At 70.2% G+C, this 44,394-nt stretch carries 46 protein-coding genes and 1 other RNA gene; 24 read left to right on the top strand and 23 right to left on the bottom strand.

The features are described 5' to 3' along the window. Positions 1–203: 203 nt before the first annotated feature. Complete coding sequence (locus VNM44_RS07005; protein ID WP_325624169.1) at positions 204–590, bottom strand: hypothetical protein; 387 nt, start codon at positions 588–590, stop codon at positions 204–206. 130 nt (positions 591–720) lie between these two features. Here VNM44_RS07005 and VNM44_RS07010 point away from each other — a divergent pair, with 130 nt between their 5' ends. Then, a complete protein-coding gene (locus tag VNM44_RS07010; RefSeq protein ID WP_325624171.1) occupies positions 721–3,429 on the top strand; it encodes a BTAD domain-containing putative transcriptional regulator in 2,709 nt (902 codons plus the stop codon). Positions 3,430–3,433: 4 nt separating this feature from the next. Here the strand turns inward: VNM44_RS07010 and VNM44_RS07015 are convergent, their stop codons facing one another. The 8 genes from VNM44_RS07015 to VNM44_RS07050 are packed head-to-tail and all read right to left on the bottom strand — an operon-like array spanning position 3,434 to position 16,737. Next, on the bottom strand, positions 3,434–5,038 hold the full coding sequence (locus tag VNM44_RS07015; RefSeq protein ID WP_325624173.1) for an ABC transporter substrate-binding protein: 1,605 nt from the start codon (positions 5,036–5,038) through the stop codon (positions 3,434–3,436). A gap of 20 nt (positions 5,039–5,058) precedes the next feature. Then, positions 5,059–6,693 (bottom strand): ABC transporter substrate-binding protein, encoded by a 1,635-nt coding sequence (locus VNM44_RS07020; RefSeq protein ID WP_325624175.1) that lies wholly within the window; start codon positions 6,691–6,693, stop codon positions 5,059–5,061. Further along, positions 6,693–8,303, bottom strand: coding sequence for an ABC transporter substrate-binding protein (locus tag VNM44_RS07025; protein ID WP_325624178.1), 1,611 nt, complete (start codon positions 8,301–8,303; stop codon positions 6,693–6,695). The genes VNM44_RS07020 and VNM44_RS07025 overlap by 1 nt, the downstream gene beginning before the upstream one ends. Next, positions 8,304–9,914 carry an ABC transporter substrate-binding protein gene (locus VNM44_RS07030; protein WP_325624180.1) on the bottom strand — a complete coding sequence of 537 codons (1,611 nt, stop codon included), beginning with the start codon at positions 9,912–9,914 and terminating at the stop codon, positions 8,304–8,306. Next, positions 9,911–11,527, bottom strand: a complete 1,617-nt coding sequence (locus VNM44_RS07035; protein WP_325624182.1) for an ABC transporter substrate-binding protein — start codon at positions 11,525–11,527, stop codon at positions 9,911–9,913. The genes VNM44_RS07030 and VNM44_RS07035 overlap by 4 nt, the downstream gene beginning before the upstream one ends. Continuing rightward, positions 11,524–13,149: an ABC transporter substrate-binding protein gene (locus VNM44_RS07040; protein WP_325624185.1), complete on the bottom strand. Its 1,626-nt coding sequence runs from the start codon at positions 13,147–13,149 to the stop codon at positions 11,524–11,526. The genes VNM44_RS07035 and VNM44_RS07040 overlap by 4 nt, the downstream gene beginning before the upstream one ends. Continuing rightward, positions 13,146–14,765 (bottom strand): ABC transporter substrate-binding protein, encoded by a 1,620-nt coding sequence (locus VNM44_RS07045; RefSeq protein WP_325624187.1) that lies wholly within the window; start codon positions 14,763–14,765, stop codon positions 13,146–13,148. The genes VNM44_RS07040 and VNM44_RS07045 overlap by 4 nt, the downstream gene beginning before the upstream one ends. 58 nt (positions 14,766–14,823) lie before the next feature. Next, the gene (locus VNM44_RS07050; protein WP_325624190.1) at positions 14,824–16,737 is read right to left on the bottom strand and encodes a protein kinase domain-containing protein; all 1,914 of its coding nucleotides are present in this window, start codon (positions 16,735–16,737) and stop codon (positions 14,824–14,826) included. A 36-nt stretch (positions 16,738–16,773) separates the two neighbouring features. Between VNM44_RS07050 and VNM44_RS07055 the strand changes: the two genes are divergently transcribed. The 4 genes from VNM44_RS07055 to VNM44_RS07070 all read left to right on the top strand — a co-directional run bounded on the left by VNM44_RS07055 (position 16,774) and on the right by VNM44_RS07070 (position 21,077). Then, on the top strand, positions 16,774–17,571 hold the full coding sequence (locus VNM44_RS07055) for a serine/threonine-protein kinase (RefSeq protein ID WP_325624192.1): 798 nt from the start codon (positions 16,774–16,776) through the stop codon (positions 17,569–17,571). Positions 17,572–17,698: 127 nt separating this feature from the next. Next, positions 17,699–18,490, top strand: a complete 792-nt coding sequence (ftsE, locus tag VNM44_RS07060) for a cell division ATP-binding protein FtsE (protein ID WP_325624195.1) — start codon at positions 17,699–17,701, stop codon at positions 18,488–18,490. After that, positions 18,487–19,359, top strand: coding sequence for a permease-like cell division protein FtsX (gene ftsX / locus VNM44_RS07065; RefSeq protein ID WP_325624198.1), 873 nt, complete (start codon positions 18,487–18,489; stop codon positions 19,357–19,359). The genes ftsE and ftsX overlap by 4 nt, the downstream gene beginning before the upstream one ends. 152 nt (positions 19,360–19,511) lie before the next feature. Further along, entirely contained in the window at positions 19,512–21,077 is a 1,566-nt protein-coding gene (locus VNM44_RS07070) for a helicase-related protein (protein ID WP_325624201.1), read from the top strand. A gap of 5 nt (positions 21,078–21,082) precedes the next feature. Here VNM44_RS07070 and VNM44_RS07075 read toward each other — a convergent pair whose 3' ends face one another. Then, positions 21,083–21,346 (bottom strand): SemiSWEET family transporter, encoded by a 264-nt coding sequence (locus VNM44_RS07075; protein WP_325624204.1) that lies wholly within the window; start codon positions 21,344–21,346, stop codon positions 21,083–21,085. Positions 21,347–21,536: 190 nt separating this feature from the next. Between VNM44_RS07075 and VNM44_RS07080 the strand changes: the two genes are divergently transcribed. Together VNM44_RS07080 and smpB are read left to right on the top strand one after the other, a co-directional pair. After that, positions 21,537–21,899 (top strand): cyclic nucleotide-binding domain-containing protein, encoded by a 363-nt coding sequence (locus VNM44_RS07080; RefSeq protein WP_325624206.1) that lies wholly within the window; start codon positions 21,537–21,539, stop codon positions 21,897–21,899. 46 nt (positions 21,900–21,945) lie between these two features. Continuing rightward, on the top strand, positions 21,946–22,401 hold the full coding sequence (gene smpB, locus VNM44_RS07085) for an SsrA-binding protein SmpB (RefSeq protein WP_325624208.1): 456 nt from the start codon (positions 21,946–21,948) through the stop codon (positions 22,399–22,401). Here the strand turns inward: smpB and VNM44_RS07090 are convergent. Next, positions 22,398–23,015: a PadR family transcriptional regulator gene (locus VNM44_RS07090; protein WP_325624211.1), complete on the bottom strand. Its 618-nt coding sequence runs from the start codon at positions 23,013–23,015 to the stop codon at positions 22,398–22,400. The genes smpB and VNM44_RS07090 overlap by 4 nt on opposite strands. A gap of 67 nt (positions 23,016–23,082) precedes the next feature. Between VNM44_RS07090 and VNM44_RS07095 the strand changes: the two genes are divergently transcribed. Further along, positions 23,083–23,427, top strand: coding sequence for a hypothetical protein (locus VNM44_RS07095; RefSeq protein ID WP_325624214.1), 345 nt, complete (start codon positions 23,083–23,085; stop codon positions 23,425–23,427). Next, positions 23,420–23,995, top strand: coding sequence for a GNAT family N-acetyltransferase (locus VNM44_RS07100; protein ID WP_325624218.1), 576 nt, complete (start codon positions 23,420–23,422; stop codon positions 23,993–23,995). Before VNM44_RS07095 ends, VNM44_RS07100 begins: the two co-directional genes overlap by 8 nt. An 18-nt stretch (positions 23,996–24,013) precedes the next feature. Here the strand turns inward: VNM44_RS07100 and VNM44_RS07105 are convergent, their stop codons facing one another. Beyond that, positions 24,014–24,922: a GNAT family N-acetyltransferase gene (locus VNM44_RS07105; protein WP_325624221.1), complete on the bottom strand. Its 909-nt coding sequence runs from the start codon at positions 24,920–24,922 to the stop codon at positions 24,014–24,016. Positions 24,923–24,997: 75 nt separating this feature from the next. Between VNM44_RS07105 and VNM44_RS07110 the strand changes: the two genes are divergently transcribed. From VNM44_RS07110 to VNM44_RS07120, 3 genes are read left to right on the top strand one after another with little or no spacing between them, the layout of a single operon-like run. Further along, on the top strand, positions 24,998–25,471 hold the full coding sequence (locus tag VNM44_RS07110) for a (2Fe-2S)-binding protein (RefSeq protein ID WP_325624224.1): 474 nt from the start codon (positions 24,998–25,000) through the stop codon (positions 25,469–25,471). Further along, entirely contained in the window at positions 25,468–27,822 is a 2,355-nt protein-coding gene (locus VNM44_RS07115; protein WP_325624226.1) for a xanthine dehydrogenase family protein molybdopterin-binding subunit, read from the top strand. Before VNM44_RS07110 ends, VNM44_RS07115 begins: the two co-directional genes overlap by 4 nt. Beyond that, positions 27,819–28,664, top strand: a complete 846-nt coding sequence (locus VNM44_RS07120; protein WP_325624227.1) for a xanthine dehydrogenase family protein subunit M — start codon at positions 27,819–27,821, stop codon at positions 28,662–28,664. Before VNM44_RS07115 ends, VNM44_RS07120 begins: the two co-directional genes overlap by 4 nt. Before the next feature lie 96 nt (positions 28,665–28,760). On the opposite strand, the gene VNM44_RS07125 is transcribed toward VNM44_RS07120, so the two are convergent. After that, positions 28,761–29,708: a MoxR family ATPase gene (locus VNM44_RS07125; RefSeq protein WP_325624229.1), complete on the bottom strand. Its 948-nt coding sequence runs from the start codon at positions 29,706–29,708 to the stop codon at positions 28,761–28,763. Between the two features lie 136 nt (positions 29,709–29,844). Here VNM44_RS07125 and VNM44_RS07130 point away from each other — a divergent pair, with 136 nt between their 5' ends. Then, positions 29,845–30,330, top strand: a complete 486-nt coding sequence (locus tag VNM44_RS07130) for a hypothetical protein (RefSeq protein WP_325624232.1) — start codon at positions 29,845–29,847, stop codon at positions 30,328–30,330. 22 nt (positions 30,331–30,352) lie between these two features. Here the strand turns inward: VNM44_RS07130 and VNM44_RS07135 are convergent, their stop codons facing one another. Continuing rightward, the gene (locus VNM44_RS07135; protein WP_325624234.1) at positions 30,353–30,784 is read right to left on the bottom strand and encodes an SRPBCC domain-containing protein; all 432 of its coding nucleotides are present in this window, start codon (positions 30,782–30,784) and stop codon (positions 30,353–30,355) included. A 57-nt stretch (positions 30,785–30,841) separates the two neighbouring features. On the opposite strand from VNM44_RS07135, the gene ssrA reads away from it, so the two are divergent. Further along, positions 30,842–31,210, top strand: a transfer-messenger RNA (tmRNA) gene (ssrA, locus tag VNM44_RS07140). A 214-nt stretch (positions 31,211–31,424) separates the two neighbouring features. Here the strand turns inward: ssrA and VNM44_RS07145 are convergent. Next, positions 31,425–31,808, bottom strand: coding sequence for a nuclear transport factor 2 family protein (locus VNM44_RS07145; RefSeq protein ID WP_325624238.1), 384 nt, complete (start codon positions 31,806–31,808; stop codon positions 31,425–31,427). Positions 31,809–31,891: 83 nt separating this feature from the next. Here VNM44_RS07145 and VNM44_RS07150 point away from each other — a divergent pair, with 83 nt between their 5' ends. The 5 genes from VNM44_RS07150 (at position 31,892) to VNM44_RS07170 (ending at position 36,847) form a co-directional block, all read left to right on the top strand. Further along, entirely contained in the window at positions 31,892–32,332 is a 441-nt protein-coding gene (locus VNM44_RS07150) for a DUF3237 family protein (RefSeq protein WP_325624240.1), read from the top strand. An 82-nt stretch (positions 32,333–32,414) separates the two neighbouring features. Next, on the top strand, positions 32,415–33,080 hold the full coding sequence (locus VNM44_RS07155; protein ID WP_325624242.1) for a M15 family metallopeptidase: 666 nt from the start codon (positions 32,415–32,417) through the stop codon (positions 33,078–33,080). 263 nt (positions 33,081–33,343) lie between these two features. Continuing rightward, a complete protein-coding gene (locus tag VNM44_RS07160; RefSeq protein ID WP_325624244.1) occupies positions 33,344–33,916 on the top strand; it encodes an NADPH-dependent FMN reductase in 573 nt (190 codons plus the stop codon). Positions 33,917–34,091: 175 nt separating this feature from the next. Further along, positions 34,092–35,438 (top strand): GGDEF domain-containing protein, encoded by a 1,347-nt coding sequence (locus VNM44_RS07165; protein ID WP_325624246.1) that lies wholly within the window; start codon positions 34,092–34,094, stop codon positions 35,436–35,438. An 83-nt stretch (positions 35,439–35,521) separates the two neighbouring features. Beyond that, the gene (locus VNM44_RS07170; RefSeq protein WP_325624249.1) at positions 35,522–36,847 is read left to right on the top strand and encodes an acetamidase/formamidase family protein; all 1,326 of its coding nucleotides are present in this window, start codon (positions 35,522–35,524) and stop codon (positions 36,845–36,847) included. Between the two features lie 24 nt (positions 36,848–36,871). On the opposite strand, the gene VNM44_RS07175 is transcribed toward VNM44_RS07170, so the two are convergent. Then, complete coding sequence (locus VNM44_RS07175) at positions 36,872–37,114, bottom strand: MoaD/ThiS family protein (RefSeq protein ID WP_325624252.1); 243 nt, start codon at positions 37,112–37,114, stop codon at positions 36,872–36,874. A 188-nt stretch (positions 37,115–37,302) separates the two neighbouring features. On the opposite strand from VNM44_RS07175, the gene VNM44_RS07180 reads away from it, so the two are divergent. From VNM44_RS07180 to VNM44_RS07190, 3 genes are all read left to right on the top strand, one after another. After that, on the top strand, positions 37,303–37,623 hold the full coding sequence (locus VNM44_RS07180) for a metalloregulator ArsR/SmtB family transcription factor (RefSeq protein ID WP_325624254.1): 321 nt from the start codon (positions 37,303–37,305) through the stop codon (positions 37,621–37,623). A 64-nt stretch (positions 37,624–37,687) separates the two neighbouring features. Beyond that, on the top strand, positions 37,688–38,032 hold the full coding sequence (gene trxA, locus VNM44_RS07185) for a thioredoxin (protein ID WP_325624257.1): 345 nt from the start codon (positions 37,688–37,690) through the stop codon (positions 38,030–38,032). Positions 38,033–38,061: 29 nt separating this feature from the next. Further along, positions 38,062–38,529 (top strand): hemerythrin domain-containing protein, encoded by a 468-nt coding sequence (locus tag VNM44_RS07190; RefSeq protein ID WP_325624261.1) that lies wholly within the window; start codon positions 38,062–38,064, stop codon positions 38,527–38,529. Positions 38,530–38,587: 58 nt separating this feature from the next. Here the strand turns inward: VNM44_RS07190 and VNM44_RS07195 are convergent, their stop codons facing one another. From VNM44_RS07195 to VNM44_RS07225, 7 genes are all read right to left on the bottom strand, one after another. Further along, positions 38,588–39,109 (bottom strand): DsrE/DsrF/DrsH-like family protein, encoded by a 522-nt coding sequence (locus VNM44_RS07195; RefSeq protein WP_325624264.1) that lies wholly within the window; start codon positions 39,107–39,109, stop codon positions 38,588–38,590. 9 nt (positions 39,110–39,118) lie between these two features. Further along, positions 39,119–39,436, bottom strand: coding sequence for a TusE/DsrC/DsvC family sulfur relay protein (locus VNM44_RS07200; protein WP_325624267.1), 318 nt, complete (start codon positions 39,434–39,436; stop codon positions 39,119–39,121). A 7-nt stretch (positions 39,437–39,443) separates the two neighbouring features. Next, a complete protein-coding gene (sqr, locus tag VNM44_RS07205; RefSeq protein ID WP_325624269.1) occupies positions 39,444–40,709 on the bottom strand; it encodes a type III sulfide quinone reductase, selenoprotein subtype in 1,266 nt (421 codons plus the stop codon). A gap of 123 nt (positions 40,710–40,832) precedes the next feature. After that, complete coding sequence (locus VNM44_RS07210; RefSeq protein ID WP_325624271.1) at positions 40,833–41,042, bottom strand: hypothetical protein; 210 nt, start codon at positions 41,040–41,042, stop codon at positions 40,833–40,835. Between the two features lie 6 nt (positions 41,043–41,048). Then, complete coding sequence (gene merB, locus VNM44_RS07215) at positions 41,049–41,378, bottom strand: organomercurial lyase (protein ID WP_325624274.1); 330 nt, start codon at positions 41,376–41,378, stop codon at positions 41,049–41,051. A 139-nt stretch (positions 41,379–41,517) separates the two neighbouring features. After that, positions 41,518–41,946, bottom strand: coding sequence for a hypothetical protein (locus VNM44_RS07220; protein ID WP_325624278.1), 429 nt, complete (start codon positions 41,944–41,946; stop codon positions 41,518–41,520). A gap of 72 nt (positions 41,947–42,018) precedes the next feature. Further along, positions 42,019–42,552: a hypothetical protein gene (locus tag VNM44_RS07225; protein WP_325624280.1), complete on the bottom strand. Its 534-nt coding sequence runs from the start codon at positions 42,550–42,552 to the stop codon at positions 42,019–42,021. A 70-nt stretch (positions 42,553–42,622) separates the two neighbouring features. On the opposite strand from VNM44_RS07225, the gene VNM44_RS07230 reads away from it, so the two are divergent. Together VNM44_RS07230 and VNM44_RS07235 are read left to right on the top strand one after the other, a co-directional pair. Beyond that, the gene (locus VNM44_RS07230) at positions 42,623–44,050 is read left to right on the top strand and encodes a lactate racemase domain-containing protein (RefSeq protein WP_325624283.1); all 1,428 of its coding nucleotides are present in this window, start codon (positions 42,623–42,625) and stop codon (positions 44,048–44,050) included. A gap of 3 nt (positions 44,051–44,053) precedes the next feature. Further along, positions 44,054–44,377, top strand: a complete 324-nt coding sequence (locus VNM44_RS07235) for a hypothetical protein (protein WP_325624286.1) — start codon at positions 44,054–44,056, stop codon at positions 44,375–44,377. Positions 44,378–44,394 lie beyond the last annotated feature (17 nt).

Below are 44,394 nucleotides of genomic sequence, written 5' to 3' on the forward strand. Positions count from 1 at the left end.
CTGCGCCGGGGAGACGGGCCTGAACGCACGACCGAGGAGCGCCAGCCGGGCAAGAAGGACATCTGCGCGGCGCCTGCGGCCCCGGCCCGCGTCCCGGGCGGAGGGCACGTGAGCCGGCTCGGGCCGGAGCGCGTCGAGCGCGAGCGCGTGGTGCCTTTCCCGCACCAGCATGCGTCGAGCGTCCGTATCGGGATCGAACATGATCAGCCTCCAATTCGTCGGGCTGTAGCCGACCGTCTGTGATGGCGGTTCAGGATGTGGGTGGCCGCGAGCAAGGCCCCAGCGGCGAGGATCGAAACGGCCACGATGGGCGCCACGCCGCTCCATGCGCCGGCGCTCGACTCGGTCCCGGTCACGCGCGTCGGGTGAAATGCCATTTCCGGCTCCACGGGGATCCCGTCGATGCCCTCGGGTGGCATGGTCGAGTACGAGCGCTGGACGGTCGGCAGCCGTCCGGGCTTGCTGGCGACATGGATCGGCTCGCCGTCGGGCATCGTCGGGTACGCCTGGACGAGCCCTGGTGCCGCAAGTACGAGAGCCACGGCACCGATCGAGCCGATCAGCGAGAACGACTTCCGAGGATTGTGCACGCCTCCCTCCTTCGGTCGGTTGGTTCCCGACCACTGTCCGCGGCGCCGATTGAGCACCGGTTCAACGCGGGTGGAGCGCGATCGGCGCGCGGTGTTACGTTCGCCCGGTCGTGCTCCGAGAGACCTGCTGATGCGATTCCGGATCCTGGGCCCGCTCGAAGCTCGCGCCGGCGCGCGGCCCGTGTCGATCGGTGCGGCGAAGCCGCGCGCCCTGCTCGGGACGCTGCTGCTCCACGCCAACGAGGTGGTCTCGACCGATCGCCTCGTGGACGAGCTCTGGGGCGAACAGCCGCCGCAGACTGCGGCGAAGCTGGTTCAGGGCTATGTGCATGCCCTCCGTAGAGAGCTCGGGGCAGACACGGTCCGCACGGTCGCTCCGGGCTACCGCATCGAGGTCGACCGTGACGAGCTCGATCTTCTGCGGTTCGAGGGGCTGACCGAAGAGGCCCGTGCTGCCCCGCTCGAGCGAGCGGTCGCCCTGAGACGGGCCGCGCTCGATCTCTGGCGGGGCCCGCCGCTCGCCGACGTCGAGCTTCAAGGGGTCGCACGACACGAGGTCGGGCGGCTCTCCGAGCTCCATCTCGCGACCCAGCTCGACCTGTTCGAGACCGAGCTCGCCCTCGGGCGGCATTCCCCGCTCGTGGGCGAGCTCCAACTCCTGGTCGCGGCGCATCCGTACCAGGAGCGTTTGCGCGGCCTGCTGATCCTCGCCCTGTACCGCTCGGGGAGGCAGGCCGAGGCACTCGAGGCCTACCAGGCGGTGCGGCGAACGCTGAGCGACGAGCTCGGCCTGGAGCCGGGGCAGGCGCTACGGGACCTCGAGTCGGCGATCCTGCGCAACGACGAGCGCCTCCTCGCGGTGGGGGCCCCGGAGCCCGCTGCCGGGCCACCTGCGCCGCCTGCGCCGCCCCGGTCCCCTCAGGTCGGCGAGCTGCGCCCGCTGACGGCGCTGTTCGCCGACATCGTCGGTACCACCGCTCTCGCGGAGCGGCTGTCGCCCGACGACTTCCGCGTGCTCGTCGGCGGCTGCGTCACGCAGATGAGCCAGGCCGTCGAGGAGTACGGCGGCATGGTGCAGGCGTACACGGGCGATGGGATCTGCGCGTACTTCGGCGTCCCCGTGACCCACGAGGACGATCCGGAACGCGCCGCACGGTCGGCCTTGCGGATCCTGGAGGTGGTCGGCGACTATGCACGGGACATCGCGGCCGCGTGGTCGATTCCCGACTTCGCCGTCCGCGTGGGGGTCAACAGTGGGACGGTCAGCGTCGGCGAGGTTGGCGCCGGCAACCCGCAGGTCGCGGCGTTCGGCGACGCCGTCAACGTCGCGCACCACGTGATGCGTGCCGCTGGCCCGGGCACCGTCGCCGTCGGTGTGGAAACCGCCCGCCGGATCGGCGACCGGTTCACGCTCGAGCCGCGCAGTGTCCCGTTGGCGATGGCGGGCCGCAGCGAGCGGGTCGCCGTCTCGCGACTTCTCGGCGTGCGTGAGGCACGACCCAGGCGCCTTCGCGCGCTCGTCGGCCGGGACGCGGAGGCCGCGCGCCTGCGCACGGTGGCCGCCGAGCTCGAAGCGGGGCGCGGACAGGCGCTCCTCCTCGTCGGCGAGGCCGGAGCGGGCAAGTCCCGGATGCTCGCAGAGCTGCGGTCGACGCTCTCCGAGTCCGTCGTCTGGCTCGAGGGGAACTGCCTCTCCCACGGCGGGTTGGCATCCTGGCCGTTCGTCGAGATGCTCAGGCGCTGGCTCGACCTCGAGGCCGGAGACGCCGAGGTCGTCGTGCAGACCCGCGCCAGGGGGCGGCTGACACCGCTCCTCGGCGACGACGAGCGCGCGCTGGCGGGCCTCGCCCGGCTGCTCGGAATCGAGTCAGGAGCCGAGGACGCGGGCCGAGCGTACGTCGCGTGGATCGAGGCACTGACCGCAGAGTCGCCGGTCGTCCTGGCCATCGAGGACCTGCATTGGACGCACGCGACGACACGCCAGCTGGCCGAGGACCTACTCGCGCTCACCGACCGGGCTCCCCTCCTCCTCGTGGGCACGCTACGTGCTGACTCCGATTCCGAGGGGTGGGGATTTCGCACGCGTGTACTGGCGGACTTCTCGCACCGCGCGACGGAGCTCCGGCTCGACCCGCTCGCGCCGGGGCAGATGGACGAGATTCTCGCCAACCTGCTCCCCGGCGCTCTCGACGACGCGGCGGGCCGGGAGATCGTGGCGCGGGCGGAAGGCAATCCGCTGTACCTGGAGGAGCTCCTGCGGGCGCTGCTCGAGGGCGGCGGCCTCGATCGCCGGCACCGGACGTGGACGACGAGCCTCCAGCCCTCGGCGCTCCTACCCCCGGCGCTCGAGAACCTCCTCGTCGCCCGCATCGACCGCCTGAGCGAGTCGGCACGACACCTCGCGCAGGTCGCGGCCGTGATGGGTCGCGAGTTCCCGCTCCGCGTCCTCGAGCGGGTGGTCGGCGGCGGGACCGCCGACGAGCTCGCAGAGCTCCTCCGGGCCGAGATCGTCAGGGAGGTGCGGCGTTATCCGGAGCCCGTTTACGCGTTCAGGCACGGCCTCGTGCAGGAGGCGGCCCTCTCGTCGCTGACGCAGGAGCGACGGCGCGAGCTCTCAGGCGCTGTCGCCACGGCGCTCGAGCAGGCGGAATCCGGCTCACTGGACGACTACGTCGAGCAGCTGGCCCACTACCACGCGCAGAGCGGGAACACCCGTCAGGCGATCGCATATCTGGAGCGTGCGGCGGTCCGGGCAGACGAGCTCGGTACGGGCTTGCGCGCCGACGACCTGCGGGCGCGCGCATCGAGGCTCGCTACGGAAGCCGACCGACAGGCCTGAGACATCACTTCTTGCAGATCGCCGCGAGATCCTCGCGGTAGACGGGATGGAGGAAGAAGCAGCCCACGCTCTTCGAGACGAAGTTGCGCTGGTTCCGATGCAGGAACGGCGCCCAGGGTGGGTTGTCCCGCATCAGGTCGGCGTCCAGGTCGGCCCAGGCCCTGCGTCGCGCCGCGCCGGTGAGCCGGTTGGCCGCGTCGATGCGCGCGTCGACCGTCGGATCGTCGAGGTTCGCCCAGTTGGCGCCGCCGATGCTCTCGCTTTGGAGCAGCACGAAGAACGACGCCGGGTCCGGGTAGTCCACGGTCCACGGTTGGAATACGACGTCGTACGGCTCCCCGCGCGTGCGTGCCCTCTGCGCGAGGTTCGCCAGATCGAAGAACCTGACGGTGACGTCGATCCCGATCTGCTTCAGGTTGAACGCGAACACCTGCGCGAACCCGACGCCGAACGACGTGTTGAGGGCGTACAGGACCAGTTCCCTGGGCTCGAGTCGCGCGCGCTTCAACCACTTCCTCGCTGTCACGAGGTCCGGTCCGGCAATCGGATACACGCGTCCTGTGCCCCCGAGCGAGGGCGGCAGGATCTCGTCGGTGCGCCTGCCCGCGAGGACGCCGACGACCCGTGCGAGCTCGTGCCGGTCGATCGCGTAGTTGATCGCCTTCGCGAGCGGGATCTGCTCCCGCCCGGCGAAGGCGGGCCGGTCGTGGTTGAAGGCGAAAGCGAACACCGAGAGCACCGGCGCGACGAAGTACTGCCCTCGAGGGCGATTGACTCCGTACTTCGCGGCGAGACCACGGTGCGCGGTGTCGGGGATCGCGGCCACGCCCAGACAGAGATCGACCCGATCGTCCTGCGTCGCGGCGAGGCAGTCCTCCGCGGCGACGCCGGCCGTGTAGACGATCTGGTCGACGTGGGCGGGGCGGTCGCCGCGGTAGTAGGGATTCCGCCGCAGGACGACGCGCTGGTTGACGACTCTGTCGGCGACGTAGTACGGGCCCGAGCCGGCCGGATCGTCGATTCCGCGCGGGTCGATCGGCGTGTTCGGCAGGACGGGGCAGAAGAAGAGCATCGTCAGCCGGGCCGTCAGGTCGCCGACGGGTTTCGTCAAGCGAAGCTCGAGCCGGTAGGGGCTGAGCACGCGCACTCCTTCGATCGTCCGCGCCTTCCCCTCCCGAACGGCGTCCGCTCCCACGATCTCGTGGAGAAAACCCGCTCCAGGGGAGCGCATTCGCGGATCCGCGACGCGGTTGAACGCGTCGGCGAAGCTGCGAGCGGTCACCGGAGCGCCGGTGTGGAAGCGAAATGTCCGCCTGAGCTCGAACCTGTACGTGCGGCCTCCGTCCGTGACCGTGTGTCGGCGCACGACCTCCGGCACCACGCGTGCCCCGTCCGCGCCCGGGCGGTCAGGAAGGTTGAACAGCCTCGCGCACGTGGGATGGAGGAGCGCCGCCGACCAGGATGAGTAGGCCAGCGCGGGATCGATGTAGTCGACGTCCTCGAACCGGGCGACGCGGAGCACCCCGCCCTTCGCATCGCTCGCGCCCGGATGGGCGGTACTCCAGCCCGCGGTGACGAGCAGCAGCGTTCCGGCGATGAGTGCCGCCACCGTCGCGAGCGTCCGTGGAGTCATTTCTTGCACGCGGCGGCGATGTCGACGCCGTAGAACGGGTGCATGGAGAAGCAGCCGAAGCTCTTCGAGACGAACGCGCGGGTGTTCGAATGGAGGATCGGCGCCACGGGCGGGTTGTTCCGCATCAGGTCGACGTCGAGGTCGGCCCACGCCTCGCGCCGCGCCGCTTCGCCCGTGAGGCGCGATGCCGCCTCGATCCGCACGTTGGCCTCCGGGTCGTCGAAGTAGCTCGTGTTGATGTTGCCTGTCGAGCCCATCGGGCCGAGGTCCTTGCCGTTCAGGATCGGCTCGAGGAACCCGCCCCCGTCGGCGTAATCGGCCGCCCACCCGTTGAACGCGATGTCGAAGGGCTCGCCGCGGGTCCCGATGCGCTCGACCAGGACCCCGACGTCGAAGTACTTCACCTCGATGTCGATACCGAGCCGACCGAGGTCGAAGGCCACCGACTGCGCCCAGGCGACCTGGGTGGACGAGTTCGACGCGTAGAGCACGAGCTTCGGCGGCTGGAAGCGCGCCTGCCGGAGCAAGCGGCCGGCAGCGGCGATGTTCGACCCCCCGAGGGGGTAGATGCTCTCGGCGCGGGCGCCGAGCGCCGGCGGCAGCAGCTGGTCGGTGCGACTCCCCGCGAGGTACCCCGCCTCTCGCGTGAGGGCGGGCCGGTCGATCGCGAAGTTGATCGCCTTCTTGAGCGGGATCTGGCCGCGACCCCGGAACGCGGGCCGGTCGTGGTTGAAGACGAGGAAGAAGGTCGTGCGGCCGCGGCCGCGGAAGAGCCGCCCCTTGTTGATGCCGTACTGCTCGGCGAGGGGACGCCACGCGGCGAGCGGGGTGCTCAAGTGGACGCAGTGGTCGAGGAGGTCCTGCTGGACGGCAGCAAGGCACGCCTCGCGCGGCACGGCGGTCCGCCACACGACCTCGTCGACGTTCGCGGGGCGGTCGCCTCGGTAGTACGGGTTGCGCTTGAGGACGAACTGCCGGTTGCGGACCCGGTCGAATACGTAGTACGGCCCCGAGCCGGCCAGGTACTCGACCTCGCTCGGAGGCGTCCCCGCCGGCACCGGACAGAACAACGGCATCGTCAAGCGGGCGGTGAAATCGCCGACGGGTCGTGTGAGCCGGATCTGGAGCCGGAAGCGACCGAGGACACGGACTCCCGAGACGGAGCCGGCCGCACCCTTGCTCACCGCCTCGACACCCACGATCTCGCGCATGTAGTCCGCCGCGGGTGACTTCAGCCCGGGTCGGGCGTTCCGGTCGAACGCGTCGGCGAAGCTCCTGGCGGTGACTCGAGCGCCCGTGCTGAAGCGGAAGCTCTGCTTCAGCGCGAAGGTGTAGGTGCGCCGGTCGCGGGAGACGTCCAAGTCGTCGACGACCTCCGGCACGACCCGCAGGCCGTCGGCTCCTGCGTCGTCGAGGGTGAAGAGCTTGGCGCACGTCGCATGGATCGGGACCCATGCCCAGTTCGCGTATGCGAGGCCGGTGTCGAGGCTGACGCCGGCCTCGTCGAACGTCGCGAGGCGGAGCGTGCCGCCCTTGCGCGACTCGCCGTGCGCGTCGGCACCGACGGCCGCGACGAGCAGCCCGAGTCCGGCAACGAGCATCACCACCGCCGCTGCGAGCCTGCGTGCCATCACTTCTTGCAGACCGCGGCGAGATTGGGGCCGAAGTAGACAGGGTGGAAGACGATGCAGCCCACGCTGCGCGAGAGGAGCACGGTCTGCGTGCCGTGTCCGAAGGCCGCCACTGGAGGGGTGTCGCGCATCAGCTCGACCTCGAGTTCGCGCAGTGCCGCGAGCCGTGCGTCGCCGCGCAGGCGGTTGGCCGCGTCCAACCTCCGTGCGAGGAGCGGATCGTCGAGGTTGAGACCTGCGACGCCTTCAGGGTCGAGCATGGGGACGAGGAAGCCGGCCGGATCCGTGTAGTCGGCTCCCCAGGCGTACAGGTACAGGTCGTACGGCTCGCTGGGCGAATCGACCCTCCGGTTCAGCTCGTCCGCGTCGAAGTACTTGATCTGAAGGTCGATCCCGATCTGACGGAGGTTGAAGTCGAGCACCTGCGCCTGCGCAACCGCCTGGGGTCTGTTGGCCGCGTAGAGGACGAGCTCTTTCGGCCGGAGCTTCGCGCGTGCCAGCCATCGCCTCGCTGCGGCCACGGCGGCGTTCAGCGGATAGAGGCTCGCCGGGCGCGCGAGGGACGGCGGGAGGAGCTGGTCGGTGCGTTTGAGGGCGAGAAAGCCGCTCTTCCGTGCGAGCTCGGTCCTGTCGATCGCGTAGTTGATCGCCTTTTCGAGCGGCGTCTGGCCCGGCCCCTTGAACCACGGGCGCGCATGGTTGAACCCGACGAACGACGTCGCGAGAAACGGCTTGAAGAAGAACTGCCCGTCGGGTCGGTTGATGCCGTACTTCGCCGCGAGCGTCCGGTTGTAGGGGCCCGTCTGGACGGTGAGGAGGCAGCCGTCGACCCGGTCCTCCTCGAGTGCGGCGATGCACGGTTCGGGAGGGCCGAACGTCCACACGATCTCGTCGACGTTCGCCGGGCGATTGCCGCGGTAGTACGGGTTCCGCTTCAGGACGATCCGCTGGTTCACGACCCGCTCGGCGACGTAGTAGGGCCCCGAGCCCGCGGGGTTGTCGATCCCGCTCGGGTCGACCGGGGTGTTCGGCAGGACCGGGCAGAAGAACGGCATCGTCAGCCGGGCGGTGAAGTCGCCGACCGGCCTGGTGAGCCGGATCTGGAGCCGGTAGCGGTCGAGGACGCGGACACCGATGATCGTCTCGGCCCTGCCGTCGAGCACGGCACCGCCGCCGACGATGTCGCGTACGTATTCCCTTCCTCGGGACTGGAGCCTCGGCTGTGCGAGGCGATTGATCGCGTCCGCGAAGCTCCGGGCGATCACCGGCGCACCGGTGTGGAAGCGGAAGCTCGTCTTCAGCTCGAAGGTGTATGTGCGTCCGTCGCGCGAGAGGTTCCAGTCGTCGACGACCTCCGGCACGATCCGCGTGCTCTCCGGTCCTGCCCGGTCCGGATAGTTGAAGAGGTTCGCGCACGTCGCGAACGGGATCGCCCACGAGCGCGGGTTGTACGCGAGCGCCGGGTCGACGTAGTCGACGTCGGCGGGCAGGCTCCAGCGAAAGACGCCGCCCTTGCGCGCGTCGCCGTGGGCGCCCGCACCGAGCGCCGCGTCCAGGAGAGCCACGCCTGCGGCCAGCAACACGAGTGTGAGCAAGAGCCCGCGCTTCATCTACTTCTTGCACACCGCTGCGATGTCGAGGCCGAAGAGGAGATGGCTGAAGACGCAGCCGACGCTGCCCGAGACGAAAATGCGGTTGTTCGCGTGGATGATCGGCGCCCAGGGTGGGTTGGTGCGCATCAGGTAGACGTCGAGGTCGGCCCACGCCTTGCGTCGCGCCTCGCCGGTCAGGCGGCTCGCCGCCTCCATCCGCCGGGCGACGCGCGGGTCGTCGAGGTTGCTGCCGACTTGGCCGGCGGCGAGCAGCGGCGCGATGAACCCGCCCCCATCGGGGTAGTCGGCTGTCCAGCCGTTGATCGTGAGGTCCCAGGGCTCCCCGGGGGTCGTGGTCTTGGCACCCAGGGTGTTGATGTCGAAGTACTTCACGTGGACGTCGATCCCGATCTGCTTGAGGTTGAACACGATGGTCTGGGCCAGCAAGACGCCCTGCGTGCTGTTGTCGGCGTAGAGCACGAGCTCGGTCGGCGGCCGCGCCGCGCGGGCGAGCCACTTCCTGGCGGTGGCGGGGTCTGCTCCGCCGAGCGGGTAGATGCTCGCGCGGCGGGCAAGCGCGGGTGGGAGCATCTGGTCGGTGCGCTTGCCCGCGAGGTAGCCGAATGCGCGGGCGAGCTCCGGCCGGTCGATCGCGTAGTTGATCGCCTTCTCGAGCGGGATCTGACCCGGCCCCCGGAACGCCGGTCGGGCGTGGTTGAACGCGAGATACCAGGTTGTGAGCGCGGGGCTGACGAAGAACTGCCCGCCGGGCCGGTTGATGCCGTACTTCTCGACGAGGGCACGGGGCGTGTGATAAAGGCCGGAGTAGCAGTAGTCGATCCGGTCCTTCTCGACGGCGAGCACGCAGGCCTCGGGAGGGTTGATCGTCCAGACGACCTGGTCGACATACGCCGGGCGGTCGCCGCGGTAGTACGGGTTGCGCTCGAGCACGATCCGCTGGTTGACGATCCGCTCGGCGACGTAGTAGGGGCCCGATCCGGGCGGGTCGGTGACCATTTCCTCGTCGGTCGGCGTGGTGGGCAGGATCGGGCAGAAGAACGGCATCGTCAACCGGGTGGTGAAGTCCCCGACCGGCCTGGTGAGCCGGATCTGCAGCCGGTAGCGGCCGAGCACCCGGATCCCCGAGATCGACGTCGCCTTCCCGTCGATCGCCGCGTCGGCGCCGACGATCTCGTGCAGGTAGGCGACCGCGGGTGAGCCGAGCTTCGGGTTGGCGTCGCGGTTGAACGCGTCCGCGAAGCTCTGCGCTGTGACCGGCGCGCCGGTGTGGAAGCGGAACGTCTGCTTCAGATCGAAGGTGTACGTCCGCCTGTCCTTGGAGACCGTGGTCTGATCGGCGACCTCCTTCGCGAGTCGCGTCCCTGCCGCACCCGGCGCATCCGGGTAATGGAACAGCATCGCGCACGTCGCGAGTGCGATCGGAAACGACCGTACCGCGCCTAGGAGCGCCGGGTCGACGTGGTCGACGTCCGCGCCCGTGCTCCAACGCAGCGTGCCGCCCTTCCTGGCCTCGGTCGCACTGACGACCGGGCGCGCGGAGGCGGCCGTCACGAGCAATCCGACCCCGACGGTGAGCATCACGAGCGAAAGAGGAAGCCTGCGCGTCATCGCTTCTTGCAGACCGTCGCGAAGTCGAACCCGTACACCGGGTGGAGGACGACGCAGCCCACGCTGCGGGACACGAACGTGACACCCTGCGTGTTGGTGACCGGCGCCCAGGGCGGGTCGTCGCGCATCAGGTCGACGTCGAGGTCCGCCCAGGCAGCGCGCCGCGCCTCGCCGGTCATGCGCTCGGCCGCCTCAATCCGTGCGGCGACGCGCGGATCGGCGAAGTTCGTGCCGCTCCGGCGGCCCCGGTCGGCCAGCAGCGGCTCGAAGAACGCGGCGCCGTCGGCGTAGTCGGCGCTCCAGCCGAGGTAGACGAGGTCGTAGGGCTCGCCGGGAGTCTCCGTCTTGGCCTGCAACGCGATGGTGTCGAAGTACCTCACGTCGACGTCGATCCCCATCTGCTTGAGGTTGAAGACGAGCACCTGCGCGATGAGCGCACCGGTCGGGCCGCTGTTCGCGTAGAGGACGAGCTCGCGGGGGCGGAGGGACGCGCGCGCGAGCCATCTCCGCGCAGCGACCAGGTCTGCGCCTCGGAGCGGGTAGATGCTCGCTCGGCGCGCGAGCGCGGGCGGCAACAGCTGGTCGGTGCGCTTCCCGGTCAGATAGCCGAAGGGGCGCGTCAGGGCGGGTCGGTCGACGGCGTAGTTGATGGCCTTCTTGAGCGGGATCTGCCCCCGGCCCCGGAAGGCCGGGCGGCTGTGGTTGAAGGCCACGTACCACGTCGTCAGCCCCGGGCTGACGAGGAACTGTCCTCCAAGCCGGTTGATGCCGTACGTCTCGGCGAGGCGGCGGTGCTCTCTGGGGGGAAGGCCCATCACGCCGCAGTAGTCCATCCTGTCCTGCTCGACGGCGGCGAGGCAGTCCTCGCGGCTCATACCGATCGTCCACACGACCTGGTCGACGTTCGCCGGGCGGGCTCCACGGTAGTAGGGGTTCCTCTTCAGGACGATCCGTTGGTTGACGACGCGCTCGGCGACGTAGTAGGGGCCGGAGCCCGGGGGGTAGTCGACTCCCTTCGGGTCGACGGGCGTGCCCGGGAGGATGGGACAGAAGAACGGCATCGCCAGCCGCGCGGTGAAGTCGCCCAGCGGCTTCGTCAGCCGGATCTGGAGTCGGTGGCGGCCCAGCACGCGCACGCCGCTGACGGATGTCGCCTTGCCGTCGAGCACCGCGGCGGCGCCGACGATCTCCCGCAAGTAGGTCGCTGCCGGTGACTCGAGTCTCGGCTGCGCGAGCCTGTTGATCGCGTCCGCGAAGCTCTGCGCCGTCACGGCGGCGCCCGTGTGGAAGCGGAAAGACCGCTTCAGGTCGAACGTATACGTCCGCCCGTCCTTCGAGACCGTGTACCGGTCGACCACCTCCTGGACGACGCGCGTGCCGGCCGCTCCGGCGGCGTCCGGAAGGTTGAACAGGTTCGCGCAAGTCGCGTACCCGATCTGCCACGACCAGAGGTAGTAGGCGAGCGCGGGGTCGACGAAGTCGACGTCCGAGAAGCGACTCATCCGCAGCGTGCCTCCCCTGGGCGCATCCGTGGCGGACGCGAGCCCCGCGGCGACGAGCAGCGCCACGCCCGCTGCGAGCATGGCGAGCGACAGGGAGATCCGGCGCGTCATCGCCTTCTACAGAGGGCTGTGATGTCCATCCCGAAGACCGGGGTGGGGGTGAAGCAGCCCAGGCTCGGCGAGACGAAGAAGCGGCCGTTGTAGTGGACGAAGGGCGCCCACGGTGGGTCCTTTCGCATCAGGTCGACGTCGAGGTCGGCCCAGGCGCGAAGCCGAGCGTCGCCCGTGAGGCGGTTGACCGCTTCCATCCGCCGGCGGACGCGAGGATCGACGACGAGCGCCAGCGGGCCCGTCTCGGGGTCGAGCAGCGCGCCGAAGAACCCCCACGGGTCGGGATAGTCGGCCACCCAGCCGCCGAGGACGATGTCGAACGGCTCGCCCGGGATGCGAGCCCGCTCGGAGAGGGTGTCCACGTCGAAGTACTTCACGTCGAGGTCGATTCCCAGCTGTCGCAGCTCGAACGCGAGGATCGAGGCCTGGGCGACGGCCGGTGGGGTGTTCCACGAATAGAGCACGAGCGTGATCGGCTTGATGCGCGCCTTCGCGTACCAGCGGCGTGCCGCCGTCAGGTTCGCCCCGCCCAGCGGATAGATGCTCGCGGGCCCCCCGAGCGGAGGCGGCAGCATCTGGTCGGTGCGCTTTCCCATGAGGTAGCCGAGCGGCCGCGCGAGGGCAGGGCGGTCGATCGCGAAGTTGATCGCCTTCTTCAGAGCGATCTGTCCCGGCCCCCTGAATGCCGGTCGGCTGTAGTTGAAGGCGTAGTACCAGGTGCCGACGAGCGGGCTCACGAAGAGCTGGCCGCCGCGACGGTTGATGCCGTACTTGTCGGCGAGGCCGCGCCAGGCGTCTCGAGGAGCTCCCAGCTCACCGCACCAGTCCGCGCGGTCCTCCTCGACGGCCCGCTGACACTCCTGGAGTGTCCCGCCGATCGTCCACACGATCCGGTCGAACCTCGCCGGTCGGTCGCCACGATAGAAGGGGTTGCGCTCGAGGACGATCCGCTGGTTGACGATCCGCTCGGCGACGTGGTACGGGCCGGAGGCGGCCGGGTCGGCGATGGGCCTGTCGACGGGAGTGCTGGGCAGGACGGGGCAGAAGAACCCGAGCGTCAGCCGGGCGGTGAGATCCGCGGCGGGCGCCGTGAGCCGGATCTGCAACCGGTAGGGGGCGAGTGCGCGGACGCCCGAGATGGACGGAGCGCTGCCGCGGACCACCGCTGCCGCACCGACGATGTCCCGTACGAAGGGGGTCCCCGGGGAGCCGAGTCTCGAGTTTGCGACCCGGTCGAACGCGTCGGCGTAGCTTTGCGCCGTGACCGGTACACCCGTGTGGAAGCGCAACGTCCGCCGGAGGTCGAACCTGTAGGTTCGCCCGTCCTGCGAGACCGAGACGCGCCGCACCGCCTCGGGCACGACACGGGCGCTCGTCCCGCCCGCGGCGCTGTCGTATCGGAACAGCCGTGCGCACGTCGCTTCCGAGATAAGTCGCGAGAGCAGGTCGTCTCCCATCGCCGGGTCGACCGAAGCGACGTCCAAGATCGACGAGATGCGAAGCGTGCCCGTCGGCGTGTCGGCCGTCGTGGAAACACCCGCGGGTCGGGCGAGGCCCGCGGCGACAAGCGGGGCCACGCCGGTCACGAACATCGCGAGCGAGAGGAGAAGCCGCCGGGTCATGGCTTCTTGCAGAGCTGCGTGATCTCGACGCCGACCATCGGGTGGGGGACGAAGCAGCCGAGGCTCTTCGAGACGAAGAAGATCCGCTGGGTGTGCGCGATCGGCACCCCGGGCGGGTCGTTCCGCATCAGCTCGACGTCGAGGTCGGCCCAGGCTCGTCGGCGGGCCTCACCTGTGAGACGGTTCGCCGCCGCCACCCCTTGACGAAGCCTCGCGTCGTCGAGGACGCGCCCGTAGGGGCCGTCCGCGTCGACCAGCGGCATGAAGAACCCCGCCCCGTCCAGGTAGTCGGGCCCCCAGGGGATCATGACGAGGTCGAACGGCTCACCGGGGCGACGGCTTCGCTCGGCGACGACGTCCGGGTCGAAGTACTTCACCTCGAGGTCGATTCCCAGCTGCTCGAGGTCGAAGGCGAGGATCCCGGCCTGCTCCACCGTGTGCGGGAAGTTCCACGTGTAGAGGACGAGCCGCGTCGGCTTGAGCTGCGCCCTCCCGTACCAGCGCCGCGCCGCAGTCGGGTCGGCGCCGCCGAGGGGATAGATGCTCGCCGGGCGCGCGAGGGCGGGCGGCAGCAGCTGGTCCGTGCGCCTCGCGGAGAGCGGCGCGAACGTTCCCGCGAGCGCGTGTCGATCGACCGCGTAGTTGATCGCCTTCGCGAGCGGGATCTGGCCCGGACCCTTGAACGCCGGCCGCATGCGGTTGAAGGCGAAGAACCACGTCCCGGACTTGGGGTTCACGAAGAGCCTTCCGCCCGGTCTGTTGATCCCGTACCTCGCGGCAAGAGCGCGAGCGGCGGTACGGGGAACGCCCGGCTCGGCGCAGAAGTCCTCCCGATCCTCATCCACGGCGAGCTGGCAGGCCTCGAGGCTCTCACCGATCGTCCACACGATCTCGTCGACGTTGCCGGGCCGGTCGCCGCCGTAGTAACGGTTGCGCTTCAGGACGACGCGCACGTTCTCGATCCGCTCCGCGACGTAGTACGGACCCGAGCCCGCCGGATTGTCGATCCGGGTCGGAGGCGTGCCGGCGAGGACCGGGCAGAAGAACGGCATCGACAGGCGCGCCGGTAAGTCCGGGAGCGCCCTGGTGAGGCGGATCTCCAGACGGTACGGGCCCAGGGCCTGGATTCCGTCGATGGACGCGGCGCGCCCGTCCATCACCGTGACCGCCCCGACGATCTCGCGGAGGTAGCCCATCGCGGGCGACCCGAGCCTCGGCTGCGCCACACGGTTGAACGCGTCGACGAAGGTCCGCGCGGTCACCCGGGCGCCGGTGTGGAAGCGGAAGCTTCGCCGTAGCTCGAAGGTGTAGGTGCGACCGTGATCCGCGACCGCGTAGGTGCGCACGACCTCGGGAACGAGGCTCGCACCTGTCGCGCCGGGCTCCGCCCGGTAGGCGAACAATCGCGCGCATGTCGCCTCGCTGACCAGCCAGGGGGACGACGTGTAGCCGATCCCCGGATCGACCTCGACGTCCGACAACGAGCCGATGCGAAGCGTGCCGCCTCTCGGCGCCTGTGCGGCGGAGCCGGCTTCGAGGTCGGCCGGTCCGGGCGAGGCAACGACCGCGACCGCGACCGCGAGCACTCCGAGCCCCACCTGGACTGTCCGCTTCACCGCAACCCCCTGCTTGTGCGGGATGCTACGACGCGCGGAGAACGAAGGGAAGAGCCGCTCAGCGCTCGCGCAACCGGGCGCCCGGGCTCGTCCACACACGGCCGAAGGCGGTGACGATCCCGCCCGGCGCGGCGCCGAGCTCGATCGTCTCGAACGAACCGTCCCGTGGGTCGAGTCGCGTGACGGTGCCGTCGCCGCCCGATGCCGTCCAGACGACCCCGTCGGCGGCGACGTCGACGGCGCCGGGGGCTTCCCCGACGGGGTACGAGTCGTCGACGGTGTCACCCGCGGGAGGGATCTGGAACAGCCTCGCTCGCGAGTTGGCGACGAACCAGGTCGCGTTCTTCCCGGTTGCGATCGATGCCGCGCTCGAATCGACCACGCCGTTCACCGGGGTGTGATTGAGCTCGGTTCCGGTCTTCGGATCGAGCTTGTTCACACCGTTGATGCCGCCGAGCCAGATCGCCTGCTCGTCGACGGCGATCGACAGGGAGGCGCCGAAGCCGTCCGTCAGCGTCTTCGGCTGCCCGCTCACGGGGTCGATGCGGGTCACCTCGCTGCTCCCGCGCTCGAGCGCCCACACGGCACCCTGCCCGGTCGTGAGGACGACCGTGTTGCGCTGGATCGACAGCGTCCCGGTCCGGCTCCGCTCGATCGTGATCGACTGCTTCAGGTCCTCGAGCTCAGGCCCGATCTGCAGAACGGCGAGGCGACGTCCCTGGTTCACGGCGACCCAGACCGAGCCCTCGCCGACGGCGAGCCCCATCGGGATCCCGTCCGCGGGGACCCCTCGAGTCGGTGGGACGACCTCCATCGTGTCCGGGTCGATCCGCGTCAGCGTCTTCGCGTCGGGGTCGAGCACCCACAGGAATCCCTCCCCGGCCGCGATCAACGACGACTCGAAGCCGAGCGGGATCTCCGCGGCGAGCTCGCCTGTCGCGGGGTCGATCACGCCGACCGACCCGGGCTCGATGTGCGACAACCCGCCCGAGCCGCCGAGCAGCAGGAGGGCCGCGGCCACAGCGACGACAACGGTCCCTGCGGCCACGCCCAGCCCGATCAACGCTCTCCGGGACAGCCCGGCGCGCCGCGCGCGCCGTCGGCGGAGCGTCGTCGGCCGCTCCTCGAGCCCGAGCGCAGCCCGTGCCGAAGCGACGAGCTCCCCGCAGCTCCCGTACCGCTCCGAGGGTAGCTTCGCAAGGGCCCGCGTCATCACCTCGTCGATCTCGTCGCCGAGCTCCGGGTTGACGTCGTGGAGCGTGGCGGGCGGCTCGTGCACGTGCGCCCACAGGGTCGCGACCTCGGACTCGCGGGCGAAGGGCCGCCGCCCGGTAAGGCACTCGTACAGCACGCAGCCGAGCGAGTACACGTCCGCGCGGGAATCGATGCGGTCGCCGCGGATCTGCTCGGGCGAGACGTACTCGATCGTCCCGACCAGCTCGCCGGTTCCCGTCAGCCCGGAGATCGACGACGTCTGCTTCGTGAGGCCGAAGTCGGTGAGGTAGCAGTGCTCGCGACCCGCCCCGCCGGTGATGAGGACGTTGCCAGGCTTCACGTCGCGGTGGACGAGGCCTCGCCCGTGCGCGGCATCGAGCGCGTCGCCGATCTGCTCGACCAGTCGCAGCGCCCGCGCAGGAGTGAGCGGTGCTTCGCGGGCGATCAGCTCCCGGAGGTCGTAGCCCTCGACGTAGCGCATGGCGAGGTACAGCTGGCCCTCCGCCTCGCCGGCCGCGTAGATCGGGACGATGTGTGGATGGTCGAGCGACGCAGCCGTCTGCGACTCGCGCAGGAACCGATCGCGGAAGCGCTCGTTCCCCGCCAGGTCGGGGATCAGGAGCTTGAGCGCGACCTTGCGGCCGAGGCGGACGTCCTCCGCGCGGTACACGGCGCCCATGCCGCCGCGCCCGAGCAGCTGCTCGAGCCGAAAGCCGGCGATCTCGCTTCCCGGCCGTGGGTCGGACCCGACTGGCAAACACCCTCCTGAACGACTCGCGACGAGAATACGGCGATGGGCGGCGAGTCGCGAGTCGGCGGATACACACTCGAGGCGGAGCTCGGCCGGGGAGCGCTCGGTGTTGTCTACCAGGGTCGCTCGGCAGATGGACGCGTCGTGGCGATCAAGACGTTCGAGCCCTCGCTGGCGGAAGACGAGACGTTTCGGGCAAGGCTTGCACGCGAGGCTCGGGTGGCGCGCGAGGTGGTGGATTCGCACCTCGTCCGCATTCTCGAGCTCGGCGAGGCCAACGGCATGCCGTTCCTCGTGCTCGAATACCTCTCCGGCGGATCGCTCGCCGACCGGCTCGCGGAGGGGTCGTTGACGGGCGACCAGATGATCCGCGTCGTGGCGTCGGTCGCGGCCGGTCTCGACGCGCTCCATCGAGCCGAGATCGTGCACCGGGACGTCAAGCCGTCGAACATCCTCTTCCGCGAGGATGCCTCCGCTGCGCTGACGGACTTCGGGCTCGCGAAAGGAGCGGCCCTCACCCTGCTGACCCGCCGCGGTCAGGTGCTCGGCACGCTCGATTACTTGGCGCCGGAGGTCCTGCGCGGTGGCGAGGCGACGCCGGCGAGCGACGTGTACGCGCTCGGCTGCGTGGCGTTCGAGTGCCTCGCCGGGCGCCCGCCGTTCGGAGACCGGAGCCTCTTCGGCGTCGGCACCGCACATCTCGAGGACGATCCGCCGTATCCGCCGGCGCTTCCGGAGCTCGGGCGCGCGGTCCTGACCGCACTCGAGAAGGACCCGGTGCGGCGACCGCCGACGGCGACGATGTACGCGCACATGCTTGCTGCCGCAGCTCGAGGCTGATCTAGGGGATTCGGCGGGCGAATCCCTGCTCGTAGGAGGGTTCGTCGCAGGACTCGGCTACAATCGAGCGAACCTGAACCGGAGCGGCCATGGGGGTCCTAGCCGCGTCGAAGGCTCACACCGGTGCATGGACGACCTCCTCACACCCACGTCTGACTCTGCCGCCGCGCTCCTCGAGGGGCCGGACGTCGCCGCGATCGAGACGAACGGCGCGAACGCTGCCTCGCCGAGCGCGATGATCGTGCTCGAGGACGTCCGCAAGGTCTACGACCCGGACGTGGTCGCGCTCGACCGGGCGTCATTCGTGATCGAGAAGGGTGAGTTCGTGTTCGTCGTCGGCCCCTCCGGGTCGGGCAAGTCGACGATCATCCGGCTGCTCCTGAAGGAGCTCGAGCCGACCTCGGGACGCATCATCGTCGGCGGGCGCGACCTCACACGCCTCAAGCGCTCCAAGGTGCCGCTCCTGCGCCGCAACGTCGGCTGCGTCTTCCAGGACTTCAAGCTGCTGCGTGATCGCTCGGCCTTCGAGAACGTCGCGTACGCGCTGCGCGTTCAGGGCGAGTCGTCGACCTCGATCCGCAAGAAGGTGCCCGAGGTGCTGGCGCTCGTCGGACTGGCACACAAGGCCGGCTCGCGCCCGGACGAGCTCTCGGGCGGCGAGCAGCAGCGCGTCTCGATCGCCCGCGCCGTGGTCAACCACCCACCGCTTCTGATCTGCGACGAGCCGACCGGCAACCTCGACCCGGACACGTCGGTGGGGATCATGCAGCTCCTCCACCGCATCAACACGGCCGGGACGACGATCCTGATGGTCACCCACGACCGCGAGATGGTCGACAAGATGCGCAAGCGCGTGATCGCACTCGACAGCGGGAAGGTCGTCCGCGACGAGCGCCGCGGCGGGTACGAGACCGAATGAGCCGCTTCAAGCTCGTCGTCTCGGAGGCCTTCCGGTCGATCGGGTCGAACATCTCCACGTCCTTCGCGGCGACGATGACCGTCCTGATCGGGATGTTCCTGCTCGGGCTTCTGATCGCGCTCGGCTCGTGGGTCGTGTCGTGGTCGGACCACGTGAAGGAGCAGCTCCAGGTGAAGGTGTTCTTCGTCGAGGACGTCACCGGGAAGCAGGTGAACTCCGTCGGGGCATTCCTCCGCTCGGACGACCGGATCAAGGACTACCAGTTCATCTCGCGCACCGAGGCGCTCCAGCGGATGAAGAGGCGCTACCCGGAGCTCACGGCGAACCTGCCCACGAATCCGCTCCCCGATTCGTACGAGATCACGCCGAAGCACGCGGAGGAGGTCAAGCAGCTGTCCACGGCGATCCGGGCACAGAAGTTCGCCGGCGTCGAGCGGGTCAAGGACGGGCAGCAGACCTCGAAGCGGATCCTCCAGGTCGCGCGGGTGATCGAGGTCGTGTTCCTCGTCGCCGTCGTCGTGCTCCTGGCGGCGTCGGTGCTGCTCATCGCCAACACGATTCGACTCTCGATCTTCTCGAGGCGACGCGAGATCGAGGTGATGAAGCTCGTCGGCGCGACGAACTGGTTCGTCCGCGGACCGTTCATGGTCGAGGGTCTCGTGTGCGGGCTCGTCGGTGCGCTCGCGGCCGTCGTTCTCCTGTTGATCGGCAAGGAGGTCGCCCTGCCCTCGATCCTCGGCCACATCGACTCGTCCGACGACGTCAAGGCGCTCGGGTTCACGCTGACCGCCCTGATCCTGCTCGCGGTCGGCCTCGTCGTCGGCGCGCTCGGCTCCGGCCTCACGCTGCGCCGATACCTCAAGGTCTGAGACGCGCGACTGGTGTCCGACTTCAGGTCGGACACCAACAGCCCCGCGGCTACGGTTGCCCAATGGCACGCAGCCGCCGATCCCGCCCGCCGCGCCGGCCTTCCCGGGCGGCGCGCCACGCACGAGCGAGCGGTGCCTACAAGCGCGCGGCGGTGCGGAAGGCCGAGGACCGGATCGAGATCCGGCTGCCCGAGCGCCGCACCCCTCCGGAGACGGTGGTGGCCCACCTCGGGCCCACGAACTCGGGCAAGACCCACGACGCGCTCGCCTTCCTCGCCGAGCGCGGCCGCGGCGTCTACGCCGGCCCGCTGCGAATGCTGGCGCAGGAGGCCCATCGCCGCCTGTCAGCGCAGCTCGGCCCCGGGAAGGTCGGTCTCGTCACGGGGGAGGAGCGCGTCGACGAGCACGCTCCGATCCTGTGCTGCACCGTCGAGATGGCGCCCGCGTCGGGCGACGTCCTCGTCCTCGACGAGGTGCAGTGGGCCGACGACGAGGAGCGCGGCGCCGCCTGGACGCAGCTTCTCCTCGCCGGTGAATACCGCCACCTCCGGCTGCTGGGGGCGCTCGACGCGCTTCCACTCGTCCGTCATGCGTTTCCCGGGGCGGAGCTCCGTGTCCACGAGCGGAAGCTTCCGCTCGAGTTCGTCGGCGCGCGACAGCTCCGCGCGCTGACGCCCGGGACGGTCGTCGTCGCCTTCAGCCGCCGGGCGGTGCTCGCGCTCGCCGGCGAGATCAACCGGCTGCAGCCCGACCGCGTCGCCGTGCTGTACGGCGCCATGCCGCTCGCCTCCCGGCGCGAGGAGATCGACCGCTTCCTCCACGGTGCCGCCGCCGTGTGCGTTGCCACCGACGTCCTCGGCCACGGCGTCAACCTTCCCTGCGAGACGCTCCTCTTCGCGGAGACGACGAAGTTCGACGGCGTCGAGCGGCGCGACCTCCTGCCCTGGGAGCTCGCGCAGATCGCCGGGAGGGCCGGCCGCTTCGGGCTCGTCGAGCGCGGCCATGTCGGCGTTCTCGTCGGAGTCCCGTGGGCGAACGCCGACCCGGGGCTGGTCGAGTCGGCGCTGGAGCCGCACGTCTCCCTTCCCGAAGGGCACCGCGGCTACCGCATCGTCGACGAGGCGCGTATCGGGCCGCGCCTCGGCGACCTCGGCGTCGACGACGCGCGTGAGCTCGACGCCGCGCTTGCGGCCTGGCATCGAGTCGCCACGCGGCAGTGGGCGCACGAGAGCTGGCTCGCCGTCGAGTCGCTCGCCCCGATTCGCGGTCGGCTCGCAATCGTGATGCGCCACCTTCGCGAACGCGGGCGGCGGCTCGGGCTCGAGGAGACGTGGCAGCTCGTCAACGCACCGATCGATCCCGAGGGTGGCGAGCTGCTCGGCGTCCTCGCACTCGCAGTCGCCGGCGACCGGGCGCAGCGCCCGCTGCTCCAGTTCCTCCTCGACACCTCACGCCTCCGCGACGCCACCCTCGAGGAGGCCGAGGAGGCCGGGCGCGTCGCCTCGATCCTCCGCTGGTTCGCGCTGCAGTACCCAGGCGTCGGGGGGGTCACGATCGAACGTGCCGCAGAGCTCGAGCGGGCGGCGGCGGAGCGTGTCGTCCGGCGCCTCGCGGTCGAGGTGCGCGACGGCACGATCGGCCGCTGCCGCTCGTGCGGCAGAAGCTGCCCGCCGTGGTTCCCGCTCTGCGAGCGGTGTGCACGCACGGGACGGCGATAGCCGCGTCAGCGGAGCCGCATCACCATCGCCGTCGTGATCGTGTACGACGTGATCGCCACGGCGTTCGAGACGATCAGCGCCGCGTTGCCGAGCGCGACGCCGTAGGCGAGCCAGAGGACGAAACCGGCGAGCAGGACGAGGAGGAACGGCAACGAGACGTCGGCGGACGAGCCGCGCGAGACCATATGGCGGACCTGCAGGAGCGGCGACAGGCCCATGGCGACGCCGAAGGTGGCTGCCGCGAGGCCGAGGCTGGTGGTGATGTTCAAGGAAACCTCCGGGAAGGACGAGGGACGGCGACGGTTCCCGTCTCAGTCGCGGAGGTCGCCGCGCTCGCGATCCTCGCCGTAGAGCGGTGGCCGGAGGTCGAGCGCATGCACGGGACGACAGTAGCCGACGGCCTGATATAGAGACGCGGTGGACGTCGCCGAGCTCCGATCCCTTCCTCCGCTCGCGAGGATGAGCGAAGTCGGTCTTGCGCGCGTCGCCTCTCGCGCGGCGACGTTTCACGCAGAGGAGGGGCGCGTCCTCGCGCTCGAAGGCGATCCCGGCGCCGGCATGTTCATCCTCTGCGAGGGCACGATCGCCGTCGAGCTTCGCTCGGGAAGCCTGGAACTCGGGCCGGGCGACTTCTTCGGCGAGCTCGCGCTGCTCGTCGACGACGGCGCCCGCGTCGCGCGCGTCCGCGCGATGACGCCGGTCCGGTGCGTCTCGATCCCGCGCGAGGAGTTTCTCACCCTGGTCGAGACCGAGCCCAGCTTCGCGCTGCACATGCTGCGCGAGCTCGCGCGGCGACTGACCGAGGCGCGCGCCGCCGTCTGAGGATTCCGGGCCGGGCACCGCAGAACCCCGCGGCTACGATCGCGCCGTGTCCGGGACGAAGACGATCGCCGAGAACCGCCGTGCGCGGCACGACTACCACCTCCTCGAGCGGCTCGAGGCGGGCCTTCAGCTGACCGGGACCGAGGTCAAGGCGTTGCGCGAGTCGGGTGCGCAGATCGCGCAGGCATACGCCGAGATCCGCGACGGGGAGGCGTGGCTCGTCGGCGCATCCATCTCCGAGTACGCGCGCGGGAACATCGCGAATCACCGGCCCGAGCGCGATCGCAAGCTCCTGCTCCACCGACGGGAGATCGACTCGCTCTACGGCAAGGTGCGCGAGAAGGGCTTGACGATCGTCCCGACGAGGCTCTACTTCAAGGACGGGCGGGTCAAGGTCGAGCTGGCGGTCGCGCGCGGCAAGGAGCGGATCGACAAGCGCCGCGACCTCGCGGAGCGCGACGCAAAGCGCCAGATGGAGCGCGCGCTCAAGGCGCGACGCTAAGCGCCCTCGATCGCGTCTTTCAGAACCTTCAGCGCCCAGCCGACGTCAGGCGTGCGCGTGTCTCCCCACTCGGAGACCTCTGCCTTTGCCCAGCGGGCCCAGTCGGCGAGCGCGCGACCTTGGGCGATCCCGAGCGACGCGATGAGCGCGTTCACGTGGATGCGCTCCGGGAACGGACCCTCTCCCCGCGCGTAGTCGCCACCGAGCGTGGCGAAGTGGTCGACCTGCGACGCTGCGTCGGCTTCGAGGCGTTCGAGTGCGGCGATGAGATCGGCTTTCGTCCCCGAGTTCCCGAACAGCACGCGGAGGTGCGCCTCTGACTCCACTCGCTGAGGTGCCGGTGGCGTTGCAAGCCAGTCGCGGAATGCGCTGCGTCCCTTCTCCGTGATCGAGTACACGGTGCGCCTTCGGTCTCCGTTCCACTCTTCGCGCGCGTCGGCCAGCCCGGCCTCGACGAGGCGCTTCGGCTCCGCGTAGAGGTTGCTCTCCGCGCGCGGCCAGAAAAAGTGCAGAGACCGCTGGAGCTGTTTCGCCATCTCGTAGGTGGCCCACGGCTTGACGGCGAGGAGCCCGAGAATCGCGTACGAGGTGGTGGTGAGCTGACGACTTGACATTTGCTCCTACCAGGAGTATATATTACTCCTATCAGGAGAGTCCTGTCGGGAGTATAAAGGAGGAACCATGAGTCGGTCGCTTTCCATCGTCAGCCGCATCGTCGTCGCGGTCGCCCTCGTCGCCACCGTCGCGTTCGGGTTCGCGTCGACGGCGCACGCCGACGACTGGGCCCGTGACGAACTCGCGGCAGAGGCGCTCGCGTCCCTCGATCCGGCCATTCGCACCGCAGTCGCGGCACGCCGGCTCGACGCGGCCGCGACGGCCGGCGTCGACGTCTCGACGCCCGTCGTCGACGAGGGGTTTGCGTGGGGCGCCGCCGCCCTCGGCGTCGGCGTCGGCGTCGCGGCGATGTGCGCCTTGTACGGGTGTGTCACGCTCCTCCGACACGATGGGCGACTGCGGCATGCCTGAATGCCAAGCGGGGATCCAGACGTCCATCCGTCTGGATCCCCCCGGCTTCTCCGTCCGTCTCGCGGTGAGGGCGGAGCTCGACGAGATCGCCGCCCTCTTCGCGCCGGGGCTCGAGCGCTACCGCGGCGGCGGCGGCGACCGGATCCTGGATGCCTACCTCCTCGATCTTCTCGACGTCCGCAGCCGGTTCGACGTCGCGGAGACGTACGTCGCCGTGCGCGACGAGAGGATTGTGGGCTCGGTGGCGTTCTATCCGGACGTCATCCTGGAGGGATGGAGCAATCTTCCTGCCGGCTGGGCGGGGTTCCGGGCGCTCGTCGTCGATCCCCACGTTCGCGGTGCGGGGATCGGGCGCGCCCTCGTCGACCGGTGCCTCGAACGCGCCCGCGCAGTCGGGCGACCGACGCTCGGCATTCATACGGTTACGTTGCTCACCGACGCGATGCGTCTGTACGAGCGCGTGGGGTTCACGCGCTGCCCCGAGTTCGACCTGCGCGCGGCCGATGTCTTCCCGACCGCGACCGGCGACGACCTGACGGGCCTCGCCTTCCGGTACGACCTCCGCTGACCTCGGCTCGAGAGCCGGTCAGGCGATCGGGCCGCGCACGGTGACCGAGCCGGGCTCGACCACGTAGCCGTACCGCTCGTTGAGCCGCCGAATCGGCTCGTTGCGCTCCTCGTTCTGCGTCTCGAGCCGCTCGTAGCCCTGCTCCTTCGCCCACGCGATCTCCGCGGCCTTGAGCGCCGCTGCAATGCCGCGCCCCCGCCAGGCCCTCCTGACGCCGGTCATGTCGTGCATTGCGACCGTCGGACGGGCGAGGGAGAGCGCCAGCTTGGCGTACGCGACCACCTCGCCGTCGGCGAGCGCGAGGAACGTCGCCTCGGGCCGGTCGCTCGCGCCCTGCATGTCCATCGACAGCCACTCCTCGAACGGCGCCACCTCGGCCTCCTCCTCGCCCGGGACGTCGGGATACGCCTCCCGCGCGACGGCGTACATCTCGCGCTCGACGCCCGTCCGCTCGGCCCAGGTGACGATCTCGATCCCCTGCGGTGGGACCACTGCGGGGGGCTCGATCGCCCGGAGGTCGAGGACGAGCATCGAGTTGCGGCCGACCTCGACGAAGCCCCGTCGCTCCGTCCAGGCGAGCGACTCCGCGTCGACTTCCTTGACCGGCCCCATGAGTTCCGCGTACCCGAGCCTGCGCGCCCACACCGAGAGCTCGCCGAGCAGCGCGGAGCCCACGCCGCGACCGCGCTCGGCGCCGATGACGCGGATCTCGCCGCGCGCGACTCCCTCGGGCGAGTGCCAGCCACCGACGCCGATCGCGGTGCCGACCTCGCGCCCCGCGTCACTGGCGAGGAGCCAGACCGTCTGGCGCGCCTGGCGCTTCCAGTCGAGGTAGCCCTCGACCGTGTCCGCCTCGTCGAGCGCCGCCCTCGCGATGCCGATCCAGCGCTCGAGCTCGTCCTCGCGTACCTCGCGAACGTCCGTCATCGCGCGCAGCCTACGGCAGCTCGGCCGGAAGCCGGGTAGTAGGCTGGACCCGGCCACTCGACGAAGGGAGGCAGGATGCGGCACGTTGCGTTGACCGTGAACGGGACGCGGCACGAGCTCGAGCTGGAGCCGCGCGAGTTGCTCGTCTACGTCCTTCGCGAACGACTCGGGCTGACCGGGACGAGCGTGGGTTGCGACACATCGTCCTGCGGCGCCTGCACGGTCCTGCTCAACGGCGAGTCGGTGAAGTCCTGCACGCTGCTCGGCGTCCAGGCCGACGGCGCTCAGATCACAACGATCGAGGGGCTTGCCTCCGACGGCGAGCTCCATCCCGTGCAGCAGGCCTTCCACGACAACCACGCGCTGCAATGCGGCTTCTGCACGCCCGGCATGGTGATGGCCGCCGTCTCGCTCATCGAGCACGGGGAGGCCACCGACGAGGGCGCGATCCGGATGGGTCTCGAAGGCAACCTCTGCCGCTGCACCGGGTACCACAACATCGTTCTCGCGGTGGAGCAGGCGGCCGGCGTGATGGGGAAGGCGTCGTGAGCGCCACCGCGGAGAAGACCGCGTATGTCGGCTCGCCCGTCAAGCGGCGCGAGGACCGGACGCTCCTGACCGGTCGCGGGACGTACGTCGACAACATGACGCCGGTCGGCACGCTGTCGATGGTCGTCGTGCGCAGCCCCTTTGCGCACGCCCGCGTCACGAGCATCTCGCTCGACGCCGCTCGCGCTTCCGAGGGCGTCGTCGCGGCGTTCTCGGCGGCCGACCTGCAGGACGACTGGAAGGCTGCGATGCCGTGTGCCTGGCCGGTGACCGAGGACATGAAGAATCCGCCCCACTACCCGCTGACCGACGTCGCGCGGTACCAGGGCGATGGGGTCGCCGTCGTGCTCGCCGAGACACGGGCGCAGGCCAAGGACGCCGCCGAGCTCGTGGAGATCGACTGGGAGCCGCTCGACGCGGTGGTCGACGTCGGAAAGGCGCTCGAGGACGGCTCGTCGCTCGCGCAGCCCGAGCTCGGGACGAACGAGTGCTACGTCTGGCGACTCGACACGGACGCGACGGGCCAGGCGATCGACGACGCCGACGTCGTCGTCACACGGCGCTACTACCAGCCGCGACTGATCCCCAACGCGATCGAGCCCCGGGCGGTGCTCGCCGTTCCCGGTCCCGCCGCAGAGGTCACGCTCTATGCAGCGACCCAGATCCCGCACATCCTCAGGCTCCTCGTCGCGGCGACGCTGGGCATGAGCGAGACGAAGCTTCGCGTCGTCGCCCCGGACGTGGGCGGCGGCTTCGGCTCGAAGCTGGACGTCTACGCCGAGGATCTGCTCGCAGTGGCGCTGGCGCGGCGGCTCGGCCGTCCCGTCAAATGGACGGAAGAGCGGTCGGAGAACTACGTCGCCACGATCCACGGCCGGGACTTCGTGACGGAGTACACGCTCGCCGCGACGAAGGACGGCACGATCACGCACTGCCGCGCCCGCGTGACCGCCGCGATGGGCGCCTACCTCCAACTCGTCACCCCGGGCATCCCGTTGCTCGGTGCCTGGGTCTACGCCGGCCCGTACGCGATCCCGAACTACAGCGTCGAGTTCACCGGCGTGTTCACGAACACCACGCCGACCGACGCGTATCGCGGCGCCGGGCGCCCCGAGGCGACGTACGTGATCGAGCGCACGATGGACGCGCTCGCCGACGAGCTCGGCATGGACCGCGTCGAGCTCCGCCGCAAGAACTTCATCACCGAGTTCCCGGCGACGATCGGGTCGGGGCTGACGATCGACTCCGGCGACTACGTCGCCTCCCTCGACAAGCTGCTCGAGCACCTCGACCTCGACTCCCTGCGCGCCGAGCAGACGAAACGGCGCGAGAACGGCGACTCCAGACAGCTCGGCGTCGGATTCTCGACCTACAACGAGATGTGCGGCCTCGCACCGTCCCGGATCCTCGGCGCGATCCGTTACGCGGCGGGCGGCTGGGAGCAGGCCACGATCCGCTATCTCCCGACGGGCTCGGTCCAGGTGATCACGGGTACCTCTCCCCACGGCCAGGGGCACGAGACGTCATGGGCACAGATCGTCGCCGACCAGCTCGGGTGCGACATCGACGCCGTCGAGGTGCTCCACGGCGACACGTCGGTCTCGCACGCGGGTCTCGATACCTACGGCAGCCGCAGCCTGCCCGTCGGCGGCGTTGCGCTTTGCTACGCGGCGGACAAGGTGATCGACAAGGCCCGCCAGATCGTCGCGCACCAGCTCGAGGTGTCGGCGGACGATCTCGAGTACGCCGGCGGGACCTTCACCGTCAAGGGCTCGCCGGACAAGGAGATGACCGTCGCGGCGGCCGCCTGGGCCGCGTTTGCGGCGCACGACCTGCCTGACGGCATGGAGCCGGGCCTCGAGGCGACGGCGACGTACGATCCGCCGAACTTCTCGTGGCCGGGCGGCGCACACGCCGCGGTCGTCGAGGTCGACACGGAGACCGGCGACGCGCGTCTCGTCCGTTACGTGGCGATCGACGACGTCGGCACCGTGGTCAACCCGCTGATCGTCGACGGGCAGGTGCACGGAGGAATCACGCAGGGCATCTCGACGGCGCTCTACGAGGAGGGCACGTACGACGAGAACGGGTCGCTGCTGACCGCGAACCTCGTCACGTACCTCGTGCCCTCGGCCGCGGAGCTGCCCTCGTACGAGCTCGACCGCACCGAGAGCAAGAGCCCTACGAACCCGCTCGGCGTCAAGGGGGTGGGGGAGACGGGGACGATCGCCGCGGCGCCCGCCGTGATCAACGCGGTGCTCGACGCGGTCTCGCACCTCGGAGTCAAGGACATCCAGATGCCGGCCACGCCCGAGCGTGTCTGGCGCGCGATCCAGGAGGCGAAGGCGTGATCCCTGCACGGTTCGACTACGACGTCGCCGAGAGCGTCGACCACGCGATCGAGCTGCTCGGCGCGGGCGGCGGTGACGCCAAGCTCCTCGCCGGCGGCCACTCGCTCGTCCCCGCGCTCAAGCTCCGCATCGCGCGCCCGGCGAAGCTCGTCGACATCGGACGGCTCTCCGATCTCGCGTACGTGAGAGACGGAGGCACCCACGTCGCGATCGGCGCCCTCACACGGCATGCGACCGTCGCTGCCGACGACACGCTCGCCGAGCATTGCCCGATCGTTTCCTTCACCGCAGGTCAGATCGGCGACCCGCAGGTGCGGCACTGCGGCACGCTCGGAGGGACGCTCGCGCACGGCGATCCCGCATCCGACATGCCGGCCGTGATGCTCGCGCTGGGAGCAGACCTCGTCGCACGCGGGAAGGGCGGCGAGCGGGTCATCGCTGCGACGGACTTCTTCACCGGCGTGTTCGAGACGGCGCTCGCACCGGACGAGGTGCTCGTCGAAGCCCGCGTCCCGAAGCTTGCGGGCTCGACCGGTTGGAGCTACATGAAGGCGAGCCGTCGCGCGCAGGACTGGGCCACGGTGGGCGTCGCCGCGCTCGTCCACCGCGACAATGGGTCGATCGCGGGCGCGTCAATCGGGCTCGTCAACATGGGCGGGACCCCGCTGCGGGCCAAGGCGGCCGAGGACGCCCTCGCCGGCGGCACGTCCGCGGCGGACGCGGCGATGCTCGTCACCGACGGCGCCCAGCCCCCGAGCGACCATGCCGGATCCTCCGAGTACCGGGCGCACCTCGCGCAGGTGATGGCGCGCCGCGCCCTCGAGCAGGCGTTGGGCGACTGAGGGCTCGAGGAAGAGGGGCGAGGCTGAAGCCACGCCCCTCTCCGACGGTCCGGGGCGGGGCTTCAGCCTCGCCCGTCTCCGCCCTGCGTGGGCTTCCTACGGCTCCGCGAGAATCGGCGAGTCGAGCGCGATCTGGAGGGCGTCGGCCGGCGAGACGTCGTCGTCCTCGACGATCAACCGGTGCGGGAGAACGTACTGGGCCATCGTCCGCACGTCCTCGATCGTCACGGTGTCGCGCCCCTCGAGCCGCGCGTTCGCCTTCGTGGCGCTCATCAGGTGGATCGCGGCACGTGAGCTCGCGCCGAGCATGACCCCGTCGAGCACGCGCGTCTTGCGGACGACGCCCACCACGTACCTCGCCACCTCCTCGGGCACGATCGTCGCGTCGAGCTCGATGCGGGCCTTGTCGAGGCCCACGATCCCGAGCAGCGGCATGATCTCGCCGAGCATGTCCGGCGTCACGCCCGTATGGGGCAGCCGGAGCATGTCCACCTCGTGCTCGAGGTCGGTGTAGTCGATGTAGACCTTGAACAGGAACCGGTCGAGGTTCGACTCGGGGAGCGGGAAGACGCCCTCCTGCTCGAAGGGGTTCTGCGTCGCGATCACGAGGAACGGGTCGGGCAGTCGGTGCACGCGGCCCTCGACCGTGACGCTGCGCTCGGCCATCGCCTCGAGCAGCGCGGCCTGGGTGCGCGGCGGCGTACGGTTGATCTCGTCCGCGAGCAGGACGTTGGTGAAGATCGTTCCGGAGATGAACTTCGTCTCTCCGGCGCGGGTGACGTTCTCGCCGACGAGCTCGCTCGGCGTCGTGTCCGGCGTGAACTGGACGCGGTTGAAGTCCGCGCCGAGCACGTAGGCGGTCGCGCGCCCGAGCAGCGTCTTCGCCGTGCCGGGCGGGCCTTCCAGCAACACGTGGCCGCGCGCCATCGCCGCGATCAAGAGCAGCTCGACCGCGCGGCCCTGGCCGACGACGACCTTGCCGACCTCGGCCTTGGCGCGTTCCCTGAGCGTCGCCAGGCTCTCGTATTGATACGTGATTGGCACGCGGGCCTTCCTCCTCGAAGCTCGTTCGCTTGTCCCCCAGACGATAGTCGGCAGATCGGCGGGACTTCTCAACCGCAATTCGGTGGCTTTGCTCGCCCGCACCGACACGCCGTCCCGCCGCGTACACTCCCGCCCCGTGCGGAGCTTCTGGCACCGGCCGCTCGGATCGAAGCTGATCATCCTGCTGAGCGCGGCTTTCCTCGTCGAGATGCTGGCGCCGTGGACGCGGGTGTGCGTCGCGACGGGCGACGTCGGCTCCCGGAAGTGCGGCTGGACGACGGGCTACGAGGGATCGGACTTCGCGCTCTACGCGGCGCTGTTCGCGCTCGCGATCCTCGTCTGGGAGCTCCTGCCCATCCTGATTCCCCGGTTCTCCATGCGCGGGTGGCCCACGGCGATCGTGACCGCGATTCTCGGTGTGGGGCTCGCCATCTGCACGCTCGTGAAGGTGATCGAGGACAACGAGTTCCAGACCGGCTGGGCGTGGGTCGGCCTCGCGATCGCGCTCGCCGTGATGCTGATCGCCCTGATCCGCGTCCGCTATCGCTGGGGGACGCGCGGCCGGGACAGCGACGAAGCGGCGCCTGCCGCCGTTCCCGACCCGGGGACCCAGCCGCCGTAGCGGCTCCGACCGCGTCGATTCGTCACGCGAGGAAGCGCGCGAGTCTCTCCAGCGTCTCGGTCCACCCGACCCGGTGCAGCTCGTAGCGCGCGTCCGTCGCGAACGGGCCCTGGTCGAGTGCGACGAGGGTGCCCTCCGCTTCGGCCGCGAACGTCAGGCTGACCAGGGTTTCGCGGTCGTCCGGATCGGGCGGGTCCCATACGAAGGTGAAGTCCAGACGGTGGGGCGGCTCGACGACGCGGAAGTTGCCGCGCAGGTGGAAGACGTCTCCTTCGGGCGGCTGCATGGCGATCCGATATCCGCCGGCGACATTCACGTCGAGCGCCTCCACGGTGGACGTGAAGCCGGAAGGGCCCCACCATGCCGCGAGCGACTCTGCTTCCACGCATGCGCGGAAGACGCGGTCGGGCGACGCGCTCATGAGCCGCTCGAGATGGAGCTCCAGGCCCGGCATTCCCTTCGATCAGGAGGATTGCACGCTGTAAGCAGCTATCCTAAGACGACAACATACGGGGGCGACCAGGTCTCGACGTGGTCGGTTCTCCGGTCGAGCAGCGAGCCGAGGTCGCCGGTCGGCCTCGTAAAACAACCGGCACAAAAAGCAAGTGCGAAGAACGATCTCGCACTCGCCGCCTAGCACACACTAGGTCAGGCGACGTCCCATCCCGGTTCGGCCCGAGGCCGGGGTACGGGGCGCCAACGATCGGGCTAGGAGCCGAAGGAGCGCCAATCGCCGGAGGCTCGACACCCAAAGGATAGGCTGGCCCGCCGGTAGGGCGTCCGCCCCCGGCCGTCGGGCGAGACGAAAGCGCGGACTACGCTCGTAGACGTTCGGACGGTACGACCGCGGACGCGGGTTCGATTCCCGCCGCCTCCACTCGATAGGCGCCCCACGTGCGTGTTAGCACCGAATGTGACTGCGTCGCGGGCGGAGAGTGAGTACCGCAACGCCTTGTCACCGGGAGACACGGTGAAGCTGCTGTTCGCGTTCGAGTCGACCCCTGTCGGCTAGCTGACCGATCGCTGCTTCTTGGCCGGCTCGGGCGACGGGCGCCGGGACGAGCAGCAGGGCCGGTACGTGCCGGTCTGGGCAGCTACTCCGCCACGATCTTCCAGTACGAGTCCTTCTTGACGATCTGGCCGTCGCGGAAGGTCCACAGATCGCAGCCTCGGAGCTCGAGCCGCTCTCCCTCGGTCGTCGTTCCGGTGAGTGTCCATTCGGAGACCCCTCTGTCGCCGCTGGCCCAGTGCGAGCCGTCGCCGTAGTGGACGTCGGGGATGCCGGCGAACCGGGCAGCGAATCCCTCGCGCACCTCGACTCGCCCTACGTATCGACGTCCCCAGGGCTCAGGGCCCTTCGGCGACTCGAACACCGCGTCCTCGGCGAAGAAGGCCATGATGGCGTCGACGTCGTGGCGGTTGAATGCCTCGGCGATCGCCTCCAGGGTCCCGGTCGTCACGGTCTCGGTCGTCTCCATCGCCGTCCCTCCCCGGTGGTGGGCTCGTGTCAGAGCGGATAGCCCTGCGGGAGTCTAGGCCGGGCTCCGGTTATGGTCCCCGCGTGCGTCTCGAGCCGCTGACGGTCTTTCGCTGGAGCTATGACGCCGGCGCCCGCATCGGCGCGCCCGGGTACGCCATCGTCAGTCCCTACGGGAGCGACGAGGGCATCGGCTACGGCGAGGGCCACGGAACCGCGACCGGTCTGGTCGAGGGCAGCGTCGTCTGGGCGAACTACCCGCGGCGCCGCAGCGACGGCCGGATGCTCCCGGACGTTCGCGGCCTCATTACGACGACCGACGGAGCGTCGATCCTCTTCGAGCTGCGGGGGCGGACGATCTTCGAGGGCGACGAGCCGGGGCGGCAGAACCTCGTCGGTTGGCTCGAGTCGGATCACGAGCGCTACCGCTGGCTGAACGACGTGGTGTGCATCGCCGAGGGCCAGATCGGTGCCGAAGGCATCGAGATCCACCTCTACACCGGCATCCACGAACTGCCCGCGTAGCGCTCGCAGAGCGACTGTCGGAGACGCGAGAGCTCCACCCGGGCGCGGGGACCGGAGCGCGACGCCGGGGTAGGCTCGAGAGGTGATTCGCCTCCTCGCGCTGTCGCTCGTCGTCGCTGCGCTCGGCTCGGCCACGACGGCTGCCGCCGACGGCTCGTACCGGTCGAGCGTCCGGCCTCTGCCGGCCGAGCTGCGGGGCCGGCTGCAGGGCGAGTCCTGGCGTTCGGGTTGTCCCGTACCGCTCTCCGGGCTGCGCGTGCTCACCGTCACGCATCTCGGCTTCGACGGCCGCCGGCACACCGGGCAGCTCGTGGTCAACGCGGGCGTCGCCTCGCGGCTCGTCCGCGTCTTCCGGAGGCTCTACGAGCTTCGCTTCCCGATCCGCCACATGCGGCTCGCCGACATGTACGGCCCGCGCGACGGGCGTCCCGCCGACGGCGACGTCACGGGGTCGTTCCGCTGCCGGCAGGCCGTGCCGTCGCCGTGCACCGGAGGCTCGGCGAACGGCTCGTGGTCGAACCACGCGTACGGCCACGCGATCGACCTCAACCCGGTCGAGAACCCGTATGTCGGCTGCGGGCGCACGCGCGACCCTTCGAGCGCCCCGTATCTCGACCGCTCGCGGTTGCGCAAGGGGATGGTCACGCCCGCCGTCATTGCCGCGTTTCGCTCGATCGGCTGGGGCTGGGGCGGCAGCTGGGCCGGCAGGACGAAGGACTACATGCACTTCTCTACCACGGGCCACTGAGCTGTCAGCTGTACGTCGGGAGGCCCGGGCCCGCGACCGCGAGTGCGAGCTCCACGGCGCGGACGAGCGGTTCCGGAAGCTGATCCCGGTCCAGGCCCGCGAGGCGCTTCCAGGCGCGCTCCGGCTTCCGCGCGCTGCTGGACGCTGCGGAAATCGACGACCGTATCCCGCGAAGCAGTGGGCTCACGGCACACGTGTCACATCGGTGTTCGCTGTGCGAAAAATGACCGTCGACGTGACCCGATGAGCGAAAGGATCGTGTTGTGACCACGTACACAGTCGGATACCTGGTCGGGAGCCTCGCCTCGGACTCGATCAACCGCACGCTCTCGAAGGCCCTGATCCGTCTCGCGCCGCCGAGGCTCGAGCTCACGGAGATCCCGATCGGGGAACTGCCGCTCTACAGCCGGGACTACGACGCCGAGTATCCGCCCGCCGGCCGGGAGTTGAAAGAGGCACTCGCCGCAGTCGACGCCGTGTTGTTCGTGACGCCGGAGTACAACCGCTCCATCCCCGGTGCGCTGAAGAACGCGATCGACTGGGCGAGCCGGCCGCGCGGGTCGAACTCGTTCGCGCGGAAGCCGTCGGCGGTGATCGGCGCCTCGACGGGAAAGATCGGAACCGCCGTGGCGCAGCAGAGCCTGCGCAGCGTGCTCAGCTTCTGCAACTCGCCGCAGATGAACGCGCCCGAGGCGTACATCCAGTTCACGCCCGGGCTGATCGACGACGACGGCCGTGTGACCGTGGAGAGCACGGAGGGGTTCCTGCGGACGTACATGGCGGAGTTCGACGCCTTCATCGAGCGCGTCCTCGCGGTTCTTCCGCCCGAGGGCTGACCCGAGGCGCCGCGCGCTGCTCGACGCTGACTTCTGTTCGATCCCTCGGACGGGGGAGGTCGGCGCCCGCGCCGACGAAGACGATCAGTCAGATCTTGGGGGAGAGGGTGCCATGTTTCCGTGCGGCGACCGGGCGGTCCACGCCCTCGTCGGGCCGCGTCCCGGAGCCGGATCGTTGAGCACGGCGCTCGGTCTCGCCGGTCTCGAGTCGCGGATCGCCGCCGAGCCGCGTCCGTGCGGCGTCATCCTCGTCGACCTCGACGACATGAAGGACGTCAACGACCGTCACGGTCACGAGATCGGGGACCGGGTCCTGCGGAGCGCCGTCGGACGGTTGGCCTCTGTCGTGCCGTCCGGATTCGCCGCTCCGATCGGCGGCGACGAGTTCGCGCTCCTCGTTCCCGGGTTGGACGACGAGGTCGCGCTCGACTGGGTCGTGACCCGGGTGGGGCAGATGCTCGCCCTGCCGTTCGACGTCGGCCTCGACGGGCCCGTCGAGGTCAGCGCGACGGCCGCCGGCGCCGTGTGGCGACCCGGCGACGATCCACGCTCGGTCTTCGGCGCCGTCGACGAGCGGGTGATGGTCGGGAAGGTGTACCGGCGCGAGGACGGCTTCGGCAAGCTCGCCGACCTCGTGGCCGACGTCCTCGACCGCGCACCCGAGGTCGAGCTGCTCGACGCCGCTGCGGGCGCCGTGCGGCACCTTGCGGACGCCGACCTCGGGCTCATCCTCGTCTCCGGCGAGGTCGCGTTCGCACCGGAGGTCGCGGCTGCGGGCGCCGTGGAGATCGCCTCGCGGGCCGCCACGGAGGCAGCCGAGCTGGGCCGTTTCGTCGACACCGCCGACGCCGGCTGGGAGGTCGTCGCCGCTCCGCTCGGCGCGCCGGGCTCGCTCGCCGGAGCGGTCGCGGTGCTCCAGCGCGGCTCGCGCTTCGGGCGTCGCGAGCGAGTCCTGGTCGCTCAGGCCGGGCGGCTGCTCGGGCCGAGCATCGCGGCGCGGCGCACCCTCGAGGACGCGCTGGGACAGATCGCCGCGCTCTCCGAGCAGGCGCTCCAGGACGAGACCACGGGGCTGCCGAATCGGCGTGCGCTCCTCCGTTGGCTCGCCGAAGTGGGCGACGACACGCCGCTCGCCGTGCTCCTCGTCGACTTCGACGGGCTGCGGGCCGTCAACAACGTGCTCGGCCATCACGCCGGCGACGAGCTGATCCGGCGCGTCGCGGCCGGGATCCAGGAGTCGATCCGCCCGACCGATCTCGTGGCGCGGCTGCACGGCTCCGGCGGTGACGAGTTCGTCGTGTGTTGCCCCGGGCTCGGCGAGGAGGAGGCCGCGGATCGCGCTTCCGAGCTCGAGCAGCATCTCCTCGAGCTCCGCATGCCGCGTGCGATCCGGCACCTCTACCGCGGCGCGTCCGTCGGGAGCGCCGTGCGTTCGCCACGCGAGGATCCCGTCCTGTTCATCGAGCGGGCCACGGTCGTCCTCCACCGCCGCAAGGCTGTTCGCCGCGGAGAGCACACGTAGGCGAGGCCTTAGCGGTAGGCGCAGCCTGGACGGTGGTACCGTCGCGGCAGCGGTCCATACCTGTCGATCGAGGAGGCCACGCCATGGCTGTCGAGGAGAGGACGCGCACGCGGCAGGGTGCCGAGACGGTGTTCGTCGACCGGTTCTGCGACGGCATCATCGGCCCCAGCACCGAGTCGCTCGGGCCCGTGCGGGACGGTGGGCACATCGTCGCCAACACCGCACCGGGATGCTGGGGGCCGATGATCACGCCCGCCATCAAGGGCGGGCACGAGGTGACGCTGCCCGTGGCCGTCGAGGGAGCGGAGGTGGGCGACGCCGTCGCGATTCACATCCGCGACATCTCCGTCACGTCGATCGCGACCGCCTCGGGGAACGACCGTTTCGTCGAGGGACGCTTCAACGGCGATCCGTACTGCGCGAAGGTCTGCGCCTCGTGCGGCGCGGAGGACGAGGCGACGGTCGTGCAGGGGATCGGCCCGGACTCGGTGCGTTGCGCCGTCTGCGGCGAGCCGGCCGCACCGTTCGCCTTCACGAACGGCTACACGATCGCGTTCGACGACGAGTGGGGGGTCGGCGTCACCGTGGGGCGGGAGCAGGCCGAGGCGTTCGCGCAGGACGCCTATGTCGCCGCCGCGCTGCCGGAGCATTCGATCCAGAACCCGATCCTGCTCTTCGCGCCGCACGATCTCGTCGGGGTCGCGACGCGCTTGCGGCCGTTCATGGGCCAGCTCGGCACGACCCCGGGCGTCGACCTGCCCGATTCGCACAACGCGGGCGACTTCGGCGCCTTCCTCCTGGGCGCTCCGCACGCGAGAGCCGTGACCCCGGACGAGCTCGCCGAGCGGACGGACGGTCACATGGACATCGACGCCGTCCGGGCCGGGGCGATCGTCGTGGCGCCGGTCAAGGTCCCCGGCGCGGGGATCTACCTCGGCGACATGCACGCGATGCAGGGCGACGGGGAGATCGCAGGGCACACATGCGACGTGTCCGGCACCGTCACGCTGCAGGTCGAGGTCGTCAAGGGCCTGGAGCTCGACGGGCCGCTCATCCTGCCGCTCGCCGAGGACCTGCCGCTGCTCGCACGGCCGCTGTCACCCGACGAGCGGAGCCGTGCGGCGGAAGTCGCGGCCCGCCACGGCGTCGAGGTGGAGGAGTCGCTGCCGATCTCGGTGGTCGGAACCGGGCCGGACCTGAACAGCGCCGTCGACAACGGCCTCGCCCGGGCGGCCGCGCTGCTCGAGATGACGGTTCCCGAGGTCAAGAATCGCGCCACGATCACGGGCGCGATCGAGATCGGTCGGGCTCCCGGGGTGGTGCAGGTCACGTTCCTCGCGCCGGCCTCCCGCCTCGCGAGGCGCGGGCTCGAGCAGCTCGTTCGCACGCACTACGGAATCCCGGCCTGAGGCTCGGCGTCCGACCGCGGGCGGTCACCCGCCCGCGGCCGGCACGAGCACGTCGAGCCGGTCGCCGTCGGCGAGCACGCGGTCGTGTGTCACGATCGAGCCGCCCGCGACGACTGCGAGCCCGTCGCAGGCGCGCTCGCCGAGCGCCCCGTCGGCGGCGAGGGCCTCGAGCAGATCGCACACGCGCGCGCCCGGGCCTAGCTCGACCACGCGCCGGTTCCCGAGCTGTTCGGCGAGCGAGCCGGAGAGCCGCACCGTGATGTGCATCCCGGAGATCAGAGGAGGATACTCGGGTCGCTACGCCCCCCAGACCCGCGCGACAGCATGCTCGATGCGCGCGCGGATCTCCGCCGCAACGGGATCGAGCTCCTCGCGTTTGGAGGTGGCGACCATGTCCAATCCTCTTTATATGAATAATTGACCAATCAGGAAAATAGATGCTACCATGACTCGCAGTGGCAGGTGTGCCGGCAGCGATGCTCGACGCGGCGGCGGAGCGATTCCGCCTCCTCGCCGATCCGACGCGGCTGCGCCTGCTGAACGAGCTCGAAGCGGCCGACGAGATCCCCGTCGGCGAGCTCGCCGAGCGGGCGGGCGTCGGCCTGTCCAACACGTCCAAGCACCTCCACCAACTCGAGCGCGCCGGCCTCGTCGGCAGGCGCCGTGTCGGCACGACGATCCTCTACCGCGTCGCTGACCCGGTGATCCCGCAGCTCTGCGAGATCGTCTGCGCGTCTCTGCGCCGCCGGTACGCGGCGCTCGCCGAGCAGGCCTGAGCGCCGGCCGGCGCCGACACGCGGAAACCACGCGAACCAACGAACGAAGGAGAACAGCGAGACCATGGACACAACCACAGAGACGTTCGAGCTGGACGTCATCCAGCGCTCGCACGAGCTTCCGGTCGTCGTCGACTTCTGGGCCGCCTGGTGCGGCCCGTGCCGGATGCTCGGCCCGGCGATCGAGCAGGAGGCGGCGAAGCGCGAGGGCAAGCTCGCGCTCGTCAAGCTCGACGTCGACGCCGAGAGCGAGATCGCCGGCCGTTACGGCGTCCAGAGCATCCCGACGGTCGCTGTCTTCCGGAACGGCGAGGCCGTCACAGGCTTCGTCGGCGCGTATCCCGCGGCCACGATCGGCAAGTTCTTCGACGACCTCCTCGCGAAGGAGGAGAGCGCTGCGGCTGCCTGAGCCGAGCCACACGAAAGGAAGGGATCGAGATGAGACCCACCGAGCCGTTCCGGAAGGAGCACGAGGAGCTGCTCGCGCACATCGACCACCTCGGGCACGCGGCGCGCGAGCTGCCGCGGCTCGACCCGGCCGAGCGGAGAGCGGTGGTCGACCGCGTCCTCGGCTTCCTCACGGGAACACTGCTGCCGCACGCAAAGGCCGAGGAGGAGGTGCTCTACCCCGAGTGGGCGCGCCTCGTCGGCTTCGCGGATGCCGCCGTGCCCATGGTGCACGACCACGAGGCGATCGTCGCTCGCGTCGAGCGCCTCGAGCAGACGGAGATGGACGACGTCGACACGCTCCAGGAGCTGCTCTACGGCCTCCAGGCCCTGATCGGGGTGCACTTCCGCAAGGAAGAGGACATCCAGCTGCCCGCGTTCGACGCCGCTCCGGCCGAGGTCACCGGGCGGGTCCTCGAGCGCATGGGTGCGCTCGCCGGGCACGTCCACGAGCACTGAGCGGACAGGATCTGGACGCGAGAGGCCCCGAGTCGGGCCCCTCGCGTCCAGCGCGGCGCTACGTGAAGACGATCTCCCCGCCTGCCGCGAGGTCGTAGAACTCGCCCACGGTCAGCACGCCCGTGACCTGGGGGACGAAGTCCTTGTCCTCGAGGCCGAACATGTCGACGGTCGCCTTGCAGCCGTAGATCCCGGCGCCCGAGTCGGCGATCAGCTCGACGAACTCCGGCACCGGCGGGATGTCGAGCTTCTCCAGCTTGCGGGCCATCATCTTCGTGGCCATCCAGGACATGCCGGGGAGCGCTCCGACGATCGTCGGAAGATGCATGCCCGGGTTGCCGACGGTCGCGACCTTGATGCGCCCCTGGCGCTTGCGGGTGATCGCGTCGAGCCCGAAGAAGGTGAAGAAGAGGTTCGCCTCGATGCCTTCCATGCGGGCGCCGTTGGCCATGATCAGGCCGGGGTAGACGCCTTCGAGCGAGCCCTTCGAGATCACGATCGAGACCTTCTCGATCGTCTTTCGCTCTGCGCCGGGCTCGGGCGCAGTGAGCTGCTCGAGGTGGTGGTCGGTGATTGTCATCGTTCCTCCTCAGATGCAGCCGCGAGGCTTGGGAATCCCGCCGATCCGTGCGGCGAGCTTCGCCGGGCCCTTGGGGAAGAGCTCGTACAGCTCCTTGATCGGGACGCCGGACTGCTTTCCCAGCGAGCGGATCGACGGCGCCTGCCCCGTCTCGAGGTACGTCGTGCGCATGTAGTTCACGATCTGCCAGTGGCGCGGTGTGAGCTCCGGGATCCCGCTCTCGCGGGCGAGCTCCTCGGCGACCTCCTCGGTCCAGGCGCTCGGATCGACGAGGAACCCCTCCGCGTCCAGCTCGACCGGCACTCCGGCGAGCGTCGCTCCAGTCATGGGTCGGTCACTCCTTTCGCACGGCGCCCGCCTCGACGGGCGCCTGCTTGCCGTGCATCTGCAGCCTCGGGGAGATGCCGGGGATGTCGCGGCCCGGCAACAGCATGTGCCAGTAGATGGACTGGAAGGCGAGCTTTGCCATGTGGTTCAGCCGCGACTCCTCGAGCAGCGGGAGCGGTCCGAACGAGAACGGATAGCGGCCCGGCAGGGGCTCGACCTCGTAGTTGAAGTCGATCAGGAGCGCCTTGTGGAACCCCGTCTCGACGAAGCAGTTCGTGTGGCCGTCGAACGAGGCATCGAGCTCGTCCCCCGCGACGAAGCGCAGGATGTTCCCGGTCAGGACGTCGGCCTCGAAGTGCGTCACGGACCCCGCCTTCGACGTCGGGACGTTCGTCGAGTCACCGATCGCGAACACGTTCGGCTTGACGAGCGACTGCAACGTCCGTGTGTTCGTGGGGACGAAGCCGAGGTCGTCGCCGAGCCCCGGCGATCGCTCGACGAACGCCGCGCCGCCGTGCAGCGGAACGGTGACGAGCAGGTCGAACGGCACCTCGCGGCCGTCGTAGCCGATCAGCCGCCCGCCCGCTCCGTCGACCTCTCCCGTCGCGAACTCCGTCACGAGGGAGACGCCCTTCTCGCGGAGGAGGCCCGCGAGGTGCTCTGCCGCGAGCGGCTTCGTGAACGCCGCGTCGAGAGGAGTCACGAACGTCAGGTCGACGTCGTCGCGCACGCCGCTCTCGTGGAAGTACCAGTCTGCGAGGAATGTGAGCTCGAGCGGCGCGACGGGGCACTTGATCGGAAGGTCGACGAAGTTGACGACCACCCGCCCCGCGTCGAACCCACGGAGTGCCTCCGCAAGCCCTGCTGCGCCTTCGGGCGTGTAGAAGGTGAACACGTTCTCCATCCAGCCCGGACCGGTCATGCCGTCGGTCTCTTCGGGCTGCAGGCGGCTGCCGGTCGCGACGACCAGCACGTCGTAGGGGATCGTCTTGCCGTTCTCGAGGTGGACCTCGTCCGCCTCGACGTCGACGCGGTCGACCTCCGAGCGGCGGAACAGGATTCCGTCGCGGAGCTGCGCGCGGCGTGAGCGCACGATGTCGTCGACCTCCGTGAGGCCGAACGGCACGAACAGGAGCCCCGGCTGGTAGACGTGACGATCGTCTCGGTCGACGACCGTGATGAACGTCTCCTCGGGCGACGTCAGCCGTCGCAACCGGTTGGCGATCATCGTCCCGCCCGTGCCGCCGCCGAGGATCACGATCCGATTGGCCATCGCGACCACCTCCGTCTCGCACTTCCTTCACCGCAGCGTGCCGCGCGCTCCTCCGCCGCACATCCGGGAAGCGCACCGTCCGCCTCCGTAGCATCTACGCAGGTCGAGGGAACGTGGGGTGGCCTACGGGAGGCGCCAGAAGTCACCCGTCAGGCCGACGCGGCCGAGGAGCGCCTGATTCTCCTCGCGGGTGTGCGGGCGCCAGTCGGGCTCGAGGCGGTCGCTCCACCACGCATAGGCGAGGTCGCACAGGGTCGTGACCGGGATCGTCGCGCCGGCGGGACGGCCCGCGAGCCAGCGGTCGACGTGCTCCTCCGACCGGAAGAGTCGCATGGCGCCTCAGGTGAAGACGATGTCGTCCCACCACTGCGCGGCAGGGACGAGGCAGTGGAAGACGAGCGTCTCGTCGTCCGGGCGGCCGTCGCGGACGCGCACCTCGATCGGCTCGTCGCAGTCGGCGCAGACGGTCTCGATCCGCCCGTCGACGCCGAGGGCCGCGCAGATGCCGAACGCGTCCCAGGCGCAGTTCCCGAACCACCGGCGTCCCCCGGCCTCGACGCGGAACGGCGTCGGGACGGCCGAGAACGGATTCGCCATGCGGATCTCGCGCGTCTCGGCGTCGAGGACGAGGGCATGCGCGTCGTGCAGCCGCTGCCAGCCGGCGCGCAACGCCTCGACGTCGAGTTCGAGCGACCCGGCCGTCTCGTCCGCGGTGGGTGCGCGCCCGAGCTCGACGAAGAGGCGGTACGTGGCGTTGCGGAGCTCGAGGTCGGCGTCGTCTATCGCGCGAGTCTGTCAGAGGCCGGCGCTAGAACGCGGCCACGGTGAACGGGGTGTCGATCGCGTCCTGGCGCCCGGGCACCCAGAGGCTCACGCGGAAGACGCCGCCGCCGACCGAGGCGATGGTCGTCTCCGCGCTTCCCGCGCTCGCGGCGCCGATCTGCGCAGCGTTGCCGGGGAACCGGACCTCGAAGACGCCGGCCTGCACGCGGCGGGCCTGCGGGGCGCCGCCGGCGCAGTTGAACCGTGTCCCGACCAGCGGCTTCGCGCTCGTGAACTGATCGGGGAAGTTCGCCATTCCCTTCGCGGCGTCGCCGTTGACCGCGACGAACCCGCGGACGGCGCCCGGCTGGCATCTCGCCTGTGGCTTGACGGCCTCGGTGACCGCGACGGCGGAGCCGCCCAGCGCGAAGAAGAGCGCTGCACCGGCGACGACCATGGACGGGCTGACACGCATGGGAAACCTCCGACTCGGGACGACGAGCGCATCGTCGTGTCCCGGTCGGACGGCGTCGGCGCTCGGAACCTCTCAGACGTCGAGCGGAAAGCTTCCGTCGACGACCAGGTGCGCGCAGGCGATCGGGTCGTCGCGTTCGACGTAGCGGTCTTCGGAGGGCATCCAGCGCTCGACCCAGGTCTCGCGCGATGCCTCGCCGTCCCGGGCGACGCCGCGGGCGAGCCTCACGTCGTACGGTGCCTCGACCCAGACGCGAACGTCGTAGTCGTCGCGGAACATCCGGTGGAGCGCGCAGACCCCCTCGACGACGACCACGCCGGTCGGGGTCACCGTGCGCTCGCCTCCCGCGCGGCGCGCGCCCCAGTCCCAAGACGCATAGCGCGCCTCACGGCTCGCGACGAGCGGCTCGAAGACCTCGGCACGCAGCCGGTCGAGGTCGAATCCGTCTCCGTCCCAGAACTCGTCCGTTCCCACGACCTGCGCTCCGGGGATCCGCGCTGCGAGGGTCGACTTGCCCGCGCCGCCTCGACCGCCGATGCCCACGAACGTGAACCAGCGGCGCGGTCGGGCGCCGGCGATCAGGTCGAGGACGGGCTGGGCGTCCACCCCGCCACGGTAACGGCGCGGTTGCATTAACCTCGCCGTAGAGACTCAGATCGACTTTCTGGAGGACCTGATGAGCGAGACCACCCGTGTCGTCGTCCCGTACGAGTCGATGGATCCCCTGGCGATCGGGGCGACCGACGACCAGTCGAAGAAGCATCGCGACACGATCGAGGTCGACATCCCGACGACGAACCTCGTGGCGGTCGTCGAGCCCGAGGAGCCGGCGCCCGTCGACAACCCGACCGAGGCGGCGCGACGCGCTCTCGCCGAGCCGGTCGACGGACCGACGTTCGCCGAGATCCTCGACGGCCGGTCGAGCGTCGCCGTCGTGATCGACAACCAGTTCCGCCCGACGCCGTCGTCGAAGCTGCTGCCCGCGGTGTTCGACGCGATCGAGGCCGCAGGCATCACGGACGTCCGCGTGTGCTGCGCCAACGGGAAGGTCTTCCCAATGTCGGAGTCGGACACCGAGCAGAAGGTCGGCCGCGAGAACCTCGCGCGGATGGAGCGGAACGGCTGGTCGTTCTCCCAGAACGACCCGCAGAACCCGGACGCGTACACGTTCGTCGGCGTCTCGTCGGGCGGCACACCCGTGTGGCTGTTGGACGAGGTCGCCTCGGCCGACGCCAAGATCACGATCGGCCAGGCGCAGGCGAACCACTGGGGCGCGGGCGGCGGCGGGAAGCTGATCCTCCCGGGCGTCGTCTCCGACGAGACGGTCGAGTCGAACCACTGCGCGTTCGTCACCTCGCCGCAGACGCACTACGGCGCCTACGTCGGGCCGATGCGCTCCGACATCGACGAGGTGGCGACGATGTGCGGCCTGGACTGCACGATGAACGTGCTCCTGGACACGCACGGCCGTGTGATGGACGTCGTCTTCGGCTCGCATCCCGAGGCGCACCGCGAGGCGATCCGGCGCTTCAACGACGTCTACGCGTACGAGTCGTTCGTCCCCGAGCACGGGCAGGCCGACATCGCGATCTGCGGGGTCTTCGCGCCGACCGACCACCTCTTCTTCCACACCGGCTGGGGCTGCATGTCTGCCGATCTCGTCGTGAAGGACGGCGGCACGCTGATCTACACGAGCCCCTCACCGGGCGTCTCCACCGCGATCGGCGACTTTCCCGGCTTCGCGCTGATGGACCTGATGAAGCCGTACATGCCCGCGACACCGGAGAACTACCAGCGGGTGCTGCGCGACATCCACGCGCGGGCGATCCAGATGTGGGCCGGCTGCATCTGGGTGCCGATCTACGAGGTGATGACGCGGAAGCACCTCACGATCGTGACGCTCGAGGAGAACCTCGAGATGGCCGCCGACATCGGGCTCGACGCGACGACCTCGCTCGACGGCGCACTGGCGGCCGCGTTCGAGCGGCACGGCGACGACGCGAAGGTCGTCGTGCTCCCGTACGCGCGCTACCAGCTGCCGCGGAACGCCGTGCGGATGGAGCCCGCCGACGAGCGCGTGATCGCGTACGCGGGGCGGGACTAGGGCATGACCGACGCCGCCCGCCGGACGATCCCGGGGCTCCGGGCGTCCGGCGTGGCGGCGACGGACGAGGTCGGCCGGGAGATACGGGGCTCGACGACGATCCTCGAGCTCCTGAGGATGTTCCCCGACGGGAGCGCGGCGAAGCTGATGAGCGACATCCAGTTCCCCTGCGCACACTGCGGCGGCGCCGTGCGCGAGCCCCTGACGCTCGCCGCCAAGCGTCACCGGCGCGACCCGCGCGCCGTGATCGAGGCGTTCCGCGCCCTCGAGGCGGGCGGCCCCACCGCCGAGCAGATCGCGAGTGCCGCCCGTCGGCAGGCGGCGTAGAGCCTTGGCGGTCGCAT

Source organism: Gaiella sp. (genome assembly GCF_035558935.1).
Classification (GTDB): Bacteria; Actinomycetota; Thermoleophilia; order Gaiellales; family Gaiellaceae; genus Gaiella.

Coding starts and splice junctions, on each gene's coding strand:
- VNM44_RS07220 (WP_325624278.1), bottom strand. CDS start 41,946: ATGCGTGTCAGCCCGTCCATGGTCGTCGCCGGTGCAGCGCTCTTCTTC.
- VNM44_RS07040 (WP_325624185.1), bottom strand. CDS start 13,149: ATGACCCGGCGGCTTCTCCTCTCGCTCGCGATGTTCGTGACCGGCGTG.
- VNM44_RS07035 (WP_325624182.1), bottom strand. CDS start 11,527: ATGACGCGCCGGATCTCCCTGTCGCTCGCCATGCTCGCAGCGGGCGTG.
- VNM44_RS07010 (WP_325624171.1), top strand. CDS start 721: ATGCGATTCCGGATCCTGGGCCCGCTCGAAGCTCGCGCCGGCGCGCGG.
- VNM44_RS07200 (WP_325624267.1), bottom strand. CDS start 39,436: ATGACTGGAGCGACGCTCGCCGGAGTGCCGGTCGAGCTGGACGCGGAG.
- VNM44_RS07080 (WP_325624206.1), top strand. CDS start 21,537: ATGAGCGAAGTCGGTCTTGCGCGCGTCGCCTCTCGCGCGGCGACGTTT.
- VNM44_RS07145 (WP_325624238.1), bottom strand. CDS start 31,808: ATGGAGACGACCGAGACCGTGACGACCGGGACCCTGGAGGCGATCGCC.
- trxA (WP_325624257.1), top strand. CDS start 37,688: ATGGACACAACCACAGAGACGTTCGAGCTGGACGTCATCCAGCGCTCG.
- VNM44_RS07170 (WP_325624249.1), top strand. CDS start 35,522: ATGGCTGTCGAGGAGAGGACGCGCACGCGGCAGGGTGCCGAGACGGTG.
- VNM44_RS07030 (WP_325624180.1), bottom strand. CDS start 9,914: ATGACGCGCAGGCTTCCTCTTTCGCTCGTGATGCTCACCGTCGGGGTC.
- ftsE (WP_325624195.1), top strand. CDS start 17,699: ATGGACGACCTCCTCACACCCACGTCTGACTCTGCCGCCGCGCTCCTC.
- sqr (WP_325624269.1), bottom strand. CDS start 40,709: ATGGCCAATCGGATCGTGATCCTCGGCGGCGGCACGGGCGGGACGATG.
- VNM44_RS07230 (WP_325624283.1), top strand. CDS start 42,623: ATGAGCGAGACCACCCGTGTCGTCGTCCCGTACGAGTCGATGGATCCC.
- VNM44_RS07055 (WP_325624192.1), top strand. CDS start 16,774: ATGGGCGGCGAGTCGCGAGTCGGCGGATACACACTCGAGGCGGAGCTC.
- ftsX (WP_325624198.1), top strand. CDS start 18,487: ATGAGCCGCTTCAAGCTCGTCGTCTCGGAGGCCTTCCGGTCGATCGGG.
- VNM44_RS07090 (WP_325624211.1), bottom strand. CDS start 23,015: ATGTCAAGTCGTCAGCTCACCACCACCTCGTACGCGATTCTCGGGCTC.
- VNM44_RS07020 (WP_325624175.1), bottom strand. CDS start 6,693: ATGGCACGCAGGCTCGCAGCGGCGGTGGTGATGCTCGTTGCCGGACTC.
- VNM44_RS07100 (WP_325624218.1), top strand. CDS start 23,420: ATGCCTGAATGCCAAGCGGGGATCCAGACGTCCATCCGTCTGGATCCC.
- VNM44_RS07210 (WP_325624271.1), bottom strand. CDS start 41,042: ATGCGACTCTTCCGGTCGGAGGAGCACGTCGACCGCTGGCTCGCGGGC.
- VNM44_RS07105 (WP_325624221.1), bottom strand. CDS start 24,922: ATGACGGACGTTCGCGAGGTACGCGAGGACGAGCTCGAGCGCTGGATC.
- VNM44_RS07095 (WP_325624214.1), top strand. CDS start 23,083: ATGAGTCGGTCGCTTTCCATCGTCAGCCGCATCGTCGTCGCGGTCGCC.
- VNM44_RS07025 (WP_325624178.1), bottom strand. CDS start 8,303: ATGAAGCGCGGGCTCTTGCTCACACTCGTGTTGCTGGCCGCAGGCGTG.
- VNM44_RS07195 (WP_325624264.1), bottom strand. CDS start 39,109: ATGACAATCACCGACCACCACCTCGAGCAGCTCACTGCGCCCGAGCCC.
- VNM44_RS07135 (WP_325624234.1), bottom strand. CDS start 30,784: ATGCCGGGCCTGGAGCTCCATCTCGAGCGGCTCATGAGCGCGTCGCCC.
- VNM44_RS07190 (WP_325624261.1), top strand. CDS start 38,062: ATGAGACCCACCGAGCCGTTCCGGAAGGAGCACGAGGAGCTGCTCGCG.
- VNM44_RS07175 (WP_325624252.1), bottom strand. CDS start 37,114: ATGCACATCACGGTGCGGCTCTCCGGCTCGCTCGCCGAACAGCTCGGG.
- VNM44_RS07110 (WP_325624224.1), top strand. CDS start 24,998: ATGCGGCACGTTGCGTTGACCGTGAACGGGACGCGGCACGAGCTCGAG.
- VNM44_RS07235 (WP_325624286.1), top strand. CDS start 44,054: ATGACCGACGCCGCCCGCCGGACGATCCCGGGGCTCCGGGCGTCCGGC.